55 protein-coding genes (2 of these 55 only partly in view) are annotated in these 57,671 nt (G+C 45.0%); 25 read left to right on the top strand and 30 right to left on the bottom strand.

Annotated elements, in window-relative coordinates; all coding sequences use genetic code 11:
* Together CLV59_RS19300 and nfi are read left to right on the top strand one after the other, a co-directional pair.
* Window positions 1-51, top strand: partial view of a DUF763 domain-containing protein gene (locus CLV59_RS19300; protein WP_111593713.1) — the 3' portion only. 1,149 nt of this gene lie to the left of the window's left edge; only the last 51 of its 1,200 coding nucleotides appear in the window; the start codon falls outside the window, past its left edge; its stop codon occupies window positions 49-51.
* 15 nt (window positions 52-66) lie between these two features.
* On the top strand, window positions 67-765 hold the full coding sequence (gene nfi / locus CLV59_RS19295; RefSeq protein WP_211323978.1) for a deoxyribonuclease V: 699 nt from the start codon (window positions 67-69) through the stop codon (window positions 763-765).
* A gap of 69 nt (window positions 766-834) precedes the next feature.
* Here nfi and CLV59_RS19290 read toward each other — a convergent pair whose 3' ends face one another.
* The 6 genes from CLV59_RS19290 to CLV59_RS19270 all read right to left on the bottom strand — a co-directional run bounded on the left by CLV59_RS19290 (window position 835) and on the right by CLV59_RS19270 (window position 10,600).
* The gene (locus tag CLV59_RS19290; protein WP_111593711.1) at window positions 835-2,457 is read right to left on the bottom strand and encodes a hypothetical protein; all 1,623 of its coding nucleotides are present in this window, start codon (window positions 2,455-2,457) and stop codon (window positions 835-837) included.
* Between the two features lie 165 nt (window positions 2,458-2,622).
* On the bottom strand, window positions 2,623-4,590 hold the full coding sequence (locus CLV59_RS19285) for a heavy metal translocating P-type ATPase (protein ID WP_111593710.1): 1,968 nt from the start codon (window positions 4,588-4,590) through the stop codon (window positions 2,623-2,625).
* 33 nt (window positions 4,591-4,623) lie between these two features.
* Window positions 4,624-5,793, bottom strand: a complete 1,170-nt coding sequence (locus CLV59_RS19280; RefSeq protein ID WP_111593709.1) for an efflux RND transporter periplasmic adaptor subunit — start codon at window positions 5,791-5,793, stop codon at window positions 4,624-4,626.
* Between the two features lie 11 nt (window positions 5,794-5,804).
* Window positions 5,805-7,046 carry a TolC family protein gene (locus CLV59_RS29230; protein ID WP_245950900.1) on the bottom strand — a complete coding sequence of 414 codons (1,242 nt, stop codon included), beginning with the start codon at window positions 7,044-7,046 and terminating at the stop codon, window positions 5,805-5,807.
* Window positions 7,043-10,183, bottom strand: a complete 3,141-nt coding sequence (locus tag CLV59_RS19275) for an efflux RND transporter permease subunit (RefSeq protein ID WP_245950899.1) — start codon at window positions 10,181-10,183, stop codon at window positions 7,043-7,045. Before CLV59_RS19275 ends, CLV59_RS29230 begins: the two co-directional genes overlap by 4 nt.
* Window positions 10,184-10,276: 93 nt before the next feature.
* Window positions 10,277-10,600 carry a DUF6660 family protein gene (locus CLV59_RS19270; protein ID WP_111593708.1) on the bottom strand — a complete coding sequence of 108 codons (324 nt, stop codon included), beginning with the start codon at window positions 10,598-10,600 and terminating at the stop codon, window positions 10,277-10,279.
* Between the two features lie 90 nt (window positions 10,601-10,690).
* Between CLV59_RS19270 and CLV59_RS19265 the strand changes: the two genes are divergently transcribed.
* The 7 genes from CLV59_RS19265 to CLV59_RS19235 all read left to right on the top strand — a co-directional run bounded on the left by CLV59_RS19265 (window position 10,691) and on the right by CLV59_RS19235 (window position 19,607).
* The gene (locus CLV59_RS19265; RefSeq protein WP_111593707.1) at window positions 10,691-11,386 is read left to right on the top strand and encodes a LytR/AlgR family response regulator transcription factor; all 696 of its coding nucleotides are present in this window, start codon (window positions 10,691-10,693) and stop codon (window positions 11,384-11,386) included.
* 147 nt (window positions 11,387-11,533) lie between these two features.
* Entirely contained in the window at window positions 11,534-11,788 is a 255-nt protein-coding gene (locus tag CLV59_RS28970) for a hypothetical protein (protein WP_170137821.1), read from the top strand.
* 96 nt (window positions 11,789-11,884) lie between these two features.
* The gene (locus CLV59_RS19255; RefSeq protein WP_111593705.1) at window positions 11,885-12,073 is read left to right on the top strand and encodes a hypothetical protein; all 189 of its coding nucleotides are present in this window, start codon (window positions 11,885-11,887) and stop codon (window positions 12,071-12,073) included.
* 76 nt (window positions 12,074-12,149) lie between these two features.
* Window positions 12,150-14,348 carry an ATP-binding protein gene (locus CLV59_RS19250; RefSeq protein WP_111593704.1) on the top strand — a complete coding sequence of 733 codons (2,199 nt, stop codon included), beginning with the start codon at window positions 12,150-12,152 and terminating at the stop codon, window positions 14,346-14,348.
* 120 nt (window positions 14,349-14,468) lie between these two features.
* Window positions 14,469-17,840, top strand: coding sequence for a glycosyltransferase (locus CLV59_RS19245; protein WP_111593703.1), 3,372 nt, complete (start codon window positions 14,469-14,471; stop codon window positions 17,838-17,840).
* Between the two features lie 123 nt (window positions 17,841-17,963).
* Window positions 17,964-18,176 carry a hypothetical protein gene (locus tag CLV59_RS19240; protein ID WP_211323976.1) on the top strand — a complete coding sequence of 71 codons (213 nt, stop codon included), beginning with the start codon at window positions 17,964-17,966 and terminating at the stop codon, window positions 18,174-18,176.
* 435 nt (window positions 18,177-18,611) lie between these two features.
* A complete protein-coding gene (locus CLV59_RS19235; RefSeq protein ID WP_170137820.1) occupies window positions 18,612-19,607 on the top strand; it encodes a phosphotransferase enzyme family protein in 996 nt (331 codons plus the stop codon).
* A 319-nt stretch (window positions 19,608-19,926) separates the two neighbouring features.
* On the opposite strand, the gene CLV59_RS19225 is transcribed toward CLV59_RS19235, so the two are convergent.
* Window positions 19,927-21,180 carry a tetratricopeptide repeat protein gene (locus tag CLV59_RS19225; protein WP_111593700.1) on the bottom strand — a complete coding sequence of 418 codons (1,254 nt, stop codon included), beginning with the start codon at window positions 21,178-21,180 and terminating at the stop codon, window positions 19,927-19,929.
* 152 nt (window positions 21,181-21,332) lie between these two features.
* Window positions 21,333-23,906 carry a DNA gyrase subunit A gene (gene gyrA / locus CLV59_RS19220; RefSeq protein ID WP_111593699.1) on the bottom strand — a complete coding sequence of 858 codons (2,574 nt, stop codon included), beginning with the start codon at window positions 23,904-23,906 and terminating at the stop codon, window positions 21,333-21,335.
* A gap of 430 nt (window positions 23,907-24,336) precedes the next feature.
* Here gyrA and CLV59_RS19215 point away from each other — a divergent pair, with 430 nt between their 5' ends.
* Window positions 24,337-25,665 carry a saccharopine dehydrogenase C-terminal domain-containing protein gene (locus CLV59_RS19215; protein WP_111593698.1) on the top strand — a complete coding sequence of 443 codons (1,329 nt, stop codon included), beginning with the start codon at window positions 24,337-24,339 and terminating at the stop codon, window positions 25,663-25,665.
* 83 nt (window positions 25,666-25,748) lie between these two features.
* On the opposite strand, the gene CLV59_RS19210 is transcribed toward CLV59_RS19215, so the two are convergent.
* From CLV59_RS19210 to pdhA, 6 genes are all read right to left on the bottom strand, one after another.
* On the bottom strand, window positions 25,749-26,450 hold the full coding sequence (locus tag CLV59_RS19210; protein WP_111593697.1) for an SIR2 family NAD-dependent protein deacylase: 702 nt from the start codon (window positions 26,448-26,450) through the stop codon (window positions 25,749-25,751).
* A gap of 48 nt (window positions 26,451-26,498) precedes the next feature.
* Complete coding sequence (locus CLV59_RS19205; RefSeq protein ID WP_111593696.1) at window positions 26,499-26,909, bottom strand: EVE domain-containing protein; 411 nt, start codon at window positions 26,907-26,909, stop codon at window positions 26,499-26,501.
* 36 nt (window positions 26,910-26,945) lie between these two features.
* Window positions 26,946-27,665 carry a (Fe-S)-binding protein gene (locus tag CLV59_RS19200; protein WP_111593695.1) on the bottom strand — a complete coding sequence of 240 codons (720 nt, stop codon included), beginning with the start codon at window positions 27,663-27,665 and terminating at the stop codon, window positions 26,946-26,948.
* Between the two features lie 9 nt (window positions 27,666-27,674).
* On the bottom strand, window positions 27,675-28,175 hold the full coding sequence (gene ribH / locus CLV59_RS19195; RefSeq protein ID WP_111593694.1) for a 6,7-dimethyl-8-ribityllumazine synthase: 501 nt from the start codon (window positions 28,173-28,175) through the stop codon (window positions 27,675-27,677).
* Between the two features lie 92 nt (window positions 28,176-28,267).
* Window positions 28,268-28,966: a tetratricopeptide repeat protein gene (locus tag CLV59_RS19190; RefSeq protein WP_111593693.1), complete on the bottom strand. Its 699-nt coding sequence runs from the start codon at window positions 28,964-28,966 to the stop codon at window positions 28,268-28,270.
* A 102-nt stretch (window positions 28,967-29,068) separates the two neighbouring features.
* On the bottom strand, window positions 29,069-30,079 hold the full coding sequence (gene pdhA / locus CLV59_RS19185) for a pyruvate dehydrogenase (acetyl-transferring) E1 component subunit alpha (RefSeq protein ID WP_245950898.1): 1,011 nt from the start codon (window positions 30,077-30,079) through the stop codon (window positions 29,069-29,071).
* Window positions 30,080-30,289: 210 nt separating this feature from the next.
* Here pdhA and recF point away from each other — a divergent pair, with 210 nt between their 5' ends.
* Window positions 30,290-31,369 carry a DNA replication/repair protein RecF gene (gene recF, locus CLV59_RS19180; RefSeq protein ID WP_111593692.1) on the top strand — a complete coding sequence of 360 codons (1,080 nt, stop codon included), beginning with the start codon at window positions 30,290-30,292 and terminating at the stop codon, window positions 31,367-31,369.
* Window positions 31,370-31,389: 20 nt separating this feature from the next.
* Window positions 31,390-31,677 carry a DUF721 domain-containing protein gene (locus tag CLV59_RS19175; RefSeq protein ID WP_111593691.1) on the top strand — a complete coding sequence of 96 codons (288 nt, stop codon included), beginning with the start codon at window positions 31,390-31,392 and terminating at the stop codon, window positions 31,675-31,677.
* A 15-nt stretch (window positions 31,678-31,692) separates the two neighbouring features.
* On the opposite strand, the gene CLV59_RS19170 is transcribed toward CLV59_RS19175, so the two are convergent.
* The 7 genes from CLV59_RS19170 to CLV59_RS19140 form a co-directional block, all read right to left on the bottom strand.
* Window positions 31,693-32,202: a DUF4252 domain-containing protein gene (locus CLV59_RS19170; protein WP_111593690.1), complete on the bottom strand. Its 510-nt coding sequence runs from the start codon at window positions 32,200-32,202 to the stop codon at window positions 31,693-31,695.
* A gap of 20 nt (window positions 32,203-32,222) precedes the next feature.
* Window positions 32,223-32,747, bottom strand: a complete 525-nt coding sequence (locus CLV59_RS19165; protein WP_111593689.1) for a DUF4252 domain-containing protein — start codon at window positions 32,745-32,747, stop codon at window positions 32,223-32,225.
* A gap of 26 nt (window positions 32,748-32,773) precedes the next feature.
* Window positions 32,774-33,280 carry a hypothetical protein gene (locus tag CLV59_RS19160; RefSeq protein WP_111593688.1) on the bottom strand — a complete coding sequence of 169 codons (507 nt, stop codon included), beginning with the start codon at window positions 33,278-33,280 and terminating at the stop codon, window positions 32,774-32,776.
* Window positions 33,270-33,785 carry an RNA polymerase sigma factor gene (locus CLV59_RS19155; protein WP_111593687.1) on the bottom strand — a complete coding sequence of 172 codons (516 nt, stop codon included), beginning with the start codon at window positions 33,783-33,785 and terminating at the stop codon, window positions 33,270-33,272. Before CLV59_RS19155 ends, CLV59_RS19160 begins: the two co-directional genes overlap by 11 nt.
* 81 nt (window positions 33,786-33,866) lie before the next feature.
* Entirely contained in the window at window positions 33,867-34,922 is a 1,056-nt protein-coding gene (locus CLV59_RS19150) for an ABC transporter permease (RefSeq protein ID WP_111593686.1), read from the bottom strand.
* An 18-nt stretch (window positions 34,923-34,940) separates the two neighbouring features.
* The gene (locus CLV59_RS19145; protein WP_111593685.1) at window positions 34,941-36,023 is read right to left on the bottom strand and encodes a BT_3928 family protein; all 1,083 of its coding nucleotides are present in this window, start codon (window positions 36,021-36,023) and stop codon (window positions 34,941-34,943) included.
* A 20-nt stretch (window positions 36,024-36,043) separates the two neighbouring features.
* On the bottom strand, window positions 36,044-36,589 hold the full coding sequence (locus tag CLV59_RS19140; RefSeq protein WP_111593684.1) for a DUF1599 domain-containing protein: 546 nt from the start codon (window positions 36,587-36,589) through the stop codon (window positions 36,044-36,046).
* Between the two features lie 123 nt (window positions 36,590-36,712).
* On the opposite strand from CLV59_RS19140, the gene folP reads away from it, so the two are divergent.
* The 3 genes from folP to CLV59_RS29480 are packed head-to-tail and all read left to right on the top strand — an operon-like array spanning window position 36,713 to window position 38,846.
* Complete coding sequence (gene folP, locus CLV59_RS19135; RefSeq protein ID WP_111593683.1) at window positions 36,713-37,573, top strand: dihydropteroate synthase; 861 nt, start codon at window positions 36,713-36,715, stop codon at window positions 37,571-37,573.
* Between the two features lie 21 nt (window positions 37,574-37,594).
* Complete coding sequence (locus tag CLV59_RS19130; RefSeq protein WP_170137819.1) at window positions 37,595-38,407, top strand: diadenylate cyclase; 813 nt, start codon at window positions 37,595-37,597, stop codon at window positions 38,405-38,407.
* Window positions 38,408-38,444: 37 nt separating this feature from the next.
* Window positions 38,445-38,846 (top strand): thiol-disulfide oxidoreductase DCC family protein, encoded by a 402-nt coding sequence (locus tag CLV59_RS29480; RefSeq protein ID WP_111593681.1) that lies wholly within the window; start codon window positions 38,445-38,447, stop codon window positions 38,844-38,846.
* A gap of 73 nt (window positions 38,847-38,919) precedes the next feature.
* Here the strand turns inward: CLV59_RS29480 and CLV59_RS19120 are convergent, their stop codons facing one another.
* Together CLV59_RS19120 and CLV59_RS19115 are read right to left on the bottom strand one after the other, a co-directional pair.
* Complete coding sequence (locus CLV59_RS19120; RefSeq protein ID WP_111593680.1) at window positions 38,920-39,798, bottom strand: FKBP-type peptidyl-prolyl cis-trans isomerase; 879 nt, start codon at window positions 39,796-39,798, stop codon at window positions 38,920-38,922.
* A 37-nt stretch (window positions 39,799-39,835) separates the two neighbouring features.
* On the bottom strand, window positions 39,836-40,840 hold the full coding sequence (locus tag CLV59_RS19115) for a DHH family phosphoesterase (protein ID WP_111593679.1): 1,005 nt from the start codon (window positions 40,838-40,840) through the stop codon (window positions 39,836-39,838).
* Window positions 40,841-40,994: 154 nt separating this feature from the next.
* On the opposite strand from CLV59_RS19115, the gene CLV59_RS19110 reads away from it, so the two are divergent.
* Window positions 40,995-41,411, top strand: coding sequence for a nucleoside-diphosphate kinase (locus CLV59_RS19110; RefSeq protein WP_111593678.1), 417 nt, complete (start codon window positions 40,995-40,997; stop codon window positions 41,409-41,411).
* 576 nt (window positions 41,412-41,987) lie between these two features.
* Window positions 41,988-42,887 (top strand): site-specific tyrosine recombinase XerD, encoded by a 900-nt coding sequence (gene xerD / locus CLV59_RS19105; protein WP_111593677.1) that lies wholly within the window; start codon window positions 41,988-41,990, stop codon window positions 42,885-42,887.
* Between the two features lie 40 nt (window positions 42,888-42,927).
* Here xerD and CLV59_RS19100 read toward each other — a convergent pair whose 3' ends face one another.
* Window positions 42,928-43,851: a hypothetical protein gene (locus tag CLV59_RS19100; protein WP_111593676.1), complete on the bottom strand. Its 924-nt coding sequence runs from the start codon at window positions 43,849-43,851 to the stop codon at window positions 42,928-42,930.
* Window positions 43,852-44,205: 354 nt separating this feature from the next.
* On the opposite strand from CLV59_RS19100, the gene CLV59_RS19095 reads away from it, so the two are divergent.
* From CLV59_RS19095 to CLV59_RS19075, 5 genes are all read left to right on the top strand, one after another.
* Window positions 44,206-44,625: a hypothetical protein gene (locus CLV59_RS19095; protein ID WP_111593675.1), complete on the top strand. Its 420-nt coding sequence runs from the start codon at window positions 44,206-44,208 to the stop codon at window positions 44,623-44,625.
* A gap of 225 nt (window positions 44,626-44,850) precedes the next feature.
* A complete protein-coding gene (locus CLV59_RS19090) occupies window positions 44,851-45,357 on the top strand; it encodes a hypothetical protein (RefSeq protein WP_146616246.1) in 507 nt (168 codons plus the stop codon).
* Window positions 45,344-46,150, top strand: coding sequence for a sensor histidine kinase (locus tag CLV59_RS19085; protein WP_111593673.1), 807 nt, complete (start codon window positions 45,344-45,346; stop codon window positions 46,148-46,150). The genes CLV59_RS19090 and CLV59_RS19085 overlap by 14 nt, the downstream gene beginning before the upstream one ends.
* Window positions 46,151-46,278: 128 nt before the next feature.
* A complete protein-coding gene (locus CLV59_RS19080) occupies window positions 46,279-46,938 on the top strand; it encodes a response regulator transcription factor (protein ID WP_111593672.1) in 660 nt (219 codons plus the stop codon).
* 39 nt (window positions 46,939-46,977) lie between these two features.
* On the top strand, window positions 46,978-47,823 hold the full coding sequence (locus tag CLV59_RS19075; protein WP_111593671.1) for a DUF2911 domain-containing protein: 846 nt from the start codon (window positions 46,978-46,980) through the stop codon (window positions 47,821-47,823).
* 80 nt (window positions 47,824-47,903) lie between these two features.
* Here CLV59_RS19075 and CLV59_RS19070 read toward each other — a convergent pair whose 3' ends face one another.
* From CLV59_RS19070 to CLV59_RS29225, 6 genes are all read right to left on the bottom strand, one after another.
* Entirely contained in the window at window positions 47,904-49,598 is a 1,695-nt protein-coding gene (locus tag CLV59_RS19070; RefSeq protein WP_111593670.1) for a sodium:solute symporter, read from the bottom strand.
* On the bottom strand, window positions 49,595-49,726 hold the full coding sequence (locus tag CLV59_RS29335; protein WP_262511904.1) for a hypothetical protein: 132 nt from the start codon (window positions 49,724-49,726) through the stop codon (window positions 49,595-49,597). The genes CLV59_RS19070 and CLV59_RS29335 overlap by 4 nt, the downstream gene beginning before the upstream one ends.
* 55 nt (window positions 49,727-49,781) lie before the next feature.
* Window positions 49,782-49,958: a hypothetical protein gene (locus tag CLV59_RS28965; RefSeq protein ID WP_170137818.1), complete on the bottom strand. Its 177-nt coding sequence runs from the start codon at window positions 49,956-49,958 to the stop codon at window positions 49,782-49,784.
* 6 nt (window positions 49,959-49,964) lie between these two features.
* On the bottom strand, window positions 49,965-52,451 hold the full coding sequence (locus CLV59_RS19065) for a PIG-L family deacetylase (protein ID WP_245950895.1): 2,487 nt from the start codon (window positions 52,449-52,451) through the stop codon (window positions 49,965-49,967).
* Between the two features lie 91 nt (window positions 52,452-52,542).
* Window positions 52,543-52,872: a DMT family protein gene (locus CLV59_RS19060; protein WP_111593669.1), complete on the bottom strand. Its 330-nt coding sequence runs from the start codon at window positions 52,870-52,872 to the stop codon at window positions 52,543-52,545.
* Between the two features lie 145 nt (window positions 52,873-53,017).
* Window positions 53,018-53,512 carry a carboxypeptidase-like regulatory domain-containing protein gene (locus tag CLV59_RS29225; RefSeq protein ID WP_245950894.1) on the bottom strand — a complete coding sequence of 165 codons (495 nt, stop codon included), beginning with the start codon at window positions 53,510-53,512 and terminating at the stop codon, window positions 53,018-53,020.
* Between the two features lie 206 nt (window positions 53,513-53,718).
* Here CLV59_RS29225 and CLV59_RS19050 point away from each other — a divergent pair, with 206 nt between their 5' ends.
* The 3 genes from CLV59_RS19050 to CLV59_RS19040 form a co-directional block, all read left to right on the top strand.
* Window positions 53,719-54,261, top strand: coding sequence for an RNA polymerase sigma-70 factor (locus CLV59_RS19050; protein WP_111593668.1), 543 nt, complete (start codon window positions 53,719-53,721; stop codon window positions 54,259-54,261).
* Between the two features lie 74 nt (window positions 54,262-54,335).
* Window positions 54,336-55,331 carry a FecR family protein gene (locus CLV59_RS19045; RefSeq protein WP_111593667.1) on the top strand — a complete coding sequence of 332 codons (996 nt, stop codon included), beginning with the start codon at window positions 54,336-54,338 and terminating at the stop codon, window positions 55,329-55,331.
* A gap of 20 nt (window positions 55,332-55,351) precedes the next feature.
* A protein-coding gene (locus CLV59_RS19040) for a SusC/RagA family TonB-linked outer membrane protein (RefSeq protein ID WP_111593666.1) crosses the window boundary here: on the top strand, window positions 55,352-57,671 show its 5' portion. The gene runs 1,070 nt beyond the window's last position; 2,320 of the gene's 3,390 nt are visible here — the first part of the coding sequence; its start codon is at window positions 55,352-55,354; its stop codon lies off the right edge, out of view.

Below are 57,671 nucleotides of genomic sequence, written 5' to 3'. Positions count from 1 at the left end.
TTCGGGAAAGCCGCAGCCCCCGCTGCAGGAGACCAGCTTTCCCTGTTTTAATCTTAATACATTCCAGTGTTCAGAAAGATAGATTACAATTCACTCAGCGTGCAGGAAGCCACTGTTCTTCAAAAAGAACTGAAGGAAGAGGTGATCATAGCACCATATAAAGGTCCTATTCAATACATAGCAGGTACGGATATTTCCTTTGATCCGTTCAGCACGCACGTCTTTGCCGGTATCATAATACTCTCCTTTCCTGATTTACAGCCAGTCGCCTATAGTCTCGTGAAGAAAGAAGTACATTTCCCTTATGTACCTGGTTACCTCGCTTTCCGGGAAGTGCCAGCCCTGCTGGATGCCTGGGATCAACTGAAGATTATTCCGGATGTAACCGTAGTAGATGGTCATGGCATTGCTCATCCCCGCAGAATGGGGATAGCGGCGCATTTCGGAGTACAGGTAGATAAACCTGCGCTGGGTTGTGCCAAAAAGAAACTATATGGGATATACGAAGAACCCACCAATGAAGCAGGTAATTACACCATTCTAAGCGATAAACAAGGCGCGCCCATTGGAAGCGTACTACGTACCAAAACCAATGTGAAACCAGTATTCGTTTCCCCCGGACACCGCATGGATATTACTGATTCCCGGGAACTCATTGAAAAATGCATCACTAAATACCGCCTGCCCGAACCCACAAGACTGGCACACAATATTGTCAACCAGTTTCGCGTAGGTACACTACAGGAAGGTTACAGCGAGATGTAGTAGTAAAATACGAAGGCGCAAAGAATCGTATAATGTTATAGGATTCTTTGCGCCACTGCGAAAAATAGCTTAGAACTGTATCCAGGCAATGGCTGCCTTCTTATTAGTACCTATCCTGGATAGCATAACGGTGGCGTATACACGGGATCTTTCATTATAATCCGATGCACCCAGCATACAGGCATAGCGCTTGGAAACCTCTGGCTGACCAAACAGATACATTCTTTCAATCTTTTTATTGTAATAACGATAACAAACAAAGTTGGCGTCGTCTGCAAACTTCAGCGGCTTCTTCGTTTTGTCGCCCCCACCTGTATCCAGATACTGGAGATAATCATTAAAAAGCACAAAGGTAAGATCAGGGAAGTTGACGAAGTCGTACGACACATAAGTACTCAGATTCAAAGCCGCAATCTTATTCCGGAAACTCCACTCACTTTTACTTCTCCGATGTTGGAAAAAAGGCTGGCAGGTGCCGGTAATCACCTGGTATTTACCCAGAGACCAGGTAGCGTCTTCCTTCCCAAGCGTATCCAGCTCCGCAACGCCCGCATCGCCCATATTGGTATGCAGGTTCATGATTTGATTGTTACCTTGTTTGAAGTAACTCAGATTCTCCAACATGAGAGTACTGCTGCCATCATTATTCATGATCCAGTTCTGAGGAATCCCATTGTAATTGTCTTTGTAGTTCAGGTTCATTTCCACATTCCGACTAAGCTCCGGATAACTAAGGACAGGATGTTTACGGAGTTTTCCGTCTTCCGTAAAAATATTCATCAATGTGCCACTGTTACTGCTTCCCCGCTCTGAAGGCACATGCAATAGCAAGCGTATCTCCTTAAATGCCGGCACTACTTTTACCAAGCCACTTACCTGGTTATAGTTAAAAGAATATGGGATAACATTATGTGCGAATGCAGTGGAATCGCGGCAGAGCATACTGAAAACCACCTTTGACTGTGCATTCCCACTTTTCCGCTTACCATTGAATCCCGTGGTAGCCATGTAGACTTTACGCTCCCCATCTACCGCCATATGGATATAGCTGAAGTAGCTGAAAGTAGCATCCTGCATATAGAAATAACCCGTGTTGATCAACTGATGTTCCGGTGAGAAATGATATACAAAAATCCGGCGCTGCTCATTTTCTCCGGGCTGGATCTCCGTTCCGGAAAAAAGTGCCACTGCATAATAATCACTACGCTGATCCTTTTCAACATAGCAATCATGAGAGGCTTCATTATTCTGGGCAAACATGGTTCTGTTTCGTACAGAAGGCAGCTCTCCCAGTTTATCTTCCTTCAATAACTTCCCGGTGTTTTCATCCAGTACCAACCGAAACACTTCCGGAATATCCTTTACCAGTTGCTGGAGAAATATCACCGGCTGCCCGTTGATCTGATAGATGGCGTCAATTTCTGTATTCTCCAAATCACTACTGTTCCATAATTGGGAATGTACGGTGTCCATGCTCGTCTGCACCCGCTTGCGGTCATACATCCTTACCTCCAAACCCGTCGTTCGTGAAAAGTGCAGATAACAGGTATTCCCATTCTTCAGTTGTAGCAGTTTATCCCAGCCATCCCCCGGCTGTTCAAACTCATTGCTCAATGCTACTGTAGGATTCTGACCATTAACGGCCAAAGTATAACATAGGATTAGGGCCAGCAAGCTGCTGATATATTTCATCTTCTTATAGATTATTATTTTCAAATATATAAAAAATAACAACCTGATTAATTTTTCTCGCAATGGGGCTGAGAAATGAAACACAAAGGCGCAAAGACGGCAGGGAAGACAATCCGGTTCCCTTACGTCTTTGCGCCTTCTTTGCGCATTTGCGTGTTGACTTAACTACTCGAACTTCTTACGTTGAATACGTACGGCATTCAAAATAGCAATCAATGCCACTCCTACATCGGCGAAAACAGCTTCCCACATGGTAGCCAGCCCTCCAGCGCCCAGTAACAGTACAATCCCTTTCACCACAAATGCGAGGGTAATATTCTGCCAAACGATCTGCTTCGTTGCCTTCCCGATCCTCACGGCCATGGGTATACGAGATGGCTGGTCGTTCTGAATAACGATATCTGCTGTTTCAATAGCAGCATCACTTCCCAGGCCGCCCATCGCAATCCCCGCATCACTGAGGGCTATCACCGGCGCATCATTTACGCCATCTCCAACAAAAGCAACACTGCCCTTCTCCGCCTTAATGGTTTTCACCTTATTGACTTTATCTTCCGGCAGCAAATCCCCATAAGCTTCCTTCAATCCCAACTTTTCTGCTACATATTTCACGACGCTGCTTTTATCTCCCGATAGCATCACCGTATTGATCTGCATAGCGGAGAGCGCACTCACAGCGGCCTTTGCATCTTCTTTAATTTCATCTGCAATGGTAATCAGTCCGGCATAGCGGCCATCTACCGCTATAGCAACTACTGTGAGTGGAATATCCGCAGCGGCTGTATCAAAAGGAATGCTGAACTTTTCCAGTAACCGGAAATTACCTACCAGCAAGTCTTTCCCCTGTACCCTTCCACGTAAGCCATGACCTGCAATCTCTTCTGCGTCTGTCACTTCCAGAGGTAATGCCTTTTCGCCGAGGTATTCCCGGATAGCCGTAGCTACAGGATGGGTAGATTTTCCTTCCAGCGCATTTACCATCGGCAGCAATTCTTCGGCATTAAATCCATTTTGCAGTATAACCTCTTGCACAGCAAATACGCCACGGGTAAGCGTTCCCGTCTTGTCCATCACTACGTTCTTAACACTGGCCATCACATCCAGGTAATTGCTTCCCTTAAACAGAATACCATTTCTACTGGCGGCCCCAATACCTCCAAAATAACCCAGCGGTATGGAAATAACCAGTGCGCAAGGACAGGAAATAACCAGGAATATCAAGGCTCTGTATAACCATTCATTAAAGTTATAATGCTCCACAAAGAAATAAGGCACCAAACAAATGGCCACCGCCAGGAATACCATGGCTGGCGTATAGATACGGGCAAACTTACGAATGAACAATTCTGTAGGCGCTTTCTGTGCAGTGGCATCCTGTACCAGTTCCAGAATACGTGACAATTTACTATCCGCATATGGCGTAGTTACCTCCACATCCACGACTCTGTTCAGATTAATCATTCCTGCCAGCACCGCGTCTCCCTTTACCATTGTATCAGGCTTACTTTCACCTGTTAATGCGGCAGTATTAAACGATCCCTTGTCGGACACCAACTTTCCATCCAGGGCTAGTTTCTCTCCCGGCTTCAGCTGAATAATAGCGCCCGGCATCACCTCAGCTGCCTGCTGACGCTCCAGCACACCATTTTTCATGATACTTACCTCGTCCGGACGCTGATCCAGCAATCCTTTGATGTTTGACTTGGCCCGACTCACAGCGGCATCCTGGAATACTTCTCCGATGGCATAGAACAACATTACTGCTACCCCTTCCGGATACTCGCCGATATAGAAAGCGCCCACCGTTGCAATAGTCATCAACAGAAACTCACTGAAAACATCCCCCTTAATTAAAGTACGCCAGGCATTGGTAATAACAGGTAATGCTACTGGCAAATAGGCTACCAGATAGAATCCCAGCCGGAAATAACCAGTAAACTCCTCCCAGATACTATCCAGCACAATACCTGTGAGCAAAAAGGCCAGACTCACCAGACAGGCAATAAATGCGGGCGTCTTCCACCAAATCGCATCGGAATCGCCATGAGAATGACTTTCATGATCATGTGCATGATCATGCGTCGCTTGCTTTGTAGTAGTCTTACCTTCTGTAGAACAACAATCGTTTGACATATGCAATCGTTTAATACTGCCTTATAAATTTATTTAATGACCTTCATGTTCGCCGCTGTTCTTCATCTTTGCCAGCAGATCGTATGCGCCGCGAACCACCAAATCCTTCTCCGGAGCGCCTGCAGGGAATCCTACTTCTGTATATCCTGCCTCTGTATTACCTTTCTGCACTTCTATCATTTTAAAGGCGATAATACTGTCCTGCACCTGTGTCTTAGCAAAAACATAGTTTTTATTCTCAAAGTTCACTACGGCAGTTTCAGGTAATGCCTTCACCTTAGCGGCTCCTGTTTCAATTGTTGCCTGGAGATATGTTCCTGGCAGCAATTGGGTATCCTCTTCGTTCAGATGACAGTGAACGCGGATAGTACGGTCGTTACTGATCTCGCGGCCAATCAGGTGCACGGTGGCTTTTCTTGGTTTGCTTTCATTCGCCAGCGTAAAGTTCACCAGTTGTCCAATTTTAAGTCGCGGTACATCTTTTTCAAACACCGTCAGCTCTGCATGCAAATGCTCTGTATTCACAATGCGGAACAATACATCCGCTGGCGTCACCGACTGGCCCAGATTCACATTCACCTGTGTCACATATCCGCTGATAGGCGCATAAATGTTGATGGTTCGCTGGATCTCATTTTTTGCCAGCGCATTCATATTTATATTGAGTACGGCCAGTTTTTCCTTCAACGCTTTTTCCTTCACGGTGAGCGACTGCCACGCGGCTTTCGTTTGTTGCAAAGTTTTCAGCGCATTTACATTTTCTTTCGCCAGTTCCTGCTGACGCTGATATTCAGCGGTAGCGTATTCAAGTTGACTTTTAGCTTCCAGGTAATCTTGCTGTAACTGAATATAATCAAGATTTTCCAAAACGGCGATCACTTGTCCTTTCTTCACCGGCATCCCTTGCAGGAGCGTGGTTTGACGGATAAATCCTCCCATGGGCACCGACACGCTGACCTGCTGCTGCGGTGGCACATCCAGCAAGCCGTTCACTTTGATCGCACTGCTGATTTCTTTCCATTCAGGGCTTCCCAGGGTAATCCCGGCTGTACGATACTGCGTAGACGAAACTTCTACCTGATCCGGCGATTCATCATGATCCGCATGAGATTCGCCAGCAGTTTCTTTTTTGCTGCCGCAAGACAACATCATAAGCGTAGCGAACAGACTAACGGGGAGGTATATATATTTATTCAGTTTCATAATTTCATTTTTTACTGTTGGTTTCCGGAGAGATACATGATATAGCAAGCGGCTAGTTTATTATCCAGCAAGGATTTCAGATATCCCTGCCGAATGCCCAGCACTTGCTCCAGGTTCAGAAAATGTTCTGCATATCCAATCTCGCCGGCATTGTAGGCCAGTTGAGATTGTTTCAGAATCAGTGCTGCGTTTGGAAGTGCGGTATTATGATAATATTCAAGGTTGTCCATTTGCTTTGCATATTGTTGCAAAGCCTGCATGAACTGACTTTTCAGCTGAATAGCTCCATTCTCGAAATTCAGATTCGCGACTTCCTGTTGTTGCTTTTCTGCTTTTACTTTTGCTTTCAGCGGCCTGGCCCAAAGCGGCAATGCCAATCCCACCTGGAATCCCTGAAAACGATTGCTGCCAGTAGCTAACGGGGCGCCGCTGGCATTCACCGGCGTTCCGATGAGCGACTGATTAAAGTAGCCCACAGTGATATCTGGGAGTATCGCTGCCGAATATACCTGTTGTTGCTTTTCTGCTGTAATGACCTGTTGTTGCAGGTAGCGGAGATATGGATGTGCCGAAACAGCAGCTGTATCTGTATAAAGTTGTAAAGAGACGTCAGACAATCCTCCTTCCTTTGCTTCTGGGAGCAGGGTGCTGTCGGCCACTCCCAGCAAGGCTTTCAAACGGGAGGTATATATCCTGTTGTCTGCCTGGTTCTGACGCAGCAGGTTCATGACTTCCTGTTTACGCGCATCCGCCGCCGTTTTCTCCAGCATTCTGGTTTCGCCCGTACGATAGCGGAGATCGGCGCTTTTTGCAAATGAACCGAAAAGACTGTCCTGTTGCAGTAATAGCTGTCGTTGCTCCTTCAGGAACAATAGCTGCAGCCAGGATTCTTTTACCTGGTACACCAAATCATTGCGGGTTGCTACTTTCAGAAATTTTGCTTCCTCTACCATGGATTCGCCCAGTTTCTTTTTTGCGGCAAAAGTGGTGGGGAAAGGAATGGATTGGGTGATACTGATATTATTATCATTCTTCACATAGCTGTTATACTGGCCATATTGCAACGCAACTTCCGTTTTCCCTATTTCCCCGCTGACTGGTACCATCTGGCGGAAATAGTTCACTTTAGCGTCAGCGGATTTCAATCCTTTATTATGTTCCAATGCCATATCCACGGCCTGCTGCATGGTCCAGGTCTTTTCCTGGGCCATAGCGGCAAATGGAAACAGCAGTATTATTATGATTCGTTTCATGATGCTGCATTTTTACGTTTAGGGAAAAATCCCTGTTCAAAAAATAGATACAGGCAAGGAAGTACCAGTAATGTCAGTAAGGTGGAGGTTACGAGTCCTCCTATCACTACCGTTGCCAGTGGCCGCTGTACTTCCGCTCCCGAGCTGGTGGCCAGCGCCATCGGCAGGAAGCCCAGTGAGGCGACACAGGCAGTCATCAGTACCGGACGTAATCGTATAGCCGTTCCCTTTAGTATGATATCATAGACATCCGTAATTCCTTCTTTGCGGAGATTATTAAATTCTCCTATCAACACAATTCCATTCAGCACAGCCACACCAAACAAGGCGATGAAGCCTACGCCAGCGGATATACTAAATGGCATTCCCCGCAGTAACAAAGCGAACACCCCACCAATAGCCGCCATTGGGATGGCCGTGAAGATGAGCACTGATTGTTTTACCGAACGGAAAGTGAAATAGAGTAATCCGAAGATCAGAAGTAAGGCAACCGGCACCGCGATGGCCAGGCGTTGATTAGCTTCCCGCAGGTTCTCAAATTGTCCGCCATAGCGGATAAAATAACCTGGCGGCAGTTTTACTTTCTTACTGATGGCCTCTTCTATATCCTTTACTACACTGGCGATATCTCTGCCTCTCACATTAAAGCCTACAATAATTCTGCGTTTGGCATCTTCGCGCTGAACCTGGTTAGGGCCCGTTTTCATTTCAATATTGGCCAGTTGCTCCAGTGGTATCTGGTTGCCGTTTGGAGCGGTTACAAAAAGGCGTTTTACATCTTCCAGTTGTTGACGGGATTGATTTTCCAGTCGCAGTACCAGCTCAAATCTTTTTTCGCCTTCGTATACAAGTCCAGCCGATTGCCCTGCGAACGCCGTATTAACGGTTTGATTAATCGTGGCAATATCCAATCCGTACTGGGCTACTTTATTCCGATCGATCTGTACTACAATTTGAGGCAGCCCATTTATTTGTTCCAGGTAGATATCTTTTGCACCAGCGGTTTTGCTGACAATACCGTTTACCTGGGTGGCCAATGAGGCCAGTGTATTAAGGTCTTCTCCAAAAATCTTAATACCAACATCCTGTCTTACGCCAGAAATCAGCTCATTAAAACGGAGTTGGATGGGCTGGGAAAAGCCAAAGCTCACGCCAGGAATTGCTTCCAGTGCTTCCTGCATTTTGTTGGCCAGTTCTTCTCTATTACGGGCGCTGGTCCATTCCTTTTGCGGTTTCAGAAGAATGGTAAGGTCGCAAGCCTCCATGGGCATGGGATCTGTAGGAATTTCTGCCGCCCCGATTTTTCCGATCACCTCTTTTACTTCCGGGAATTGCTTTTGCAGGATATCTGCAGCAAGCGTTACTTTATCAATTGTTTCAGACAAGGAACTTCCGGTGAGCAAACGGGTTTCTACTGCAAAGTCGCCTTCCTCCAATGTTGGGAGGAATTCTCCGCCCATGCGGGTAAATAACAGTAACGCCAGTACGAAAAGTCCAACCGCTCCGCCAACTACCCAGTAACGGGCCCTGATGGCTATTTTAATTACCGGATCATAGATGCGGTGGAAAAAGCGCATCAGTTTATCGGCGATGGTTTCCTTATTGCGGATAGTGCGGTTCAGGCAGAGTGCCGACATCATTGGCACATAGGTGAGCGAGAGCAGGAAGGCACCCAGGATGGCGAAGGAAACGGTTTGCGCCATTGGCCTGAACATTTTTCCTTCAATGCCTACCAATGCTAAGATTGGCAGATAAACAATCAATATGATGATTTCTCCAAAAGACGCTGCTGCTCTTATTTTGCGGGCACTTTCAAATACTTCGGTATCCATTTCCGCAGGCGTCAGGGTGAGTGATGATCTGCCTTTTAAGCGGCCCGACAAATGATGTAAAGTGGCTTCCACAATGATTACGGCGCCATCTACAATGAGCCCGAAGTCAATAGCCCCCAGACTCATCAGGTTTCCTGAAACCCCGAACAAGTGCATCATTGCAATGGCAAAGAGCATAGATAGCGGAATCACAGAAGCCACAATTAGTCCTGCTCTGAAATTACCAAGGAAGATGACGAGCACGAAAATCACGATCAGTGCGCCTTCTATCAGATTCTTCTTTACGGTTCCAATGGCTCTTCCAACAAAATCACTTCTGTCCAGGAAAGGTTCAATCACTACGCCTTCCGGTAAATTTTGCTGGATTTCGGCGACACGTTTCTTCACTGCCGTTACCACTTCATTGGAGTTCTTTCCTTTCAGCATCATTACAATACCGCCAACTGCCTCTCCTGTGGCATTGCGGGTGAGTGCGCCGTAGCGGATAGCGTCGCCAAGCTGGGCAGTGGCGATATCGCGGACCAGTATCGGCGTACCGTTAGTAGTATTTTTTACGACAATCTTTTCAATATCGGTGAGATTGCCTATCATCCCTTCACTACGGATAAAATAGGCATTTGGTTTCTTGTCGATGTATGCGCCGCCAGTGTTCTGGTTATTGCGCTCAATGGCATTAAATACGTCTGCGATGCTGAGATTATAGGAACGGAGGCGGTCCGGATTGATGGCCACCACATACTGTTTCAGCATACCACCGAAACTATTTACTTCCGCTACGCCGGGCGTTCCCAGGAGCTGACGGCGTACATACCAATCCTGTATGGTACGCAGTTCCCGGGCATCATATTTAGATTCGAACCCTTTTTTAGGGTGTACCACATATTGATAAATTTCTCCCAGGCCACTAGAGATGGGCGACATTTCCGGGTTACCGATGCCGGGAGGAATATTATTTTTCGCTTCTGTGAGCTTTTCATTGACCTGTTGGCGAGCCCAATAGATATCTACATCGTCATGAAAAACGATAGTAACTACGGAGAGTCCAAACCTGGAAATGGAACGCACCTCTTTTAATTCCGGAATGACTGCCATCGTTTGCTCTACCGGGAAGGTAATCAGTCGTTCTACTTCCTGGGCTGCCAGGGAGGGCGATAAAGTAATCACCTGTACCTGGTTATTGGTGATATCCGGTACCGCATCCACAGGCAGGCGGGTTAATGACCATATGCCCCATATGGCCAACGCCAGTGTGAATATGGCAATAGCAAGTTTATTCCTTACGGAAAACAGAATAATTTTATCCATTGATGGATGATGTTATTGGTAATTAGCACGGGTATCCTCGTTGGCTGCAACTAACAGCAACGGGTATACGTTTGAATAAATGGGTAGATAAGATTAACCAATAACAGTCCGGGGAGGCTGCCAGATAGCGGCTGCTGCAGAAGGATGCAGCGAAGTGATCATGTTAGGGAAAATATATTCTTCCAGCGGATGAAAGACGGCTGGGAAGGTGGTAGTAACTGGTACTACATGCACATTACAACAATTGCAAATACAGAGCGGAGAACAAAAATCTGGTTGTGGACTAAGATGATCCGGATTGGAGGATGTCAGTTGTTCTGTTTTGATGAGGTTATTGGCAGCACCTTCTGCATCCGTGCAGGGAATGCACGATAGCACCAGGATATATATGCTGAATATGAAAATAAATAACCTCATCTCTACAAAACTACAAATAACAAATTAAATTCACCTTATAAAAAACTGCATCGTGGTTGCGCAATAGTGTTTTGTTCCTAAATTAGCCGTATGAACTGTTTAATTGTAGATGATAATAAACTGGCCCGCACTGCCATGAAACAGTTGGCCAGCCATGTGGATTTCCTGAAGGTACTGGGCGAATGCAGCAGTGCCATGGAAGCGTATAATATTCTCCAGAAGGAAAAGATAGACCTGTTGCTGCTGGATATAGAAATGCCGGGAATGAGCGGCCTTGAATTAACCCGCAACCTTGGAAAGAATGGTCCTGTTATCATCTTTACTACCGTGAAGAAAGATTATGCGGTGGAAGCATTTGAGCTGAATGTAGCAGATTACCTTATCAAGCCTGTTAGTCCTGCCCGCTTTATCCAGGCGGTAGAAAGAGCCCGGGAAATCTATGACAGTTCCAACCGGGAAATACAGGTATCAGACTTAGAGTTTGTTTTCATCCGCGATAATGGTATACTGAAACGAATTCGCACAGAAGATATTCTGTACCTCGAAGCTATGGGCGATTATGTAAAATTGTTCACTGCCCAGAAATTCCATGCCATACATACGACCCTGAAATCATTGGAAGAGAAATTACCTGCCAATAAATTCATGCGGGTACATCGCTCCTATATAGTAGCCCTCGACAAAATTGAATCTATTGAAGATGGCAGTATTATTATACAGAAAAATGCCATTCCAATCGCAGATGCGTACAAATCCGCTCTCAATAGCAGGCTCAGACTGCTGTAATTACAGGGTTTGATAATGCCACCGACAGTTTTTCCCGATTGACCGACAGCATCCGCCTATTGGGCCATTTACAAAGAAGGCCTGTAAGTAACGGATGTATCTTTAGGATGTAATTAATTATTGATTCACTTCAAATCCGAAACAGTCATGAAAAAATTAGGAATTCTGCTGGCAGCTGCAATGTTGTTTATGAGTGTATCAACCTTCGCTCAAACGCCTACGCCTTCTAAAGCTCCTGCTAAAAAAGAAGCTAAACCGGTTGCGAAAAAAGAAGCAAAATCAGAAGCTAAACCAGCTGCAAAAGAAGCTGAAAAACCAGCAACTGCAAGTAAAACACATAAAGCAACGCACAAAGCACACGCTACAAAAAAGGCAGAGAAGCCAGCAGCAGCAGGTAAATAATATACCATCTAAGAATATCTCAAATATTTAGCCCTACTGCCGATGTAGTATGGGCTGAATATTTGAGTTTTATTATTAACCTCTATCTTTTTGTATATGAAAACTAAACTGCTTTTACTGTTTTCTGCCTGCATCCTGCTCATGTCTGTGTGTACATACGGCTCCTTATTTGAATGGAGCAGCGATTTGCAGCATCATATACTCAAAGCAATCCTGCTTTTACTGGCTGGTTTGATGTTTACCACCGGTGCGGTAGTCAGTTATGCCCGGATAAACAGGCTATAATTATTATATTTGTACATTTATCAATATTTATTGAACCGGCATTCGTATATCCGCGTTTATATGTTTTAAAACTGTCATGCAGCCTAAAAGAATCAAATATTACCTTCTTGGCCTATTCATCCTGGGCATGATTCTCTTTATAGTGCTGCAGTTTAACTCCGCAAAAAATATTCAAAAACTTATTTCCGGTAATGAACAGCTACTACAGGAACTCAATGTAAAAAATGAGTTACAGAAGTTGCAAACAAACATGGCCAAAACAGACAGTAAGGTCCGGGGAACAGTCATCTCCCAGGACACCCTGCATATTACCGGAATTGAGGCCGAAATAGCCGTTATAAAGGCCGATCTGAAAGAGATCAATAAGATTGTACGAAACGACAGTACCGAGAAACTACTCACCCAGCTCAACTACCTGGTAGATGAAAAGAACACCTTCAACGTGCAGGTCCTCGATACCTTCTACAGCAAAGGAAAATGGGCGGCGGAAAGAATGATCAATAACCAGAAAGGAAAACGACTGGGAGAAGCTATCACCAGCATCATCCATCAACTGGATACGACCCGGCAATCAGAAGTAAACAGAACCACTCACCTGATAGATACCAGCGGCCAGAACGCCCTCAGCTGGGGTACGGTACTCGTCGTATTTGCCTGCCTGAGTAGTTTACTGGCTTTTCTTTATATCACCAGCCGCATTCACCGGCAGGAACAACTCATTGATGAACTGGCAGAAGCCCGGCAGAAAGAACAAAAGCTGACCGCCGTAAAAGACCAGTTCCTCGCGAATATGAGCCATGAAATCCGGACCCCTATGAATGCGGTCCTCGGTTTCACCCATCTCCTCAAAGCACAGCCACTCAATAACAAATCCCGGGAATATGTAGGCGCCATCGAAGGCGCTGGCCAGAACCTGTTGGAAATCATCAACGATATTCTGGATATATCCAAGATCGAATCAGGCATGATGCGCATTGAGCCCAGCTCCTTTAGTTTACAAGGCGTTTTGCATGCTGTATATACGCTCTTCCACCCCAAAGCAGAAGAGAAACACCTGGCACTTCATCTCTCCATTGATGATAATGTACCTGATATCCTTTACGGCGATGTAACCCGTCTAACACAAATATTGGTAAATCTCACCAGCAACGCTATTAAATTCACCCATGAAGGCGCTGTAAGTATTCATGTATCCAAGATATGGGCAGAAGACAACGGTGTCAGACTGCTGTTTACTGTAAAAGATACTGGTATCGGCATCGATGCCTCCAAACAACAAAGCATTTTCGACCGGTTTAATCAGGCAGAAGCCTCTACCACCCGTAAATACGGTGGTACCGGATTGGGCCTCACCATTGTAAAACAACTGATCGAACTGCAAAATGGCTTTATCTCCGTGGAAAGCAAACCCGGCGAAGGCGCTACCTTCAAAGTAGAACTGCCTTACTCCCTCGGAGATCTGCTGTCAGAAACCGTAGAAAATAATTACAGCGATCAGCCTGCGCTTACCATCCAACCAGATGTGCGCATCCTCGTAGCTGAAGACAATCGCCTGAACCAAAACCTTCTCCGTCATTTGCTCACCAGCTGGCAACTGGCCTTCAAGATCGTTAACAACGGTATAGAAGCTTTACAAGCCCTGGAAAAAAACAACTTCGATCTCTTATTACTGGACATTCAGATGCCAGGCATGGATGGTTACACCACCGCACAGAAACTGCGTACGGAAATGCATTCCAATATCCCGGTAATAGCCATGACAGCACATGCGCTGGCAGGTGAAAGGGAGAAATGCCTCCAGATGGGCATGAACGAATACATCTCCAAGCCGATTAAAGCGGATGAATTATACCGACTAATACAGGTTTTCACCGGCAAACTGCCTGGTCCAGATACCAGCAGCAGCACCTCCATGAATAATCATGATGCGCATAATCACCTGCTGAATATGCAATACCTGCATGATCTTTCCCAGGGAAATCAAGAGTTTGAGCAAACCATGCTGGAACAGTTCATCGCCCAGCTACCGGAAGATCTGCGCCGCTTAAAGGAAGCCATCGCCGAAAATAATATTCCGGACGTCCGCAGTACCGCCCATAACCTGAAAACCACCATCTCCTTTATTGGTTTGGAATCCCACCTATACCCCATCCTTACCGAACTGGAAGAAACAACCCCTGCCACCTATTCCCAGGAGGAGGCACATGAACACTTCGAATCCTTGAAACGCTTGTCCATGCAGGCTATCAATGAAGCGATTGCCTTCATTCTGTGAAAGAACTGTTAACAAACGATCCCCTTCGCCCACTCACCGACACCATCACCCCAAAGAACGATAATCAGCCCTTCAGCGCCCCACCTCCTACTACCTTTGTATTGATAAATATTCTGAAGTATGAACGACGGCCAACAGATTTTTCAAACCAAGTCACCACTGCGCTGGCGCACCTTTCAATGGACATCCAGACTGCTCCTCATTGCTGTAGCTGCAATGGCCATTATCGTGTGGATCGCCCTCAGGGATAACTACACACCAGGACTTCCAACACTGGAAGAATATAGTCATAACAACTATAAAAAACTCTCCCACCCTGTACTGCCACATAACTTTACCAAGCAGGACACAAGAACCTACAAAGGCTTTGACGATATTATCACAGATAAAAACCGTAAAGCAGGCATGAATGCCGTCATAGATGGCCAACAGATGAAAACCATCCGTGCCGGGTTTTATGTAGACTGGGACCCACAATCCTTCTATTCCCTGCAAAGCAATATCGATAAAATGAATACCGTAGTGCCTGAATGGTTCTTCATCGATCCTAAAACAGACACCTTACGTCCACAAATAGATATGAACGCCCTGCAGCTCATGCAGGACCACCATGTCGCCATTCTCCCCCTGATCAATAACATCAATGTAGACCAGGAAAATGGAGATTTCGACAGCGATATTCTGCACCAGGTACTCACCAATCCTGCTAAAAAAGAAAGACTGATCGCCGATATCATTAAGTACCTGCATCAGTATCACCTCCAGGGTATCAATATCGACTTTGAAGAGCTGAAAGAGAAAAGCGATGAACCGCTCATCAGCTTCCAGCAAGAGTTATACGCAAAACTGCACCAACAGGGATTGCTGGTAACACAAGATGTAACGCCTGGCAATGATGATTACAACCTGAAAGAATTAAACAAGTATAACGACTATATCTTCCTGATGGGATATGACCAGCACTTCACCACCAGTGTAGCCGGTCCCGTTAGTGAAGAAAGATGGATCGAAAAAGTACTCGACCAGACCGCCAATAAAGTGCCAGCCAACAAAATAGTGCTCTGCATTGCCTCTTATGGATATGACTGGCCTGCACATAGTGAAGGTACTACCGTTACCTACCAGGAAGCGCTGGCATTAGCCAACCGCAACCATGCTAAAGTTATTTTTGACGAAGACACCTACAACTGTCACTTTACTTATAAAGATGATGACGGCGTACTGCATCAAGTGCAATTCATGGATGCAGCCGGTAATTTCAATACCCTTCGCTTCGCAGATGAATATGGAACTGCCGGTACTGCCATCTGGAGATTAGGCTCTGAAGATGCCCGTCTGTGGCGCTTCTACTACCGCCGCCTAGACAACCAGTCCCTGAAAGATCAACCTTTCAACTTCAACAACCTTTCAGGTATCCAGGCTGCCACCGCACAACCCGACTACATAGGTGATGGCGAAGTACTGGATGTGGTAAACGATCCACATGATGGCAGCATCAAAGTGACGCCAGACACTGATAATATGGTGGCATCACAAGAGTACGAGACGCTCCCAACAGGTTATGTAATTCGCAAATCCGGTCAGGTAAATAAACAAGTGATTCTGACCTTCGACGACGGCCCTGATGCTACCTACACACCACAGGTACTGGATATCCTGAAACAGGAACATGTTCCAGCCGCCTTCTTTGTAGTGGGTATCAATGCAGAGAATAACCTGACATTGCTGAAGAAAATTTATAACAGCGGTAACGAAATTGGTAACCACACCTTTACCCATCCGAATATTGCCGCTATCAGTCCGGAAAGAGCTAATACAGAAATAAACGCCACCCGCTTGCTGATAGAAGCGGCCACCGGACATAGTACCATCCTGTTTCGTGCGCCCTATAACGCCGATGCAGAACCAACTACGCCCGAAGAACTGAAACCGGTTTCTCTCAGTAAAAAAAATAATTACTACACCATCGGTGAAAGTATTGATCCGGAAGATTGGGAACCAGGCGTTAGCGCAGATACGATTTATCAACGCGTAGTGAGTCAATATGAAGCCAATCCCGACAGAGGGATCATTCTCCTGCATGATGCAGGCGGCGACAGAAGTGCTACAGTAGCGGCGTTACCACGTATCATTCATTACTTTAAATCCAAAGGAATTGGGTTCACCACCGTTGCCAGTTTATTGCATAAAAAACCAACAGATGTAATGCCAGCAGTAAATAGCAGTGTGATTGCGATGAATGGTACTGTTGCCCTGATTATTTTCCGTATCCAACAATTCCTCCAGGCTGCATTCTGGCTGGCGATTATCCTGGGACTGATAAAAATATTGAGTATGCTCATCATGGCTACCATACAATACTTCCGGGAGAAGAAGAATACATTGGTGGCCACCGCGCAACCAGGCGTATCTATCATCGTACCAGCGTATAATGAGTCTGTCAATGCTGTGAATACTATCAAAAGTCTGTTACAGCAACGTTATCCTGAATTTGAAATCATCTTCGTGGATGATGGTTCAAAAGATAATACTTATGAACTGGTGAAAACGGCATTTGACCAGCATCCACAAGTGGAAGTGCTGACCAAACCAAACGGCGGTAAAGCCAGTGCCCTGAACTATGGTATTGGATATGCAAAATATGATTTTGTAGTATGTATTGACGCGGATACACAGTTATACCCAGATGCCATTGAGCAACTGATGCGGAAGTTTATAACGGAAGACACGGGCGCAGTTGCCGGAAACGTTAAAGTAGGGAACGAAACTACCTTACTCGCCAGATGGCAGTCTATTGAATACATTACCGCTCAGAACTTCGACCGTCGTGCATTGGATTTAGTGAACGGGATTACAGTGGTTCCTGGCGCCATTGGTGCATTCCGTAAATCAGCGATACAGGAAGCGGGTGGTTTTACGACAGATACGCTGGCGGAAGACTGTGATCTGACCATCAGGATATTAAGGAAAGGATACATTGTACGCAACTGTACGGCGGCTGTAGCCATGACCGAAGCGCCAGAAACATTGAATCAATTTATGAAACAACGTTTCCGTTGGAGCTATGGTATCATGCAGAGCTGCCGCAAAAACCTGGATGCCTGCTTTAATCCAAAATACAAAGCGCTGGGAATGATCTCTTTGCCAAACATCGTGATATTCCAGGTGATCCTGCCCATTCTGGCCCCACTCGCAGATATCATGTTTGTATGGAGCCTGATCTGGAACCGCCATGATCCTGCAGGTATGCATAAGATATTGTTCTTCTATGTATTCTTCCTGGTGGTGGATCTGCTGGTGGCGATGGTAGCATTTCTCTTTGAAAAAGCACCGCTGAAAAAACTGATCTGGATGATACCTCAGAAACTGGTCTATCGCCAGCTAATGTATGTCATTCTGTTCCGTTCCATCAAAAAGGCAATACGCGGAAACGCCCAAGGATGGGGAGTTCTGAAGAGAACAGGGAATGTACAGGTAGGTATGAACGCCTGATTTTCCCTTTTCAACGACAGTAATAACCCATTCACCGAAACAGAAAGCCATTCGACAGCACCTAGCATTAATTTAGCAATACAAACTCTGAACTAATTTATTAAATCTTAAAAGACAAACATCATGAAAAAAGGCCTGATCGCTGCTGTAGCAGTACTGACTATCTCCGCTTCTGCTTTCGCTCAAGCTCCAGCTGCTAAACCAGCTAAGAAAGAGAAAGCTAAAACTGAAGCTAAAGCTGAAGCAAAACCAGCTGCTGACACTACTAAAAAAGCTGCTAAACCAGCTGCTAAAAAAGCTGAAGCTAAACCAGCTGCTGCTAAAAAAGCTGCTTAATTTCAGCCATACAGCGTTTGAGTTAATAGTCCCGTTACGGTTTCGCCGGAACGGGATTTTTTTTTCTCGCAAAGGGCGCAGAGGGAAGACGCAAAGGCGCGGATTTTTTTGCTCGCAGAGCAGCATAAGCAGCAATGCAGCAAAGGAATGTTGGACGCAAAGATGCGAAGGTTTTGCTCGCAGAGCAGCATAAGCAGCAATGCAGCAAAGAAATGTTGGACGCAAAGGTGCGAAGGTTTTGCTCGCAGAGCAGCATAAGCAGCAACGCAGCAAAGAAATGTTGGACGCAAAGGTGCGAAGGTTTTGCTCGCAGAGCAGCGTAAGCAGCAATGCAGCAAAGAAATGTTGGACGCAAAGATGCGAAGGTTTTTGCTCGCAGAGCAGCGTAAGCAGCAATGCAGCAAAGGAATGTGTTGGAATGATTATATTTATCGGATGAAAACTGTTTTCCCGGCTACATACTCCACGTTGGCGCCTACCGCACTGGCCTCCCTGATTGAGAAAAAATATGACCTTCATAATGTATGCTGTAAACTACTTGTACGTGGCGTTGGCGATACTTATCTATTGGAAATGCCCAACGATAAATTTATCTTGCGGGCATATCGGTCTTCCCACAGAAGTATGCTTCAAATACAGGCGGAAGTAGCGCTGCTGTTGGCTTTACAACAGGCGCAGGTACGTATTTCTTATCCTATTGCAGATACATCCGGCGATTTTATACAGCGGTTGGATGCGGTAGAAGGAGATCGATTTGTGGTTGTCTTCAGTTATGCGCCGGGGCAGGTAGAGCGAATAATGAGTACGGCCCAGTTACGTGCTTTAGGCCTGGAAATGGCCCGATTGCACAATGTAGCTGCAAGGGTGCAACTGAATAATTCCAGGTGGAATTTCGACCTGGAAACCACCTTTTTTAAGCCACTAGAAATGTTGGCGCCTGTTTTTGCATCAGATATGGAGACCTATACCTGGTTACAGGAAAAGGCCATGCAGGCAGCGGAAAGGTTGTCTCCCCAGAATACCGCCGGATTCTCCAGCGGCTATTGCCATTTTGATTTCCTCCCTAAAAATTTCCATTTCGAAAATGACAGCGTTACCCTATTCGATTTTGATTTCATGGGCTACGGCTGGCTAGTAAACGATATTATGACCTTCTGGCAACACCTGCAACTGGACGTTCATTTAGGTAAACGGTTAACGCAGGAGGAAGCGGATGAAGCATTTTCTACATTCCTGAATGCTTATAGGGAAATCCGTCCTGTCAGTGAAGCCGAATTAGCCGCCATCCCCTATCTCAGCCTGGGGTTCTGGCTCTTTTATAAAGGGTTCCACACCACACATGATCAGTTTCACTTCTTCAATGAACCTGCCTACTTTAAACCCATTCTCCTCTATCTCAAAACCCTCATAGATACCCACTGGCAACCATAAACCGCCTCAATTACCATCCAACAAAACACCCATTCTTTGCTGCTTACGCTGCTCTGCGAGCAAAATTATTCGCGCCTTTGCGCTTCCCTCTGCGCCCTCTGCGTGCAACATTCCTTTGCTGCTTACGCTGCTTTGCTGCTCTGCGAGCAAAAACCTTCGCGTCTTTGCGCTTCCCTCTGCGCCCTTTGCGTGCAACACTACTTTGCTGCATTGCTGCTTTGCTGCCCTGCGAGCAAAAACCTTCGCGCCCTTTGCGTGCAACCAAAAAAAATGTCCTGCGCAAAACGCAGGACATTTTAAAAAACATATCGTGAAATAATTATTTCAGCGCGTCCAGTTTCTTTTTAACAGCGTCCATTTTAGCAGTCTGGTTTTTGATTGCATAGATTTTCTGCAATGCATACAGGCAGCTTTCGTAAGACTGTTTATCGCTGGCATCCATGCTAGCACCTTTAGCGGTGAAGGATTCGTCAGCTTTTTCGAAGTAAGGTAAAGACTGGTTCATCAGGTTTTCCATGGTACCTTGCAGTTCTTTCGCTTTAGCGGAAGTCTGTTGTTTGCTATCCAGTTCGTTCAGTTGTTTGTTGTATACAACTGCGCGGTTGAAGAACAGTGCACCCAGCTGGAAGTTAGCGATAGCGTCGGAAGGATTTGCAGCCAATACTTTTTTGTAAGCATCTTCTGCTTTACCGATCAGTTCATTGTAGTTAGCAGGTTTTGCAGCATCATTACCTTTCTCATCGCGTGGGTTTGCGAGGTTATCCAGGCGGATGGCGTAGTCCAGCAACAGTTGTTGATCATTTGGATTTTCAGCGATTTTCTTTTCCAGCATTCCGAGCAGTTCAGCTGTTTTACCAGTTTTGGTATAATACAGCATTTCCATATCGTTGAAGCGTTTGTCTTTAGGGAACACGGTTTTACCCAGTTCGATCGCTTTCAGCCAGTTAGCGTTATCACCTTTCTCTTCGTACAGTTGACCCAGGATCACGTACAGTGCAGGTTCATTTTTGAAGTGCAGGTCAGCAGCTTTCTGCAGGTAAGTCAGGGCAACATCTGTTTGTTTTGCCTGGCTTGCAGCGTAACCGGTATAGAAAATCAGGCTGGTATCAGTAGGAATGGTACCACCGAGGTTTTTGCCATTATAGAAACTAACTACTTCTTCTGCTTTGGTGAAGTTGTTCAGTGCTGGCTCCCATTTCTGTTCGTTCAGTGCAGCATAACCAGCGTTGGCAACAGTTGCATAGATATTGTAGATAGACTGGTTCATTACCAGAACAGCCTCTTTCAATTTAGGATCGATTTCCAGTGCTTTTTTGTAAGCATCGTAACCTTGCAGGGAGGTGGCAGGATCTTTCGCTTTGGTACCCATTGCTTCCAGGATCTGTCCATCTACCAGCCAGGTTTTGGCATCGTTCTTAGTTTTGTCGTGCTGTAAAGCTGCGTCGATATCTGCTTTCGCTTTCTCTAAATCTTGTTTTTTCAGGTTATCCTCCGCGCTGCTCACTTTAGCCTTCTGGGCCATCACGCTCACGGTGGCGGAGCAAAGGAGAAAAGAAACCAGTAATTTTTTCATGTCTTGTTTTTTTTAGTTGCTGATTATCTTGTAAGAGTTGGTGCTATAGTAATTTGTAATACAATCTGGCATACAGTTACCACTACAGCACGAGCGATATTTTTTCAGCGTCCTGCCTTTCGACAGGACGCTGTTGAATGAAGTGCAGTGGATTATTCTTCAGTTGGAGCGGCTTCGGTAGTATCAGCGGCATCTTCAGCGGCTGTATTCTCTTCTCCTTCAGCGATTTGCTCTTCTGTTGGCAGTGTTTCGTCCTCTTCTTCTTGTTCGTCCAGTCTTGCTACTGCTGCGATTTCATCATTATCATCCAGTCTGATCAGGCGCACACCTTGTGTAGCACGGCCTGCTTCACGGATATCTGCAACCGCCATACGGATGGTAATACCTGATTTACAAGTGATCATCAGATCATGCTTTTCAGTTACATCCAATATTGCAATGAGATTACCGGTTTTTTCAGTGATATTGATGGTCTTAACCCCTTTACCACCTCTGTTGGTGATACGGTACTCCTCTATGTTGGTACGTTTACCGTAGCCTTTTTCAGATACTACGAGTACAGTTCTTGATTCGTCTGTCTTATCAACACAAATCATACCAACCACTTCATCTTTCTCATTATCCACTTCAATACCTCTTACCCCGATAGCTCCACGACCTGTATCGCGAACGGTTGCTTCAGGGAAGCGGATAGCGCGACCGCTCTGAATAGCCATCATGATCTGGCTGTCGCCATTCGTGAGTTTGGCTTCCAGGAGCTGGTCTCCTTCGTTAATGGTAATGGCATTCACACCATTCTGACGCGGACGGGAGAATTCTTCCAGCAACGTCTTCTTGATGATACCATTTTTGGTACAAAGTACAATATAGTTGTTATTGATGAAATCTTTATCCTGCAGATCCTTGATATCAATAATGGCGCGGATTTTATCATCCGTTGGCAATTGAATCAGGTTCTGGATAGCACGGCCTTTACCGTTCTTTTCACCTTCTGGAATTTCGTATACTTTCAACCAGTAGCAACGTCCTTTTTCTGTAAAGAACAGCATGGTATGGTGGGTAGATGCCACGAAGAGATGTTCGATAAAATCTTCATCGCGGGTTCTTCCGCCAATAGCGCCACGGCCGCCACGTTTCTGCTGACGGTAGTCGTATGCAGAGGTACGTTTGATATAACCCAGGTGAGAGATGGTGATCACCACATCTTCTTCTGCGATGATATCTTCAATTCTCATTTCGCTGGCGAGATATTGAATTTCTGTTTTACGTTCGTCTCCGAATTTCTTCTTCACATCTTCCAGTTCCTCTTTGATGATGTTCATACGTAAACCTTCATCATTGAGTACTCCCTGGAGATAAGCGATGAGTTTCATGATATCGTCGTACTCGGCACGGATCTTATCACGTTCCATACCAGTCAGACGTTGCAGACGTAATTCCAGAATAGCTTTCGCCTGGATTTCGGAGAGACCAAATTCGCTCATCAGGCCATCCTTCGCAATTTCCGGAGTAGAGGCTGCACGAATCAGTGCAATGACCGCATCCAGATGATCCAGCGCGATCAGGTACCCCTGGAGGATGTGCGCTTTTTCCTGTGCTTTGCGAAGATCAAACTGTGTTCTTCTTACCACTACTTCATGGCGGAATTCCACAAACTCAGAAAGGATATCTTTCAGATTCAAAATACGTGGGCGACCTTTAACCAGGGCCACGTTGTTGATACCGTAAGAAGTCTGGAGTTCTGAGTATTTATATAACTGGTTGATGATAACGTTTGCGATGGCATCTTTCTTCAGATCGATAACCAGGCGCATACCTTCACGGTCACTCTCATCGCGGACATCAGAAATGCCTTCGATGATCTTATCATTTACCAACTGCGCTATCTTCTGGTGTAATACCGCCTTGTTGATCTGGTAAGGCAGTTCATATATTACCAGTCGCTCCCTTCCTGTTTTGGAAGTTTCTGCGGTGATTTTACCACGTACTACCACGCGTCCGCGACCAGTTTCAAAGCCCTGTTTAACCCCGTCAAAACCGTAGATGATACCGCCGGTTGGGAAATCAGGAGCTTTTACATGTTTGATTAATTCCTCGATAGTAATTTCCCGGTTGTCGATGTAGGCAATCAAACCGTCTACCACTTCAGAGAGGTTATGCGGCATGATGTTGGTGGCCATACCTACCGCGATACCTGATGCTCCGTTGATAAGGAGATTTGGAATTCGTGTAGGCAATACCGTTGGCTCTTCCAGGGTATCATCGAAGTTGAGGGTGAAATCCACCGTTTCTTTTTCAATGTCTTCGAGCATAGCTTCTGCCAGCTTCTGCAAGCGCACCTCTGTGTAACGCATGGCCGCAGGCATATCGCCATCCACGGAACCAAAGTTACCCTGACCGTCTACCAGCATGTAGCGCAGACTCCATGGCTGTGCCATACGCACAATGGTGTCATAAATGGAGCTGTCGCCATGAGGGTGATACTTACCCATTACATCTCCTACAATACGCGCAGATTTCTTGTATGGCTTGTTACTGTGGTTACCGGCTTCGTTCATACCGAAAAGAACGCGGCGGTGTACAGGTTTCAAACCATCTCTTACATCGGGCAACGCACGGCCTACGATTACTGACATCGAGTAATCTATATAGGCAGTTTTCATTTGTTCCTCGATATTAATCTGAACAATTTTCCCTTCCTGCTGATTTTCCGTATGCTCTGTCATTTAGTATTGATTTACAGATTTTTCTGCTGAAAAATAATAGAGGCAAATATAACGATTTCAGGCCGAATAAAGGCTTAAAAAAAGCAAAATGTGAATAACAATTGGCTATAGGGATAAAACCTGATATTTTAACTGGATTATATAGTTTAAATGCTACATGCCTGCATACCATCATACCCCCTGAATCGTTATTATCGTAAATTATGTAATTTTACTTTATCTTTTATATGTCCCAATTCCCTGATATGTAAGAAATACCATATTAACTTCCTTTTTGTTCCTAACCCTCTGAAACTCAATATTCTACTCTCGGGAATAATATTTTTTTTATATAGATAAATCTGAATTTCCATCAGATTTCGAACATATATAACAAAAACGCTGTTATTCCCCTGATTCTTAATCACTTTTTCATATAGAAAAGCGCACCATGAAGAATATTTTGTTGTTTGGCGCAGGAAAATCTGCAACAAGCCTGATCGACTTCCTTATCACCAATGCCCCCAGACAAAAGTGGCATGTGACGGTTGCCGACCAAGACCTGATGCTGATCAAGTCCAAGACTGGCAAATCATACTATGCAACTCCTGTAGAACTGGATATAAAAAATCAGTCGGCACGACACCAACTCGTCCAGGAAACCGACCTTGTGATCTCTCTCCTGCCACCTGCCCTACATATACTCGTAGCAAAAGACTGTCTGCATTTTCACAAAAACCTCCTCACCGCCTCTTATATAGATCCGGAAGTAAAAAAAATGCAGCAGGAAATTGAAAAGGCCGGACTCCTGTTCATGTATGAAATGGGCCTCGACCCAGGGATTGATCATATGTCGGCCATGAAACTCATTCATAGCATCGAGAAAAAAGGCGGCCAGATATTTTCCTTTAAATCCTACTGTGGTGGCCTCATTTCGCCAGATAATCTGGACAATCCATGGCAGTATAAAATATCCTGGAATGCCCGTAACATCGTGCTGTCGGGCAGTACAGGCGCAGTATACAAAGAGAAAGGTAAAATCAGAGACCTTTCTTATGAACAGTTATTTGATCATAACAAAACCATTCAGGTACCAGGAATAGGTAAACTCGCCTATTATCCTAACCGCGATTCTCTCGCTTATATGGAAATATATAAGCTACAGGAAATAGCTACTTTCATGCGAGCCACTCTCCGATTCCCGGATTTCTGCGAAGGCTGGAATGCCTTGATAAAACTGGGTCTCACAGATGATTCCCATAAAATTCAGACAGACCAACTTACTTACTTCAACTGGGCTACCCAAAACCTGGAAGGCAATAAAACAGCTGAACCACATGAAGAATTTGTAGCGCAACATCTGGGTGTCAGCAGTAAATCAAAAGTTATCCGTCAACTTAAATATTTAGGGCTGCTCAACGGAGATATGATCAATCATGGCGAGCAAACCAATGCCAGTGTACTGGAAGCGCTGGTACAAGATAAACTGAGAATGGAACCGCACGACAAAGACATGATTGTAATGATGCATGAAATTGAGTTTGAACGCCGCAGTATGGCCACCCGCATGCATTCCTACATGATTGTACAAGGGGAAGATAATGTGAGAACAGCGATGGCTAAGACAGTGGGGCTCCCATTAGGTATTATGGCAAAATTGATACTGCAAGACAAGATTACGCTGAAAGGCTTACATATACCCGTAATGCCGGAAGTATATAACCCGGTACTGAAAGAACTGGAAGAATATGATATCCGGTTTGAAGAAAGCTTTGAGTAGCAAAATGCACTGATTCCTATGATTAGCTCTGGCAGTGCGAAAGGATTTTGTGATGCCCTCCCCGATGGGGAGGGCTTTTTTGTTTATGCATTTGTTCCTAGCAACATTCGCGTAAGTTCCTCCACACCAGTGGTAGCGGGACTTTCAATCTTATGCAGCTGAGGATAATAATCATCCAATGCAGGTATTTTCTTATCAATGATATACTTTGGCATAGCAGGTTTGACATAGTTGATCAAACCAGCAGCAGGATATACATTCAAGGATGTTCCCACCACTACAAATATATCTGCCCAGAGTACTTCCTTTTGGGCTTGTTCAATCATCGGTACGGCTTCGCCAAACCAAACGATGTGAGGGCGCAGCTGAGCGCCATCTGCTGCCAGATCCCCCAATTTGATATCGCTGCGGCAGTCGAGTACATGCTCCGCATCTACATCATTCACGCTGCGCATTTTAAATATCTCGCCGTGGAGATGCAATACCCTTGTAGATCCTGCCCGCTCATGCAGATCATCGATATTCTGCGTGATAATGCGAACGTCAAAATGTTCTTCCAGTTTAGCAAGGCCTATATGGGCGGCATTGGGTTGAGCTTCGCCTACATCTTTACGGCGAACATTGTAGAAATCCAGGACTAATCCAGGATCCTTACGCCATCCATCCGGGGATGCTACAGCGTATACATCATGTCCTTCCCACAGTCCGTCTGAGTCACGGAAAGTGCGAAGGCCGCTTTCAGCGCTGATACCTGCTCCAGTCAGCACTACCAGTCTTTTTTTCATGAAATTGTAATTTGGGATTAAGGTAAAAAAACAATACCCCTTATTCCCTTACTTCATTTCGCCCATTTCCATGATGACATTGAATTCTTCCGGAGTAACGTTACATACCGAAAGACGTCCCTGGCGGATAAGTGAGAGGTTGGCCAGTTTCTTTTCCGCTTTCATGGCAGCCAGGGTAACGGGTTTTTTGAATGGTTTCAGGGGCTTCAGGTCCACGACTACCCAGTTAGGATCAGGTGTGGTGGGATCCTGATAAAATTCTTTCGCTACAGTGGCGATGCCTACAACTTCCAGTCCTTCATTGCTATGATAAAACAGTACCTGGTCTCCTTTTTTCATAGCTTTCAGGTTATTACGTGCCTGATAATTACGCACTCCGTCCCAGAAGGTAACTTTATCTTTTACAAACTGGTCCCAGGAATATTTAAAAGGCTCAGACTTCACCAGCCAGTAGTTCATTGTAAAATTCTTTTTGATGTGGATCAAACATCGGGATTACCAGCCACTGGCCAGTACATCCGCGATGTGCATGATTTTAATATTGGTTCCGTGTTTGCGGATGTAGCCATCCAGATGCATGAGACAGGAAAGATCCGTAGAAATCAGATAATCTGCTCCGCTGGCAACAGCGTTGTTCACTTTCTGCTCGCCCATCCCCATGGAGATAGGTTCAAATTTTACAGAGAAAGTACCGCCAAAACCGCAGCAGACTTCACAGTCATTCATTTCTCTCAGTTCCAGCCCTTTCACATTTTCCAGTAGTTTCCTGGGCCCTTGTTTGATACCGCATTCCCGAAGAGCGCCACAGGCATCATGATAGGTGCCGACGCCATTGAGAGTAGCTCCCAAATCAGTAACATGCAGTACGTCTACCAGAAATTCAGTGAACTCATAGAGGTTTTTCTTCAGGAGTTTCACTTCGTTATGTGCAGCAGAGTTATCAAACAGTTTACTGTAATAGTTGCGGACAAATCCAGAACAGGAGCCGCTTGGAGCTACAATGTAATCAAAGGTATGAAAATCTTTTACAAACTTGGTGGCAACCGACTTGCATTCATCGTGATAACCTGCATTGAATGCGGGCTGGCCGCAGCAGGTTTGATCGGAATTATACATGACGTTGCAGCCCAGTTTTTCCAGTACTTTCACCATATTGAAAGCGGTTTCCGGGAACAGCTGGTCTACGAAACAAGGTATGAATAACTGTACGTTCATCTTTCTAATTTAGCTTTTTGCCAGGGACCTTTGCAGTGCAATCATTTTCAGGGCAGTAATAGCTGCTTCTTCCCCTTTATGACCATGTGCGCCACCCAGGCGGTCCAGTGCCTGTTGTTCATTGTCGACGGTTAGTATGCCAAATATAACGGGAACGGGTAATTGAAGGTTCAATTGTAATATTCCTTCCGTAACGGCTTTACAAACGTAATCAAAATGAGGTGTTTCACCACGAATTACACAACCAAAAGCAATAATAGCGCCAGGTTGATTACCAGTGCCTTGCGTGGCTTCCCAGTATTGTTTGCAGGCGTAAGGCAATTCAAATGCGCCAGGTACCTGGATATGGTTTACTTTGGTCACATGATAGGCATCCAGGGATTTTTTACATCCGGCTGCCAGTTCATCCACGATACGATCATTCCATTCGGTACTGATCATAACAACACTGGCATCCTCCAGGTTGAGAATGCCAGCATCATTTAATAAGCTCTTATTGTTATCAGACATATGCTGTTAATTTCTTTTGGCGATGGATAGCTTTCAGCGCCGGAATATCAGCAATATCTTCCACTCTGGCGCCAAAAGCCAGTCAATAGCGATTAGTGTCTTACGTCGCCGAGTTTAGCGAGATATTTGTCGATCTCTCTGCCTTCAGCGCTCATTGGATACTTTTCTTTAATTTCTTTATAGATAGCAATAGCATCCTGGTCTTTACCAGCTTTCTGCAGCGCCATACCAGCACGGAACAGGTAAACTGGGGAAGTCAGTTCGTTATTGTTATAGTGACCTGCTTTTTTGTAGTACTCGATACCATCATTTACCTGGTTGAGTTCCATGTAAGCGTCACCGATCAGACCATAAGCTTCTGGTTGGAGCATCAGATCGGAAGCAGAGAAATCTTTCAGCATTTCGATACCTTTCTGGTAATCGCCCAGACGTACATAACATACGCCAGCGCTGTATTTCGCGAGGTTACCTGCTTTGGTGCCACCGTATTTGTTAACTACCTGCAGAAAACCGAAGTTGTTACCATCACCATTCAATGCCAGTTTGAAGGAATCAACCGCAAAATAGTTCTGAGCCTGGAAAATCATTTCCTGGGCTTTCTGCTCCTGAGGCTGTTTAACGAAGCGGCTGTAAGCGAAGAAACCGCCTACGCCCACCACTACAGCGAGCAGGGCAATATTGATGATATTTTTATTCTTGGTATAGAAATCCTCTGCTCTGTGCATAGACGCCTGCAGATCAAAATCAGGTTCAGATTGCGGATGAGTGGCTTTATTTTTTGTTTCTGCCATTTGATGTGTAATGTTAGTTGCTTGGTTTATGAATAGCTGCAAGTGACTAACAGTCCCTCCGGGTTTGATGCCGAAGGGACTGTTAATGCAAGATAATGACTTTTAGTCAACGATGAAAGGATAATCCTCCTGCACGTAAACGTCTTTCAGGAGCTCATCGTCAGAAGGCCAAGGTGATTCTTCCGCAAAGGTTACGCAATCCTCTACTTCTTTTTTCACCTTCTCATTGATAGCTTCAATTTCAGCTTCAGTAGCCCATTTATTCTTCTGAATAACTTTCAGCACTTCGTTGATAGGATCTTTCTCTTTATACTCCTCTACTTCCTCTTTCGTACGGTATTTCGCAGGATCGGACATAGAGTGACCGCGGTAACGGTAAGTTTTGATCTCCAGCAAGGTTGGGCCTTCGCCTGCACGGGCACGCTTCACAGCTCTGGAAACGCCTTCATGCACTGTTTCACAGCTCATACCATCGATAGTGTCGGATGGCATGTCATAAGCGTTCGCCAGTTTATAAATATCCAGTACGTTAGAAGTACGTTCTACTGAAGTACCCATCGCGTACATATTGTTCTCACAAATGAATATTACCGGCAGTTTCCACAGCATAGCCATATTGAAGGTCTCATGCAGTATACCCTGACGGGCAGCACCATCCCCGAAGTAGCAAAGTACTACGTTGTCGGTACCTTTATATTGCTCTGCGAAAGCAAGACCTGCACCAGTACCAATCTGTGCACCCACGATACCGTGGCCGCCAAAGAAGTTATGCTCCACAGAGAAAAAGTGCATACTGCCTCCCTTTCCTTTGGAACAACCGGTCGCCTTACCATATAATTCCGCCATACAAGCATTCGCTGAAATACCTTTCGCTATTGCCAACCCGTGATCACGGTACGCAGTAATGAATTTATCTTCCGGCTTTGTAGCTGTCATTGCACCAGCAGCAATTGCTTCCTGACCGATGTAAAGATGGCAAAAACCACGGATCTTCTGCATACCATACAATTGGCCCGCCTTTTCTTCAAAACGACGCAGCAAAAGCATCAATTCATACCAGTACAGATACTGTTCTTTGGTGAATTTCGTCTTCACTTCTGTTTTAGTTTGCACTCTTTCTAAATTTGTTCGCAAATATAACAGGAAAATCGTAAAATATAAATATCAATTCCAATTCCTGATAAATTATGCAAATTCATCAAATTCAGTGAGTTTTGCATTAGCTTGCTGCTAAAAGCCCACAGACCTCCACAGGACACGGTTTTTTATCAGTTATAAATCATCCTAATTTTGCATATTAATTAATACGAATAATTTTTTTCATTGCTGCATATAAATAAAATATCACTGGTTCAGTTCAAAAACTACTCCATGCGCGAGTTCAAGTTTGAGGAACGCATCGTCGGAATTACCGGCAAAAATGGCTCCGGGAAGACAAACCTCCTCGATGCCATCTATTACCTCTGCTTCACCCGCAGCTATTTCACCTCCCTGGAAAGCCAGAATACCCAATACCAAACAAACGGATTCAGGGTCGAAGGATTCCTGGAAAAAAACGGCAGCAATGAAAAAATCACCTGCATACTGAAGGAAGGAAAGAAGGAAATCTCCCTAAATGATGACCGCTACGAGAAATTTTCCCGACACATCGGCCAGTTCCCAGCTGTGATGATCGCCCCGGATGATGCGGAAATCATTACCGGTGGTAGTGAAGAACGCCGTAAATGGATGGATACCCTCCTCTCCCAGATATACCCAGACTATCTCGAACATCTCATTATCTACCAAAAAATATTACTCCAACGTAATACCCTCCTCAAAAATATGGAAGCCGGCGGCAACCGCGCCGATCACCTCCTGGACGTTTTTGATATGCAACTGGTACAACATGGCACTCCCGTGTTCAACGCCAGAAAAGAATTCCTGCAATCGTTCATTCCAAGGGTCCAACGCCTGTACGATTATATTTCCGGCACCCATGAAGTGGTAAATATCCGCTACCAGTGTACTTTACAGGAAGAAGATTTCGCCAAACAATTACATGGAGCGCGGTTTAAGGATATGCAGATCCAACGAACCAGCACCGGCATTCATAGGGATGATCTCGTATTTCTTCTCAACGACTATCCAATGAAATCCAGCGCCTCCCAGGGCCAGCGCAAAAGCTTTCTCTTTGCCCTCAAACTGGCACAGTATGAAGTACTGAAAGTACATAAGGCCTTTCCGCCATTATTACTACTGGATGATGTGTTTGAAAAACTGGATCAGGAAAGAGTAATGCGATTGATTGCTTTAGTGGCCAGCGACAGCTATGGACAAGTTTTTATTACAGATACCCATGCAGAACGGCTGATCCAGGCTTTTGCGCCCACAGGTACAAGGATTCAGCTGATTAACATTTAAAATTTCATACCTTCGCAGATATGCGTCACGGAACCACCAGTATAGGAGATGCCCTCCGGGAATTTTTAAATAAGAGCCGAATGAAACCCAGGCTCACAGAAGTTCGTATCCAGGAAAACTGGGAACAGATAATGGGGAAAACAATTGCAAGATATACTTCAGGAATTCAATTAATCGACGGTAAGCTCATTATAACTACCAGTGTGGCGCCACTTAAACAGGAGTTATCTTATTCTAAAGACAAAATTATAAAGCTGGTAAACGAAATGCTGGGCGAAAACGTGGTAAAGGAAGTAATGATCCGTTAATCCCACAGCACTCTTTTATCTACTGGCAAACTGTTTCACCAGGTTATTTACATCATCCATTTTGAGGGTGGTATGCAGACTGATGACGGTTATCTCCCTATCCCCCTGCACTAACATCACTAAATCTCCCAGTTCATCACTCTTGCCTCTGTTCAGCAGTTGAATCTGGTTATTATTTTCCCGCATTTCCATCAGCATATCAAAACGATCTTTATCCATCAGATTACGCTTCAACGCGCTCAGATCATTCCGCTGTAAAGCAATGCTGTCCAGTTTTTCATAATGATATATCTTTAATTTCCGGACATGCTTCATTACCCTGGCGGTCATTCTGATATCCTCATCGCCTTTATCAGCAAACCTCACTATCAGGCCGCCTAATTTCATCATAGCGGAACCAACTTCTATCGAGGTTTCTTCTGCTTTTCCCTGGAAATTATTGCAGAATTCACGTATGCTTTTGTCTTGGGCAGACACCAGTCCACAGACCAGTAGCATACAACAACTCATTACTAATGTTTTCATAAAGGGCTTTTTTTGTGTGACTACTTTTTACGTACATTTTTCAGATTGTCCATCCCCTGGATGTCAATGTTGGCCGCAATTCTGGAAATTTCATTCAGGTCAATATCGCCCACCAGACTCAAAGCCAGGAACTGTGTAGGGCCTCCTACCAGCATGACCAGTTCGTTGATATTGCCTTTGGCGTTTTCTTTGACGAGAAATTTCAGGTCATTTCCTTTGTCGCGCACCGTCATGAGTTCTTCGAAATCATTGCCCAGAAAGGCAGCAGCTTCGTGATACAGACGTGGACCCTCTTTGGTGGTTTCTTTACTGAGGATACGCAGGCCTTTTAGTTTTTGTACTACCCGCATAAATGTTTTAGCATCAGGATCGTTGGCATCAAACTTTCCAAACATGCTGAACATTTTAGGGGTAATCGTAATTACCGTGAAGCTGCGATCATTCTCATATTTCTGAAAGAAGCGTTCGATAACACTGCTTCCCTGTTGCGCATAGAGCTGCAAACTCAGAAAAATTGCGGTGAGTAATAATAGTGATCGTTTCATTTCTCTGATATTTAATAAATGGCTGGTTAATCTTTTACAGACAGTTTTTCGGTAGCAGTATTGAAATAGGACAATGCCTGCATTTTTTCGGTCCCTTTATTGAGATTACGGCTCAACAAGGCCAGTGCTCTTTTCGTTTCAATGAATGCCTTTCGCGCTTCTTCTTCCTCTTTCAACTGCTCCATCGCGATCTGGCGGGAAGCATGGTGTTGCTTGAGCCCATATCCTACGCCGGCGGCCATCAGAACGATTGCGGCATACTTCATCCAGTTTTTAACAGGATACATTTTTACTACCGGCGGCGTCTTCACTGTCGTCTCCTCCAGGAACGACATATCCCATTCCGGTTCTGCCGGTACCCGGATGGCTGATTCCTCTTCCAGGTATTGAAACAAAGGAGCAGCTTCCAGCAAATCTTCCGGCATATCGGGGTGCGGCTCACTGAAAAAAGCCTTCAGGGCTGCTTCTTCGGCCAATGTACTTTCCCCATCCCAATACTTTTCAAGCAAGGCGCTGATTGACTTATAATCCATATACCTGTTGATTTTGTAGTTTCTCCCGGACAGCCTTACGGGCCCGGTGTAAATTCACTTTTACCTCATTCATATCAATGTCAAGGATATCTGCTATTTCCTGGTAGGAAAGTCCGTCCATATCCCTCAGCTGCATAACCGATTTGTATTTCTCCGGTAATGCATTGATGGCAGTATGTACCTTATTCATTACTTCATTTCTTTCGGTAGCGGCATGGGGATTTTTCTGATGTGAAGCCGGCAGTTCACTGGCCTTGTCCAGCGTATCCGCGATTCGGTACTTCCTGGATTTAATTTTATCCAGGGCCAGGTTACGGGTAATACGCATACACCAGGCTTCCAGGTTTTGCAGTTCCGTCATCTTTCCCTGCATAGCCCATACTTTCATCAGGGCATCCTGTGTGATATCCTTGGCGTCTTCCTCGTCGCCCAGCAGGCGATAAGCAAAGCGATAAAGCTTTGATCTGACTGGAACAACCTGGGATAGAAATAATTCTAAAGACATGTAGAATACCACTGTTTGATAAGAAGACGACTGGTAAATCGGGATGTTACAAAAAACCAGAATTTTTTTTTCGAGGCGCTATTATTCCAGCCGGATACGTGGATCAATCGCGGCATAGAGCAGGTCTGCGAGGATATTCACCAGGACAAAAATCCCGGCAGTAAAGAGAATGGCCCCCATTACTACGGGGAAATCATATTTATCGAGGGCGTCAACAGTAATTTTACCGATACCTTTCCAGCCAAAAATATATTCTACAAAGAAAGCGCCTGCCAACAGTTCTGCAAACCAACCTGTTATGGCAGTCATAACCGGATTCAGGGCATTTCTAAGGGCATGCCTCCGCAAGACGGCGCCGGTACCCAAGCCTTTCGCATATGCGGTGCGGATATAATCCTGATGCAATACATCCAACATGGCACTGCGGGTCAGCTGCACTATAATCGCCAAAGGCCTGATACCCAATGTCAGCGCAGGCAGGATCAGATTACGCAGATTTAGTACCCTCCCACGGAAAGGGTCCACATCATACAAACTCCCGGTCATATGCAAACCGGTTACATTACTAAGCAGGAACCCGAAGATATATGCCAGCACAATACCCGCGAAGAAAGAAGGCACAGAAATCCCCAGTACACTGGAGAAAACGGCACTGGTATCCATCCAGGTATTTTGTTTCACGGCAGACAACATTCCCAGCGCAATGCCTACTATAGTGGCAAACAGCATAGCCGCAGCAGCCAGGAGTAAGGTGCCAGGCAATGCTTCCATCAGCATGTCCCATACCGGCTTTTTACCTTGGTAAGACCTGCGGAGATATGGCAATTTCAGGAGGAGCGATTTCTCTGGTGAGACACGCAGTAACGTAATGTATTTAAAATTCTTGCCGGCCTCCTCTCTGGAGTGCAACGACAAAGGGGAAAGATCATTCAGGTATAGTAAAAACTGCATCCCAACCGGTTGGTCGAGATGCAGTTCCTTTCGTACATTTTCCAGTGATGATACATCCGCTCTCTGGCCAAGGGTAAGCCGGGCGGGATCTCCAGGCAACACATTAAACAAGAAGAATACCAGTGTTACCACTCCCAGCAATACCAGCAAGCCATAGCCGGTTTTTCGCAATACAAATCGCAGCATATCAACTGTTATAAATTATCAGGGAATATCGCGGTAAGCCCATTTACCCTTAATTGTGCCTTTTTCCAACAGCATCAGACAAGGATTGCTTCTGCCGGCAGTCTTAATGGCCACGCCATCCATCTGCAGGAACTGGAATTGAAGACCATGCGCTTTTTGGAAGGCTGCTATTTCATCCTTAGTAGAAGCCGTTACGCCAAATATTTCGATTTCTCCTTTCTGCTGACGTTCCTGTAAAGCTTTCAACTTCGCATCCCAGCCTTCACCCGCTTTGGCGGTATTCAGTACCAGGAAGAGATATACTGGTTTAGGTTCCTCCAGGATACCCTGGGTTTGGTTACCTCCGTCCAGGTCCATCAGGATAAAATCCTTAATGGCTGGTTCTGCATTTCCTTTCTGTACCAGTTTATCCTTGCGTTCAACAAATTTCCAGGTAGAATCAGACCATGGATAGTTCTCTTCTGTAAAATCCTTCTTCACGCCATCTTTTTCGTAGATAAATGTCATTTTATATACGTCAGGAGTAGCGCCTGGCGGCAGTTTCATTTTCTCAGGGATGTTATTACCCACTTTATAAGGCAGACAGTCGAACAGCGGCAGATGACGCAATGTATACCACTGTACCCCGAAAGAGAAAATAGTCGCAATCAGCATCACGAAACCAGCGCCTTTGAACAGCGGTTGTATAGCTTTACGTTTTGCAAAGATCAGGAGGATCATTACAAACAGAATAACATCTTTCCAGAACGTTTCTGTGGCAGTCAGTTTAATACAGTCTCCAAAGCAGCCGCATTCACGGATAGTACCACTGAACAATGCGTAACCGGTAAGGAAAGTAAAAAACGCAATCAACAGCAGCAGCAATACAGAGAAGATACGCATACGGTAACCTACCAGTACAGCTACGCCGGCAATAATTTCGAAGGCGTTCATACCAATGGAGAATGCCAGGGAATATGGCGAGAGAAAAGTCAGATGTAATACTTCAAAGAATTCATCCATCTTGTAACTCAATCCCAGCGGGTCATTCGCCTTGATGAGGCCCGAAAAAATAAAGAGCACCCCAACGAGGATGCGAAACAGGTTTAGGATAATTTTCATAAGTCGATTAATGGTTTAGTTTAGGATTCCTGGGCTTCTGTCATCTTGATCAGCGCAAATAAGGCATAGTTGATGATATCAGTATAATTGGCATCTATACCTTCTGAGATCAGGGTTTTACCCTGATTGCGCAAGATCTGTTTGATGCGAAGCAGTTTAGTAAGGATAAGGTCTGCGAAGGATTCCTGGCTCATATCTCTCCATGCCTCGCCATAGTCGTGGTTCTTGGCAAGCATCACTTCTTCCACTTCTTTCGCGTACTTATTATAGAGGGTTTCCACTTCTGCCAAAGGAAGATCCGTATAGGGGTTCCCGTTTTGTTGCAGTTGAATCAACCCAATGATACCGTAATTGACAATTGCCTTGAATTCGCCTTCAATATTATCTGCTACTTTCTGTACACCGGTTTCCTGGATGGTGCGGATACGCTGTGCTTTAATGAACAGCTGATCCACCACAGAGATAGGTCTTAATACTCTCCAGGAAGTACCGTAATCCTTTGTTTTCTTGATAAAAATATCCTTGCAACCATCAAATGCAGCATGGTATTGTGCTAATGTATCCATAATTCAGAGGCTAAAATCATAAATTGCATGCAGATGAACGGATAAATCCTGTTCACCTTGCTTACATTACGTAAATTGCAGGGCAAAATAAAGAATTTCAGCTAAACAGGCGGAACTATTACGATGAAAACTAACCATATCACGACATCTCTTCCACTTTCCATCAACTGCAGGGGCAGGTTGCTTTCGCTTGCAGAACCGGTGGTAATGGGGATTATTAATGTTACAGACGATTCATTTTATGAAGGGAATCGTACGCGGGAACTACATCATGTAGTCGAAAAGGCAGGCAAGCATTTATCGGAAGGCGCTGCTATTCTTGATCTGGGAGCACAAAGCACCCGGCCAGGAGCTACTGTTGTGGGGCCGGAAGAAGAACTGACCCGTTTGCTACCAGCTATTCATGCTATATTACACCAATATCCGGAAGCGATTATTTCCATTGATACCTGGTATGCGCAGGTAGCGGAAAAAGCGGTACATGCCGGAGCTGCTATTATCAATGACATCAGCGCTGGCGATCTCGATGCGGCTATGATACCGACAGTAGGAAAATTACAGGCGCCATATATCGCTATGCATATGCAGGGGAAACCGGCTACGATGCAAGATGATCCCAATTACGAAAATGTGGTAAGAGAAGTGCTGGACTATCTGATACAAAAACTAGCTGTTTGCCGCGCGGCAGGCATCCGGGATTTTATTGCAGATCCAGGCTTTGGTTTTGGAAAAACGCTGGCACATAATTATGCCCTGATGCAACACCTGCACCTGTTTAGTACGGTGCTGCAAACGCCAGTATTAACAGGTATTTCCCGTAAATCTATGATTTATCGTTTATTGGAGACCACCCCAGATGCTGCACTGAACGGCACCACCGTTCTGAATACCATTGCCTTGCAGCAAGGCACACATATTTTGCGCGTACATGACGTAAAGGAAGCCGTGGAAGCGGTAAAGATAACAGCACAATTGAAAGGATAAATGAATAACCATCTTAAACTTATGAAGGAAGTAATACAATTTTACGGATATGAGTTTCGCTGGCTGGAGTTATTAGATCTGGTTATCGTTATATTTCTGATTATACAATTATACAGGCTGCTGAAAGGGAGTCTGGCTTTTAATATTTTCGTCGGACTGTTGATGATTTACGCCGCCTTTTTCCTGGTGAGAGCGCTGCGTATGCCCATTCTGACCAATATTTTGCAAAACTTTATCAATGTAGGCCTGATTGCCATCATTATTATCTTTCAGCCGGAAATCAGAAAATTCCTGCTGGTACTGGGAAAGAAAACCCCTTTATCGAAAGACAGTTTCCTGACCAAGTTATTCCTTCCTGATAAATTCAAAAGCTACAAAGACGAGGAAAATATCATCAATGAAATCATTACTGCCGTGAGCAGGATGATGAGTACACATACCGGCGCATTGATCGTCGTCGCCACCACTTATCGTCTGAAATTTGATACCGCCTCCAGTATTCCCATTGATGCCAATGTGAGTGCCAAGCTGATTGAAAGTATTTTTAACAAGCATTCCCCTTTGCATGACGGGGCCTTGATAATTGTAGGGAATAAAATGTTGGCCGCAAAAGTGATACTGCCAGTGTCTGAAAATCCAGACCTGCCAACCCGGGTGGGACTAAGACACAGATCAGCAGTCGGCATTACCGAACACAGTGATAATCTGGCCATTATCGTTTCTGAAGAGAGAGGAACTGTTTCTTTCGCACAGGATGGAAATCTGACACAAGATGTTTCTTTGGAAGACCTGAAAGTGAAATTATATGAAGTACTGATTGATGGCTATGCCTGAGATAGCGTAACTTTATATCTGGAGAGAAAAATGAAAGATGTTGAATAAAGGGATCATATTATTTGACGGCGTCTGCAACTTCTGTAATGCGTCCGTGAATTTTGTGATAAGGCACGACAGGCAGGGGTATTTTCGGTTTGCGCCGTTGCAGTCTGAGATTGCTACGGAATTATCCCGGCAGTACGGCTTTGATACGAATGCTTTATCTTCTTTTATATTGGTAGAGAACGGGAAAGTCTATACGAAAAGTACAGCTGCCTTGCGGGTAGCAGGTAAACTGAATTTTCCGGTGAGACTACTATCTTTATTGATGATAGTGCCTGCATTTATACGAAATGGTGTGTATAGTTGGATTGCGCGGAGGAGGTACCGTTGGTTTGGGAGAAAGGATGCCTGTATGGTACCGACACCTGAAGTTCGCAGCAGGTTTATGATATAGGGACTGTATTAGATTAAATAAAACGCCCTCCTTTGCATATGCAGGGAGGGCGTTCTCTTTATAGGAAGAAAGATTATTTCTTGCCAACTGGAGGTACAACAGGAGCTGCAGGAGCTGGAGCGCCTGGTTTGATATCTACCAGTTTCACGTCAAATACCAGGATAGCGTTACCTGGGATTGCTGGAGGTGAACCTTGCAGACCGTAAGCCAGTGTAGAAGGAATTACCAGGGTAGCGGTAGAACCTTTTTTCAGCTGAGACAGACCAGCATCCCAACCTTTGATCACGAAACCACGACCGATAGGGAATTTGATTGGTTCCAGCGGCATACCAGGACGCAGGGTAGAATCCATGGAAGAATCGAATACTTTACCGTTGGTCAGTTTACCAGTGTAGTGAACATACACAGTATCGCCAGCGTTAGGCGTAGCACCGGTACCTTCTTCTTTCACTGCTACGTAAACGCCTTCCGCATTTTTAGTAGCATTGATTTTGTTTTTCTCCAGGTATTCTTTGATCAGCTTTTCGTCTTTTTCTTTCTGAGCAGCTGCTGAATATTTGTTCTCAACAATGAAAGTGATTTTCAGCTTGTCGCCTTTTTTACCGAAGGCAGGGCGCTGCATTGGAGGAAGAGAATCCCAAGGAATGATAAAAGTGGTACTGTCACCTTCGTGGAGCAGGGCGATACCTTCCATCAGGTCAAATTTATCCACTGGTTTGTTTACTACCAAAGGAATTGGGCCACCAACTACCTGACGGGAAGTACCCAGCAGGGAGTCATTGATTTTCTGGACAACGTTCACCAGCGCGGTATCCCCGATTTTCAGCTGAGGACCATTACCTGCTTTGTGTACGATATATTCAATACCGCTTGGCGTTTTTTTCACGCCGCCGCCGCAACTAGCCAGGAACAGGCCCAGCGCTGCAACTAATAAATGATTGTTTTTTTTCATTTGACTGTATTAGTAGGTTCTAGTACTTTGAAGCAAGTTATTGTAATTGTTCTTCATTTTCTCTGATGGCACGGATAAATCTTTCTACCGTTTTATCCAATGAGTCTACACTTCTGCCGCCGGAAGCGTTAAAGTGGCCACCGCCATCAAAATATTTACGGGCAAAGGTGTTCACGTCAAAATCGCCTTTGGAGCGGAAAGAGAGTTTCACTTCCACGTTTCTGTCTATGATCAGTGCCGCTAATTTAATACCCTGAATGGAAAGAAGGAAATTTACCAGGCCTTCTGTGTCTCCCGTCATCAGATCGAATCGTTTCAGATCTGAATATGGGATGGCGAGCATGGCAGTATTGTATTCGTAGAATACCTCCATTCTGTTGAGCAGGCTATGACCGAGGAAACGGAGCCTGTTTTCCAGGAAGTTATCGTAGATATTCTGGTGGATGATTTCGTGTTTGAGGCCTCTGTCCATCAGATCAGCTACCATGCGGTGTACGCGCGCTGAGGTAGACGAAAAGCGGAAAGATCCCGTATCTGTTACAGTACCGGCATAGATGCAGGCGGCAATATCCAGGTTAATGTATTTCTCCTCTCCCAGTTTATAGATGGTTTCATACACCAGTTGAGCGGTAGAACTGGCGGAAGTATCGCTAACACCAAAATCGAAGCTGGGTTGTGGTTCCAGGTGATGGTCGATCAGGATTTTGGTACAATCCAGTTTTTCCAGGAACGGCGCCATATTTTTGGTCCGGTAGAGCGCGTTGAAATCCAGGCAGAAAAGCAGCTGTATGCCTTCGAGGGCAGCCATAGCTTTATCATTGGAGGATTCGAAATCAATCACCAGTTCAGCGGCGGGCATCCATTTCAGGAAGTCCGGAAAGTTGGTGGGAGAGATTACAGTTACTTCGTGGCCTTTCTGGATCAGATAGTGATACATTGCCAAAGATGATCCCATTGCGTCCGCATCTGGCTTTTGATGCATAGTGATAACCACTTTCTTAGGGTTTTCCAGCAAAGGCTTAATTTCCTCAATCGGCTTCATTCAAACTGTAATATTATTAATTTATAAGTCAGTGTTCTTAACAGAAAACGAAGTGCGAAGATCTTTATTTGAGGCAGAATTTCAAAATTTTTTACCACTAAAGAAAATGTAATTACTTTTGCGGCCTAAATCAGTAATCCGGAATTAAAAAACTATGGGTAACAGAACATTTACAATGATTAAGCCTGATGCAGTTGCAAACGGGCATATTGGCGGCATCCTGAACATGATCAATGAAGCAGGTTTCCGTATTGTGGCTATGAAAATGACACAGTTATCTGCTGCAAAAGCAGGTGAATTCTATGCAGTACACAAAGAAAGACCTTTCTATGGTGAGCTGGTTGAATTCATGAGCAGCGGTCATATTGTGGCTGCTATCCTGGAAAAGGACAATGCAGTAGAAGCATTCCGTAAACTGATCGGCGCTACCAACCCTGCTAACGCAGAAGAAGGTACTATCCGTAAAAAGTATGCTGAATCTATCGGTCGCAATGCCGTTCACGGTTCTGACTCCGATGAGAATGCACAGATCGAAGGAGATTTCTTCTTTAGCGGTCTGGAGAAATTCTAGTCTGTAATTACAGGTTCAAAACCATATTGGCCGGTGCTGAAATCAGCACCGGCTTTTTTTATTGGGATGAGGGAAAAGAAAGCAAATTATTGGTGTATACAATTGAAAATAAAGACATTATGTAATTTAACTAAAGCAAGACATCAAACAAGACGCTCAAAAACAGTTATATATAACAACTATTTTAAAACTATCAGTAAAGACAGCCGTTCATCTCCCTGAAATTACCTTTTTAAAGTCATTTTCAAGGGCAGAATCATAAAAATTTACAAAGTAATAATCTAGTGATTTTTAACAACTTAACAAACATCATTTAAGGAAATGGTTTCAGTAAAACGTAAACAGGCATCCTTCGTCACATATGATTCGATTAACAAGTGCCATATTCCACATAACTTACATGCAGCAGTATTTTCCAGTTAACAAATTTTAGGGGCCTGTATCCACTAACTGCAACGCATATACATTTTCTAAAATTAATTCAATTACCCACTATTCCCATGACCAACCCAAAATTTTAGGAGTTATCTAACTACAATCGATTTAGCATTTGAAAAATGCACTTAACTTGCCGTTATGTGGGAATCATTCCGAAAACTATTTAAAGGATACCTCCAACTGGAGCGTTCCTTATCCGCTAACTCTATTGAAGCCTATCTGCGGGATGTAGAAAAACTGGAGGAATACCTTCAGACAAACGGTAAGGAAAAACTAAGGCCGCAGGATATTGTTCTTAACGACCTGCAGGATTTCGTGGGATGGGTTGGTAAACTGGGCATGACAGCCACCTCACAGGCGAGGATCATTTCCGGTATCAAAGCATTTTACAAATTCCTCCTGCTGGAAAATATGGCCCAGGAAGACCCCAGTCAGCTACTGGAAACGCCGAAGTTAACCCGCAAATTACCAGATGTACTCACCTTCGAGGAGATTGAAATGATGATTGCCCAGATACAACTGGATACCGCTGAAGGCCATCGTAACAGAGCGATACTTGAAACTATGTATAGCTGCGGACTACGTGTCAGTGAAGTACTTGGATTGCAGTTATCACAACTGCACCTTGATGCCGGGTATATCAGAGTAGTCGGCAAAGGCAATAAGGAAAGACTGGTACCTATTGGCAGCGAGGCAATCAAACAAATCAATATGTATCGCCAGAATATTCGTGTACACATGCCCGTTAATTTCGGGGAAGAAGATACCCTCTTTCTGAACCGAAGAGGGAGTCCGCTCAGTCGCGTAATGGTTTTCCTCGTGATCAAGGACCTTGCTAAGAAAGCGGGCATTGAAAAGAATGTATCGCCCCATACCTTCCGGCATTCATTTGCTACCCACCTGGTAGAAGCAGGCGCCAGTCTGCGGGCTGTACAGGAAATGCTGGGACATGAAAGTATTACGACCACAGAAATCTATACCCATCTGAACAGGGAATTACTGCGCGACACGCTGCACCAATTTCATCCCAGGTTCTGATAGGGATAAAAAAATGAGGTTCCGCATGGCGGAACCTCTCTCAAACATTGGGTGTATCTTTCACAATAAGCTGTCGATGCAGTACAGCGGATGAGGCCCTCGAACGTCCGCGGCGGACTTCCGTAAAATGCCTGACACTGTTCAACCATCCTGTTATATGTCGGGTTGCCCGGACAATAATTCCGGGTTTGTATAGGATATCAATGCTACTACAGGGCGCTATATCTTGTCGGGCGGTGACCATAGCATGCGATTCATTTTCTTCCCAGATCAGCTGATCTTGTTTATACAACCGGAAATAGACATCCGGTCCAAAATTGGGCCTGCCATCCCGGATAGGGATCAGTTGTCCTGCAAAAAGATCCCGTCTGTTGAAATGCATGGTATAGCGGCCATACTCATTTGTATAGGCATCTGCTATTTTTTTCCCGGTAATGGCATTGAATGCGCTTACTTTCAACCGGGACTCCCCTTCTCCGTTTGCTTTATTTCTTACTATCCCTGTTAATACCCAGGCGCCAGCCTGGCGGTAAATATTGGACCAGACTTCCGCAGGAATCACATAGGCATAAGCTGCCAGATATCCTTCCTGGTTACGTTTCCAATGGGGAATCATATAGCTGAGATGAAAATTGCGCGATTGGCGGTTGCCATTTTTTGCGGGCATTTCATCCAGACAGATGTCCAGTTCCAGGGGTTCTGTAAACAAATGTAATTCGTTCCAATACAGTCTGAAATTCCCTTTGGGGTCCAGGGTGGTTTCAGCCAGTAGCCTATCTGCTTTCATCAATACCTCCTTTGCCGACAGTGGACGGAGATGATTGAAAATACCTTTTACTATAGTCATATGATCGGCGCCTGGATTACTTTCAGGCAGGTATACCCGGATACGTGCATTGGATAGTGGTTCAATACAGTCCTCCCCAATCATAGCTGAGATGTTCCCTATAAGCAGGTAACTCATAGTTAAATATTTTAATTAGGGGTTAACGATGTTAAAGATGTGCTGTTCTTTGGGGCAGCACGTCCCACTGCTAAAATCTATCTCAAAAACAAACATGGTAGAAAGGCCAATAATATTGTATGAGACGTTCTTCCTGTTGATAAAATGAATACTGTCCGTTGATAATGATATTACAAAGATTGCGAAGTTCAACAAGTCAGTCAAGCGTTATTCAACTGATAAATGGGAATGCGTATAAATACGCATTTTTGCCAAACCTTCCGTGAAATGTGACGGCAGTTATATATAGTGTAAAAAATAGTAATAATTTTACCCGGATACTATCACACAATATCACACCTTAAACACACACGTATGAGCGATTCTCAATCCAAACGCCCATCTATCGCAGATGCTGGCGGATTTATTTCAAAGGAGAGGATGCAGACCCTTCTTACCAACTACGAAAAAGATCATGCTGATCAGAAAGCAACCGACATTGTAAAAGCGATGTGCTTTTCAAAAGACAAAGTGCTGGAATTACTGGCAGACGACCGTGCTGTCGGCTTAAGAATTTACTACGGTATCCATATCGATACTGATGGTGACGGCATTAAAGAAAAGAAAATGGTACTGGTAGCTACCGATGCAAATGGTGATGATATCCTCCCTGCGGATGTTACACTGGATGGTGGTATTCAGGCGAAAAGTGCCGGCTTAATTTTGGATGATGGTCTTCCTTGCCCTAACTACTGCGGCGGTGGCGGCGGTGGTACCGGCGGTGGCAAGGATTAATGCCTTGATCAAAACACATTTAAAAAGATAGATAGATTACTTGTGGTTACATTCATGCTAACAGTATTTTGGTGCATGCTGGGGATCGAATTCATAGTTCTGATCCCCTTTCTCCTAAAATACAGACAACTAGACCCCTCATCGAAATGGATTTTCTACTACATCCTATGTTCGCTAGCTTTATCTTTAGGGTCTGTACTTATTATGCAACTTTATGGCAATAACATGTGGTTCTTCAACCTCATGCATTTCCTACAATTTGTAATATTATCCCTGTTCTACCTGACCTGTATTAAATCTCCCAAACTACGTTATCTTATTCTCCGACTCCCAATTGTAATGCTTTGTATCTTCTCTGTAGACTTTTTCCGCATGGAAGGAATGAAATTTTATGACTCCATTTCTACAGGCATCAAAGCAGCACTGATGATATTCTATGCCATCTCTCTCTTCATGCAACAATTAGGGGATAAAGAGCTGATAGAAAAATCAATATACATAAACTCTTTACCTACTTTCTGGTATAATTCCGGAATATTCCTGTACTTTTGCTCGACTATTCTATTTTCCATTAGTCTGAGTTTAACACAGACACAAAAGGTTCAGGCTTCCATTCCCATGAATATGGTTTACGTCACCTACGTGATTGTTTACACCGTTGGCAGTATTTCAATGATTCTCTTTTATGTTGGTTTAACTAAGACGAAATTATTGAAGTATGCGGATCACTGATATCATTATCATCGGAACTACCATTATGCTGATTCTGGCGATTGTGGTTATCTTACTGGTGATGCAGCAACAGAAGCAGGTTATTCAGCATAAGCTGATCATCAGAGATAAGGATCTGCAACTGGAACGTGAACGTCTGGAGGCCATTCTCCAGGGCGGCGAACAGGAAAGAAAACGCATTGCGGAAGATCTGCACGATGAAGTAGGCGCACAATTGTCGGTATTAAAATTGACCATTGGCGGCCTTCAACCTTTATTGAAAACAGGCAATGGCGAAGTAGAGCGCCTGAAGGAAACCAAAGAATTTACAGATACCATCATCCAGCAACTACGGTTCATCTCCCAAAGCTTACATCCACAAGCACTCGATAACCTTGGCCTGGCGCATGCGCTGGACTCTTTCTGCAGCCTGATGAATAAAAACAAACAGGTTAAGATCCTTTTCAAAACAGATGGGTCCAATTATCCGGTAGATAAATCGAAAGCATTACATGTTTACCGTGTGGTACAGGAGCTGATTAATAATATCCTGAAACATGCGGAAGCAGCAGAAGTGGAAATCAGCTACCATAGCACACCTACCCTTCTCACTATCAATGTGGAAGATGATGGTAACGGCGCATTGATGGATCAACTGGCCACAGCAAGAAAGAAAATAGGTAGTCTGGGATTAAAAAATATTGAGAGCAGACTGGATATCATAGGAGGTAATATTAGCTATAATCATCGGAATCCGACTGGCACTATCGCACAGATTCAATTAGAGAACTATCAGCCTGCAGTACAGAATTAATTGATACTTATCTTGTTTTATTCTTAAATTGCCGTCCGGTTGCGATAGGCGACCCAATGTATCAACTGTCGCACTGATGCTATTTTATCCTGGAAAAATTCATGTAATTCTCTGTAAACTGTCCTCAAATGGCACACCATATCAAAGTGGCAATTGCTGACGATCACAAAATATTTCGAAGTGGAGTCATTAATACCCTTATCCCGTACGAAAATATCAATGTCATCTTTGAGGCCGATGATGGCCAACACTTGCTGGATCTGATGAACCAGCAACAACCCGACGTTATTTTAATGGACCTCAAAATGCCGAATATGGATGGCATCGAGGCTACCGTAAAAGTAAAAGCCCAGTATCCGGATGTAAAGGTGATTATCCTCACGATGTATGAAGACGATAACTTCATTGTACACCTCGTGGAGAATGGCGCCAATGCGTATCTCTTAAAAAATGCAGAGCCGGAAGAAATCTATGAAGCAATTTGTACTACCTTCGACAAAGGTTTCTATTTTAATGAAAATGTGAACCTGGCACTGCTCAAGAAGGTATTACACAAAACAAAGCAACAGATCAAGCCTACCCTCAAGAATGAGGTACAACTGAATGATCGCGAACTGGAAGTCCTGAAACTTATCTGTAACGAACAGACGACCCAGGAAATATCTGAACAGATTTTTCTGAGCCCCCGTACTGTAGAGGGAATTCGCCAGAAACTGCTGGAAAAACTGAATGTAAAAAACAGTGTAGGCATCGTATTATATGCCTTCAGAAATGGCCTGATTGAGTAACTGCCAGCTAAACTGCCACCAATATTCTCGATATAAACCATGAAAACTGCCAGATCATTTGCCGCAGCTGCCAGCTGTGCGTTCTTACTGTATGCAGGTGCTTCCATAGCACAAGTAAAAGTACCGGCTCCTAGTCCGTCTCAAACCGTTAAACAGGAATTTGCACTGTCTAATGTAGAGCTGAGCTATTCCCGTCCTAACACTAAAGGTCGTGTCATTATGGGCGACCTCGTGCCTTATAATAAAGTATGGAGAACTGGCGCCAACAGCGCTACCACCATCACTTTTGGCGAAGATGTGAAATTCGGCGGCGTAGCCGTGAAAGCCGGTAAATACGGTCTTGTAACCATCCCAGGTCAACAGAAATGGACGGTGATTCTCACCAGCAGCCTGGATGTTACCAAACCAGCCGATTACAAACAAGAGAATGACATCGCACGTGTAACGGTAACGCCTGTACGTACACAATTCTCTCAGGAGAGCTTCACCATCGGTTTTGAAAATGTACAATACAATTCCATGGTACTGGCGCTTAGCTGGGACAAAGTAAAAGTACCAGTGGTTATCTCCGCTGACATCGACGGTAAAATTGAAGCTCAGATCGATGCTGCTATGCAGACCGAGAAAAAGCCTTATTTCCAGGCAGCGATGTTCTATGCAGACCAGCATAAAGACCTGAAAAAAGCAGTGTCTTATATCGATCAGGCTGCAGATGCACAACCAGACGCTTTCTGGGTAATGTACCAGAAAGCCAGAATCCACTCCATGGCGAAAGATAACGCTACTGCTAAAGCAGCAGCGCAGAAGTCACTGGAGCTGGCCACTGCCGCTAAAAGCGACGATTATGTAGCCCTGAATAAAAAGCTGCTGGCTACCCTGAAATAATCCAACCTGTTACTTAAAACAGTAGTGCCCGGTACATGTACCGGGCACTTTTTATTGGTGGATATCGCTATTGCGAATGATTATTTAGCGAGACGACGGTTCAAAAAGGGCTGTAATACCAGCGCAATAGCGATGACGAGCAAACAACCGATGGCGTTCAGCCAGAGGAAGGAAACTTTTTCCTGCCAGAATAAAATAAGTACAATTATCTGCGCTGTAATTGCAGCACAGAAGGTGGCTGTCCCTCTTATTCTCTTCAGGTAAAATGCCACCAGGAAAATACCCAATGTAACCCCGTAGAACCAGCTTCCCAGTATATTTACCACTTCTATCAAACTCCCCAGCCCACTTGCAAACTGGGCTACGGCAATACAGAAAACGCCCCAAATCAACGTCCATATGCGGGACATCCGCATATATTTTTCAGGCGTCTCCTCGGTTTTATACAGCCGCTTGTATACATCCACGACCGTCGTGGATGCCAGGGAATTCAGTGCCGCTGCAATACTTCCCCAGGCTGCCAGGAAAATAATGGCTATCAGGAGTCCTACCAAGCCTTTAGGCAGACTGTGTACTACAAAGTGTAAAAAAATGTAGTTGGTGTCATTCGCATCTCCCGTAGGGTCTGCATTTTTTATCAACATCACGGCTTCAGACCTTACCTTCTGCGCTTTATCTTCTGTGGCCTGCAACGCTTCTTTGGCAGTACTGATGGCAGTTTCCTCTTTCTTTTCCAAAGCTGCCGCCAGTGTTTTTACCTGCTGTTGCTTTTCTGTGCTGAGGGTATTGTACTGTGTTTCCAACTCGTGCAAAGCCGGTCCCTGCGAAGTAGCGTATACCCGTTGCAGTTGGGCCTCATTAAAGAATAAAGGCGCACGGAAATAGAGATAGAATACAAAAACCAGCGCTCCGATTAACAGGATCAAAAACTGCATTGGCACTTTTACCAATCCGTTCATCAACAGGCCTAAACGGCTCTCGCGGACTGATTTTGCGGTAAGGTAACGCCCTACCTGAGACTGGTCTGTACCAAAGTAGGACAAGGCCAGGAAGAACCCTCCAATCAGGCCGCTCCAGATATTGTATTTATCATTCCAGTCGAACTTCGTGACAATAACATTCAGTTTATTCATTTTCCCGGATACCTGCAATGCTTCTTTGAAGCCAACATCAGCGGGTAGCAAATGCACGACCATCCATCCTGCCAGGAACATTCCTGAGAAAATGACTACCAGTTGTAATGTTTGGGTATAAGATACCGCACGGGTTCCCCCCGCCACTGTGTAGATAATCAACAATCCGCCCATAATCAGGTTAGTCCAGTAAAGGTTCCAGCCTAACAGGGACGATAAAATTATACTGGGTGCACAGATGCTGATACCAGTGGAAAGTCCGCGCTGAATAAGGAAAAGGGCAGCTGTAAGTGTTCGGGTTTTTAGATCAAAGCGTTGTTCCAGGAATTCGTAAGCAGTATAAACTTTTAGCTTATGAAATATAGGTACAAAGGTGATACAGAGTACAACCATGGCCAGTGGCAGGCCGAAATAATACTGCACGAAACGCATGCCGTCTGTGTATGCCTGTCCTGGTGCAGAAATAAAAGTAATGGCACTTGCCTGTGTACCAATAATCGATAATAAAACGATATACCAGGGCATCGATTGATTGCCCAGGAAATAACTCTCCATGTTCTGTTTACCTCTGCTCTTCCAAATGCCATACAGGACAATAAAGGAGAGCGTGGCAACAAGTACAATCCAGTCTAACGAACTCATGAAAATGCTTTGGTGAATAAATAGAAGAGAATAATCAGCACTACCAGCCAGGCAACTACCAGTACATACCAGTAGGTCCAGGATGGAAATAATGGAGGCTTCTCTTCATGCAGTGGCTTATCTGACATGGAAAGAGGAATTACAGGTTCAATAAAATCCGACGCCGAAAGCGCCTATAAACTTTTAATCATGGTGACTTTTAGCCCACATACTGCCGGTGAGCAGGCCCAGACCAATACCGATCAAAAGGCCAATATGAAGTCGTTTTATTTCAAAACCAATTACCAGTCCTAGTAGAATACACAGCACCGCCGCTATGCGCAGGCGGGGCCGGTTATTCCTTACATTTTTATTGCTCATTTACTGCTATTTCTTTTTTGCGGATATCAGGTTGACAAATAAGCGATAGGCTCCAGGTACACCTGCAGGCAACTGCCTGAAGAATGACAGGGAGGTATACACATATCTGCCTTTACCATAAGTTGCCACAAGGGTGGAACCATCCAGAGGGGCCTCTCCTTTGTCGCTCATGGCAAATAATTTATCATATGCCTTATCTGCCGAAGTTGTATAATACAGCCCCAATTCCTGTACCCATCCGTTAAAATCAGCGGTGTTGATATCATTTGGATAATGCAGGACAGGATCGGCAGGGTTAAGAATCTTCACCTCCGCTTTTTCATCCGTTACCCTGTCGCGAGACAGAGAGAATGGATAAGGGCCGAGGTTTGTCATCACCAGCGGCGAATTTACGTTATACTGAACAAGATAAGTACCGCCATTTTTCACGTATTCCATCAGGCGGGTTTGCCAGAACTTCATTCTTGGGTTGATATTATAGGCTCTTACCCCTGCAATGATGGCATCGTATTGGGCAAGGTTTCCATTCATAATATCTTTTTCGGTGAGTTCGGTCACTTTATAACCTACCTGCCGTAAAGAAGCCGCCACCATATCGCCGGCGCCAGGGATATAACCCAGGTTATTTCCGTTATGCTTCAGGTCTACCGTAACCAGTCGCGCCTGTGCAGGCGGGAACAGGGTAATTACAGGAATGTGGTCATAACTGATGCGTTGCAGTCCATCCGTATATACTTTACCGTTATTGGACATTGCCACGGAGAAAGTATCTACTTTGGTGGCATTGCCTGCCTGTGTGGGCTTGATGGTAAAATGGAATTCCTGCTCATCTCCTTTCTGACTGAAAGCATAGGATTGTGAGGCGGGTGTTGCCACAAAACCTGCAGGTAATTTCAGGGATATTTCTCCTTTTACGCCCTCGGCCATGGCTTGCATTTTCACGGTAGCTTCCTGTGATTGGGCGCCAGTGAAAATAAATACCTGGTTAGTAAGATTGCCAGTTACCGGAGGGGCTATAACCAGCGGTTCATAGAGTTCCCCTTTCACAGGATCGGTGTATTTATACTGTAAAGGGCGCTGGAGGGTGAAGTCTTGTCCGTCTATGTTCAGGCGTATAGTGGCCTGAAGTGCAGGAATATTCTCAGGATTGCCTACCAGCAGCGGGTCCTGGATCGTATATGTACCCACAGGATGGGGTGCATTTAACCAGTATGGCTGTGAAAATGGCGTATTTACAGGAACCGTAATAGTTTGCGGGAAGGTATTCAGTTTATTATTCTGGAGATCTTGCGCTGTTACTGCATTGGGTACGCCTGGCAGGTCGGCGCCCAATAGTTTAACGGGTACATTACCTCTGTTAATGATCTGGATGGATGATTGCATCTTATAACCTGGTACCACAGTAGCTTCAGCACTATAGGCTTCTGCCCAGATGCCTGCGCACGCAAGGATCAGCTGTTCGGTTTCCTTCAGTTTCTGGGTTCTCCAGTAGCCTTCCGGCAGTTGCTGGATTGCCTTGCGGATAGCCAGGAGTGTAGGTACGGAGGCTGCCGGGTTATCCATGTTATAGGTAGCAATGGCTTTATCTACCAGATCCCCAATGGCTTTTCCTCCATTGATGCGGTTCCAGGACTGATCTACTCCGTCCAGGAGTTCTTTGGAAGGATTGGAGCCTTTGATGGTGAGGAAATATTCCATGGAGCTACCGCGGGTAGCGGCAACGCCAAAGCCCTGGCTTTTGTGCTGGGAGCGACTTTCAGCGGCAATTTCCCCGAAACCTTTTCCAAGTAAAGGATTATAAACTCCTACATCAATTTTATACTGATCTTCGGAAGTAGTAACATTTCCGCCGAAACTAAAGGTATTCCAGAGTAGACGTTTGGCCTGCCATGGTTTGACATATTTCAGCTGATCCGGCGCATAGTTGGGATCGGCCGCCAGGTCAAAGGCCTTTGCAGCGATAATAGCCGAAGCGGTGTGATGCCCGTGGCCAGCGCGACTATCAGCCGGGAAGCGGCAGATGATCACATCTGGTTGGAATTTACGGATGATCCAAACCGCGTCACGGAGGATTTTAGTCGTATCCCAGATGGAGAAGGTTTCTTCCGGATTTTTGGAGAAGCCGAAGTCCTGCGCCCTGGTGAAGAACTGTTCCGCGCCGTCTATACGTCTGGCAGCGAGTAGTTCCTGGGTACGGATTAGTCCCAGTAATTCTCCTTGTTCGTTACCAACGAGGTTTTGACCACCATCGCCGCGGGTAAGCGACAGATAGCCGGTACGATATAATTTTTCTTTAGCGAGATAGCCTAGTAATCGGGTATTTTCATCGTCTGGGTGGGCAGCGAAATAGAGAACACTACCGAGGGTGTCCAGTTTTTTCAGCTGCAGCCGGATGTCGGCGGCATTCCAAACGGGAGTAGGCTGGCTATTAGCGGTACCGGTAACCAACAGCAATAGTAACATAGTTAGTGCGGTATAGATTCTTTGAATCATGTATGGTTGCGAGATTTACGGATTGTCAAAAATAGTAATTAATCAAGGCCATCCAAGCGAATTGGGTTGAGCGGCAGCAGGATTGGAAGAACTACTTTTTGAACATAAAATAGGCGGCGCCAATCAGCAGGGAAAAGGAAACCAGGTAGTTCCATTTCAACGGCTCTTTCAGGAAAAAGATGGCGAACAAACTGAATACGGTCAGGGATACCACTTCCTGGATGGTTTTCAACTGAAAGCCACTAAATCCTTCCTGGAAGCCGTACCGGTTGGCTGGCACCATAAAACAGTATTCAAAAAAGGCGATTCCCCAGCTCATTAAGATTACTTTCCAAAGGGCAGTATCGGTATGTTTCAGGTGCCCATACCAGGCATAAGTCATAAAGCTGTTAGAAATAATGAGGAGTAGTATCGTACGCATGTGTGAGTTTTTCGACTGCGAAGATACATGGTAAATGAAGGCAAAAAAAAAGAGGCCGAATCAAGAATGATAAAGCCTCGTGTGGATCAAACCAATAGGGTTCTCTGTTAGGATGAGTGTGTTGTTGGTTGCTAGTATTCTTTTATTATTGTTCTAATTTGATTTCGCCAACATCAGTCGCTTTTCCGTCTTCTACTTTTACATCTTTGATGGAGGCACTTTTGTAAGGCGCTTTACCGGTAACTACAATCACATAGGTACCAGATTTTACACCTTGAATGGTGAAAGTTCCTTCAGTTACAGTCGCTTTCACTTTACCTTCGGTACTTACCGCTGCTACTTCAGTAGCTCCGTCCGCAGGGGTGATTTTGCCGGTGATTGATCCAGCTTCCACAGCGCGGAGAGAATCAGTACCTTTGATACTGTCCAGTCCTTTCAGGGAATCCAATCCTTTCAGGGAATCGAGACTAACGGCTACGTGCGTACGCATTGCAGCGGAATCGATGCCTGCCAATGAATCAGCTGAGTAAACAGCAATACTATCAGCTCCCTTTACCGGTGTTGCAGCTGTCCCTTTGAAAGCAGACATTCCGAGAATCATTGCGGCTAATGCGAACATTCCTGTCATTGTTTTTTTCATGGCATTCAATTTTGATATGGTTAAAAATTATGATGACCTGATCACGGCGCTTATATGTGCATGGTTTTTGTAACATTGCCAATCTGTTGGCGGCCGTATAGTAACAATACATCCGAAACATCACTTACCATTAGTGAAGAAAATGTTAAAGTGAAAAAAAGTTTTAATCGTCTATCTTCGCACCGGCGGAAACAAATGATCAGCCCATGTTGCAACTGAGTAATGAAGAAATAGTTAAAGGCATTCGGACAAGAAACAAAGCTGTATTTGAGGCTGTTTTTAAACAGTTCGCACCTTCCATGTATAATATTGCTGTGCGATATGTAAAGGATGAGGATAACGCGAACGATATGGTACAGGATGTATTCCTCAATTTGTGGAAGAATGCGGAAAACCTGGATGAAAGAGCACCTATACAGCATTATCTGGCCCGAGCCACGGTAAATACTTGTCTGAATAGTATTAAGAAGGAACAGCGAAAGGAAGCATATACGAAAGAACAGCTCCATGTGGCCACTCCCTCAGAAACCAGTCACCAGCTCCTGGAGCATAAGGAATTGGAAACCCAGTACCGTTATGCATTGGATAAATTACCAGACCAGTGCAGACGCGTTTTTGAGATGAGCAGGTTTAAAGGCTTGTCCCCTACGGAAATTGCAGAACAGCTGGATATATCTATTAATACTGTGTACGCGCATCTCACCACGGCCCTTAAAAAACTAAGGGTAGTGCTGGTGAATAAGCAGTAACTCCTGCCTGGAAAAAAAATTTTTAAATCGACTAATGGTAACTCCCCCTCTGGTTGTATTGTCAATAAGAAGCCATGAATAGCAAAACCGACATAGATATTGTGATCCGATACCTGGAGAATCCGGACAACGAGCAGTGCAAACGCTTGTTGAACGACTGGATTCAAGAGGACCCGGCTAATCTCGACATCTTCCTGGATATGAGAGATATGTGGCATGGAGATCCACTTCCTGCTGCCTCTGCTTTTGATACCCAGGGACAGTGGGCACAACTCAGCAGTACGCTGGACAAGCTTCCTACTTCCCAACCTGTTACTGAAACGGTGGCTGTTCAACAGACTACTGCTAAAGTGAAAAAGATACCTTACCGTTACTGGTGGGCTGCGGCAGCCGTAACCGGCATCGCGGTAGCAATGGCATTTTTAGGCCCGGGTTCTTATAAAACTTATGCTACCCATCAGCAGATCGACAGTGTACGACTGAACGACGGATCTATGATCTATCTGAATGCCAATACTGTCGTGAAAGTACCTCGCAAATTTGGAGAAACGGATCGTAAAGTGACCATCGCACAAGGGGAAGCCTTCTTTGATGTGGCACAAAGACCCTCCCAACCATTTACGGTGGAAGCACCGGATGTAGATATCCGCGTACTGGGTACCTCCTTCAATGTGAAATCGGCCGATAAAGATGTGCAGGTATTTGTGCAATCCGGTAAAGTAAGCGCCGCTTTCAAGAACTCTGACAAAAATGTAATACTGACGCCTGGCCTGGAGGCAAGACTGCCTTACAACAGCCGTGATATCAGTACTACCACACATACTAAAGCCAACAATATCCTGGCATGGAAAACTCGCTGCCTGGTATTTGATGAAAGTCCCCTCTCCGATGTAGCTGTAGCTTTGGAAGATTATTATCACGTAAAAGTGAATATCAATGATCCCAAGCTGGCAGATGCAAGACTGCTGGCTACTTTCCGCAACCTTCCACTGGACGAGGTATTGGATATCATTAGAAAAGCTTTACAAATAAACATTAAACACGAAGGTAACCTGGTAGAATTTTACTAATAGTCCTGCGATAACTGCTTATGCAGCAAACACTATCTCAGGCGCTACGCTCATTTACCAGGTTAAGCCTGCCGTCTGTCTTCCTGTTTTTTGTTATCCTGGTATTTGCCGTTGCTGATACAGCGGCTCAAATTGTTGTTCCCAAAAGTGTCACACTGCATTATCGCAAAGCCAGCCTGAAAACAGTATTGCGCGATATTGAAAGACAAACGAAATACACCTTCGCTATTTCCTCCGATGAACTGGAAAACCGTCGTGGCGTTTCTATTCAGGTGAAAAACAGTCCGCTCCCAACCGTACTGCCACTGCTGTTCCCTCCTGCTAAATATTCTTTTGAAATTAGGGATGGACAGATCATTGTGATACCAGTAGGCAGCGGCAATCCCAATACTCCCATTGCCGGGAATAGTCGACCTATCAATCCTAATAAATGGCTGATCACAGGTATCATCACCGATGGTATGCAGCCCCTCAGTGGCGTTTCCATTCGGGAAGATAATACCCAAAATGGTACTGCTACTGCAGAAGATGGCACTTTCCAGGTGGAAGTAGCCTCTGGTCAGGCCACCCTTCATGTATCGCTCATTGGCTTTCAAACAAAGGAAATCAGTGTGCGCGACAGACGTATCATCAATGTTATTTTACAACCGGATTTAAAAAAACTGAACGAGTTAGTAGTGCTGGGTTATGGCTTGCAGAAAAGGGCCAATATCACCGGGGCAATAGCTCAGGTGGAAGGCAACCGACTGAAAAGCAGGCCTGTACCGAATGTGATAGCGGCTTTGCAGGGAACGGCTACGGGACTGGTAGTTACCCGCAGTAACGGACAACCGGGAAAAGAAGGCTTTAACTTACAGATCCGGGGTGTCAACAGCGGATCTGGCTCCAATACGCCTGTAATTGTGGATGGCGTTCCAGGTTCCCTGTCTGTACTCAATCCGGATGATATAGAATCCGTATCTATCTTAAAGGATGCCGCCGCCGCTGCGATTTATGGCGCCAGAGGCGCTGGCGGCGTAGTATTGGTAAGTACCCGTACAGGCAAACCGGGTAAAATATCTGTCGATTTTAATACCCTCGGCGGTTGGGAAACGCCTATCCGGCTTCCACAGCGGCTGTCTGCTGCCACAGATGCTTCCATGGAGAATATCGCCGCCGCAAATGCAGGGAAACCAGCGCCATGGCAGCCCGCCGAAATCGCATTATTGGAACAAGGCAACAAGTACCTGATTGATCCGAATCACCCGGATTTCTATAAATATTATTACAACTATAACCAGCTGGGTCTCGTAACAAAAGACAGAACTGCCGTACAGAATTATAACTTGTCGGTGAAAGGTGGATCTGAAAAGAACCAGTTTACTGCATCTATGGGCTACTTTGGCAGGCAAGGACTGTTCGCTGTAGGCCCAGACAGAACGAATCGTATTAATGGCCGGTTGAGTATGAATAACCGGTTCAATAAGCATTTCAGTCTGGAATCCCGGATGTCGCTGGCACAGAGTAATACCTTCTCTCCTTCTCAATTGGTGGAAGGGCCACAAGGGTTACTGGCAGGACTTTACCGCGGCCCCGGAAATGTGCCTGTATTTGTTCCCGGTACCAACCATTATGCATTGGGTGCAGCGCCGGTGTATGCCATTTTACAGGATGGCGGTAAGCGGCTGGAGAAAAATGACTACATAGACGCCGTATTTACCCTGAGAGCCGATAGTCTGGTAAAAGGATTGAATCTCCGACTGATTTATAGCCCGCAAAAGCAGATACTTAGAGATGATCTTGGGCGGCAGACCATTCCACTCTGGAATCGTGTAGCCGTAGCCGGTAGTGTCCAACCTGATAATATGCTACAGCAGAACAAACTGGAGTCTAAAGGAGGCAACCTCCAACTGTTGGGCGATTACGATCTGAAGATAAATGATAAAAATACTTTTCATTTATTGGGCGGCATCACGCAGGAATCTTATAATACCACGCAATTTACAGCGGCCTCCTATAATATTGCGGCGACGGATATAGCGAGTAACAGATTTAGTACCGCTCCGCAGGATACGCGACTGCTGGGCATTACAGGCTCACTGACCTCTTTATTCGGAAAGCTGAATTACAACTTTGATAATCGTTATTTACTGGAAGCGAATCTGATTGGAGCAAGGCTGTATCAGGCCGGCAATTATTTTCCATCCATTACACAATGGAAATTATTCCCGTCTTTTTCCGCTGGATGGCGCTTGAATAATGAAACCTGGTTTTATGAAGCGCTGCCTTTTTTCAATGAGTTCAAGCTGCGCTGGTCCTGGGGTCAGTTAGGTAATGTGAACAGTTGGAATACCATTAGTA

The organism is Chitinophaga dinghuensis, from assembly GCF_003259435.1.
In the GTDB taxonomy this organism is placed as follows: Bacteria; Bacteroidota; Bacteroidia; order Chitinophagales; family Chitinophagaceae; genus Chitinophaga; species Chitinophaga dinghuensis.
Note: the sequence above shows the minus strand (reverse complement) of the source record. Positions and strands in the feature narration are given on the sequence as shown.

Bases quoted from the DNA above. Each gene is read 5' to 3' on its own strand.
- CLV59_RS29335 (WP_262511904.1), bottom strand. From the start codon at position 49,726: ATGTCAGATAAGCCACTGCATGAAGAGAAGCCTCCATTATTTCCATCC.
- CLV59_RS19075 (WP_111593671.1), top strand. From the start codon at position 46,978: ATGAAAACTGCCAGATCATTTGCCGCAGCTGCCAGCTGTGCGTTCTTA.
- CLV59_RS19150 (WP_111593686.1), bottom strand. From the start codon at position 34,922: ATGCTGCGATTTGTATTGCGAAAAACCGGCTATGGCTTGCTGGTATTG.
- CLV59_RS19045 (WP_111593667.1), top strand. From the start codon at position 54,336: ATGAATAGCAAAACCGACATAGATATTGTGATCCGATACCTGGAGAAT.
- CLV59_RS19265 (WP_111593707.1), top strand. From the start codon at position 10,691: ATGAACTGTTTAATTGTAGATGATAATAAACTGGCCCGCACTGCCATG.
- CLV59_RS19140 (WP_111593684.1), bottom strand. From the start codon at position 36,589: ATGGATACATTAGCACAATACCATGCTGCATTTGATGGTTGCAAGGAT.
- CLV59_RS19275 (WP_245950899.1), bottom strand. From the start codon at position 10,183: ATGGATAAAATTATTCTGTTTTCCGTAAGGAATAAACTTGCTATTGCC.
- CLV59_RS19270 (WP_111593708.1), bottom strand. From the start codon at position 10,600: ATGAGGTTATTTATTTTCATATTCAGCATATATATCCTGGTGCTATCG.
- CLV59_RS28965 (WP_170137818.1), bottom strand. From the start codon at position 49,958: ATGAGCAATAAAAATGTAAGGAATAACCGGCCCCGCCTGCGCATAGCG.
- CLV59_RS19255 (WP_111593705.1), top strand. From the start codon at position 11,885: ATGAAAACTAAACTGCTTTTACTGTTTTCTGCCTGCATCCTGCTCATG.
- CLV59_RS19145 (WP_111593685.1), bottom strand. From the start codon at position 36,023: ATGAAAATTATCCTAAACCTGTTTCGCATCCTCGTTGGGGTGCTCTTT.
- CLV59_RS29230 (WP_245950900.1), bottom strand. From the start codon at position 7,046: ATGAAACGAATCATAATAATACTGCTGTTTCCATTTGCCGCTATGGCC.
- CLV59_RS19065 (WP_245950895.1), bottom strand. From the start codon at position 52,451: ATGATTCAAAGAATCTATACCGCACTAACTATGTTACTATTGCTGTTG.
- CLV59_RS19205 (WP_111593696.1), bottom strand. From the start codon at position 26,909: ATGAACTACTGGCTGGTGAAGTCTGAGCCTTTTAAATATTCCTGGGAC.
- CLV59_RS19110 (WP_111593678.1), top strand. From the start codon at position 40,995: ATGGGTAACAGAACATTTACAATGATTAAGCCTGATGCAGTTGCAAAC.
- CLV59_RS19160 (WP_111593688.1), bottom strand. From the start codon at position 33,280: ATGGATTATAAGTCAATCAGCGCCTTGCTTGAAAAGTATTGGGATGGG.
- CLV59_RS19120 (WP_111593680.1), bottom strand. From the start codon at position 39,798: ATGAAAAAAAACAATCATTTATTAGTTGCAGCGCTGGGCCTGTTCCTG.
- CLV59_RS19130 (WP_170137819.1), top strand. From the start codon at position 37,595: ATGAAGGAAGTAATACAATTTTACGGATATGAGTTTCGCTGGCTGGAG.
- CLV59_RS19285 (WP_111593710.1), bottom strand. From the start codon at position 4,590: ATGTCAAACGATTGTTGTTCTACAGAAGGTAAGACTACTACAAAGCAA.
- CLV59_RS19060 (WP_111593669.1), bottom strand. From the start codon at position 52,872: ATGCGTACGATACTACTCCTCATTATTTCTAACAGCTTTATGACTTAT.
- CLV59_RS19100 (WP_111593676.1), bottom strand. From the start codon at position 43,851: ATGAGTTACCTGCTTATAGGGAACATCTCAGCTATGATTGGGGAGGAC.
- CLV59_RS29225 (WP_245950894.1), bottom strand. From the start codon at position 53,512: ATGAAAAAAACAATGACAGGAATGTTCGCATTAGCCGCAATGATTCTC.
- CLV59_RS19210 (WP_111593697.1), bottom strand. From the start codon at position 26,450: ATGAAAAAAAGACTGGTAGTGCTGACTGGAGCAGGTATCAGCGCTGAA.
- CLV59_RS19115 (WP_111593679.1), bottom strand. From the start codon at position 40,840: ATGAAGCCGATTGAGGAAATTAAGCCTTTGCTGGAAAACCCTAAGAAA.
- CLV59_RS29480 (WP_111593681.1), top strand. From the start codon at position 38,445: ATGTTGAATAAAGGGATCATATTATTTGACGGCGTCTGCAACTTCTGT.
- ribH (WP_111593694.1), bottom strand. From the start codon at position 28,175: ATGTCTGATAACAATAAGAGCTTATTAAATGATGCTGGCATTCTCAAC.
- CLV59_RS19175 (WP_111593691.1), top strand. From the start codon at position 31,390: ATGCGTCACGGAACCACCAGTATAGGAGATGCCCTCCGGGAATTTTTA.
- CLV59_RS19235 (WP_170137820.1), top strand. From the start codon at position 18,612: ATGAAAACTGTTTTCCCGGCTACATACTCCACGTTGGCGCCTACCGCA.
- CLV59_RS19200 (WP_111593695.1), bottom strand. From the start codon at position 27,665: ATGAACGTACAGTTATTCATACCTTGTTTCGTAGACCAGCTGTTCCCG.
- CLV59_RS19290 (WP_111593711.1), bottom strand. From the start codon at position 2,457: ATGAAATATATCAGCAGCTTGCTGGCCCTAATCCTATGTTATACTTTG.
- CLV59_RS19215 (WP_111593698.1), top strand. From the start codon at position 24,337: ATGAAGAATATTTTGTTGTTTGGCGCAGGAAAATCTGCAACAAGCCTG.
- CLV59_RS19280 (WP_111593709.1), bottom strand. From the start codon at position 5,793: ATGAAACTGAATAAATATATATACCTCCCCGTTAGTCTGTTCGCTACG.
- CLV59_RS19155 (WP_111593687.1), bottom strand. From the start codon at position 33,785: ATGTCTTTAGAATTATTTCTATCCCAGGTTGTTCCAGTCAGATCAAAG.
- CLV59_RS19080 (WP_111593672.1), top strand. From the start codon at position 46,279: ATGGCACACCATATCAAAGTGGCAATTGCTGACGATCACAAAATATTT.
- CLV59_RS19170 (WP_111593690.1), bottom strand. From the start codon at position 32,202: ATGAAAACATTAGTAATGAGTTGTTGTATGCTACTGGTCTGTGGACTG.
- CLV59_RS19070 (WP_111593670.1), bottom strand. From the start codon at position 49,598: ATGAGTTCGTTAGACTGGATTGTACTTGTTGCCACGCTCTCCTTTATT.
- CLV59_RS28970 (WP_170137821.1), top strand. From the start codon at position 11,534: ATGAAAAAATTAGGAATTCTGCTGGCAGCTGCAATGTTGTTTATGAGT.
- CLV59_RS19225 (WP_111593700.1), bottom strand. From the start codon at position 21,180: ATGAAAAAATTACTGGTTTCTTTTCTCCTTTGCTCCGCCACCGTGAGC.
- CLV59_RS19050 (WP_111593668.1), top strand. From the start codon at position 53,719: ATGTTGCAACTGAGTAATGAAGAAATAGTTAAAGGCATTCGGACAAGA.
- CLV59_RS19250 (WP_111593704.1), top strand. From the start codon at position 12,150: ATGCAGCCTAAAAGAATCAAATATTACCTTCTTGGCCTATTCATCCTG.
- CLV59_RS19085 (WP_111593673.1), top strand. From the start codon at position 45,344: ATGCGGATCACTGATATCATTATCATCGGAACTACCATTATGCTGATT.
- CLV59_RS19190 (WP_111593693.1), bottom strand. From the start codon at position 28,966: ATGGCAGAAACAAAAAATAAAGCCACTCATCCGCAATCTGAACCTGAT.
- xerD (WP_111593677.1), top strand. From the start codon at position 41,988: ATGTGGGAATCATTCCGAAAACTATTTAAAGGATACCTCCAACTGGAG.
- CLV59_RS19245 (WP_111593703.1), top strand. From the start codon at position 14,469: ATGAACGACGGCCAACAGATTTTTCAAACCAAGTCACCACTGCGCTGG.
- CLV59_RS19090 (WP_146616246.1), top strand. From the start codon at position 44,851: ATGTGGTTCTTCAACCTCATGCATTTCCTACAATTTGTAATATTATCC.
- folP (WP_111593683.1), top strand. From the start codon at position 36,713: ATGAAAACTAACCATATCACGACATCTCTTCCACTTTCCATCAACTGC.
- gyrA (WP_111593699.1), bottom strand. From the start codon at position 23,906: ATGACAGAGCATACGGAAAATCAGCAGGAAGGGAAAATTGTTCAGATT.
- CLV59_RS19165 (WP_111593689.1), bottom strand. From the start codon at position 32,747: ATGAAACGATCACTATTATTACTCACCGCAATTTTTCTGAGTTTGCAG.
- CLV59_RS19095 (WP_111593675.1), top strand. From the start codon at position 44,206: ATGAGCGATTCTCAATCCAAACGCCCATCTATCGCAGATGCTGGCGGA.
- CLV59_RS19240 (WP_211323976.1), top strand. From the start codon at position 17,964: ATGAAAAAAGGCCTGATCGCTGCTGTAGCAGTACTGACTATCTCCGCT.